This window comes from Burkholderia cepacia complex sp. TUM26381 (assembly GCF_057439935.1).
Genome location: NZ_CM172008.1, coordinates 1,024,490 through 1,081,809 on the forward strand (window position 1 = coordinate 1,024,490; position 57,320 = coordinate 1,081,809).

Genomic DNA, 57,320 nt, shown 5'->3' on the forward strand with positions numbered 1-57,320 from the left:
ATTTCGAATCGGCATTCGTGCAGTCCGCGTTCTATCTCGGCTACTTCTTCCTCGCGATTCCGGCCGCGACCGTCGTGAAGAAGTTCAGCTACAAGACGACGATCCTCGTCGGCCTGCTGCTCTACACGACCGGCTGCCTGCTGTTCTTCCCGGCCGCGTCGATGGCGAAATACGGGATGTTCCTCGTCGCGCTGTTCGTGATTGCCGCGGGCCTGTCGTTCCTCGAAACGGCGGCGAACTCGTATTCGACGCTGATGGGCCCGCGCGACACCAGCACGCGGCGGCTGAATATCTCGCAGACGTTCTATCCGTTCGGCGCGATGGCCGGCGTCTACATGGGCAGCCTCCTGATCTTCAAGGAAGGCGACGCGTCGCATGCGCAGCTCGCGGCGATGTCGGCCGCCGAAGCGCACGTGCACCAGCTCGCGATGATCCAGGCCACGCTCGAGCCGTACAAATGGCTGATCGCCGTGCTCGTCGCCGTGTTCATCGTGTTCGCGCTCACGCCCTACCCGGCCTGCAAGGGCAACGGGCCCGGCGCGGTCACGCACCGGATCGACGCGCGCGGCACGCTCGCACGGCTGTTCGGCAACCGGCGCTTCGTCGCGGGCGTGGTCGCGCAGTTCCTGTATGTCGGTGCGCAGGTGGGCGTGTGGAGCTTCACGATCCGGCTCGCGATGCAGATCGGCGGCCTCACCGAGCGCGGCGCGTCGCACTATCTGCTCGCGACGTTCTTCGCGTTCTTCGTCGGCAAGCTGGTCGCGACGCTCGTGATGAAACGCGTCGGCCCGGCCAAGGTGCTGATCGTCTACGGCATCCTGTGCATTGCGCTGCTCGCGTACACGATCAGCGTGCACAACATCACGGCCGTCTATGCCGCCGTGTGCGTGAGCGTGTTCCTCGGCCCGTGCTGGCCGACGATCTACGGCCTGACGATCGACGGTCTCGGCAAGGACACCGAATACGGCGGCTCGATCCTCGTGATGAGCATCGTCGGCGGCGCGGTCGTGCCGCTGATCCAGGGGCTGATCTCCGACCACACCGGCGGCAACATGCAGCTCGCGTTCGTCGTGCCGCTCGCGTGCTTCGTCGTGATCGTCTACTACGGCTTCTACTGCCTGCGCCACCTGCCGGCCGCGACGCCCGATGCGCCCGCCGACAGCCGCGCGCCCGCACGCTACGCCGCACCGCGCAACACGTCGGGAGCATGACCATGCGAGGCGAGATCGAACTGCGGCGCGACGACTTCCGCGAGACGCCGCGCACGCTGTACCGCACCAACGGCTTCACCGTCACCGCGTTCGCGTATCCGTCCGGCGTCGAAGCGCTGAAGCTCGAAAACCGCCGAGGCCATCTCGTCGTGCTGCCGTATCTCGGCCAGATGATCTGGGCCGCGCAATTTGATGGCCGCGACCTGACGATGCAGCACATGTTCCGGCAGCCGAAGCGGGCGGCATCGATCATCGATACCTACGGCTGCTTCATGTTCCACAGCGGGCTGCTGCGCAACGGCTGCCCGGGGCCGGACGACACGCATGCGCTGCACGGCGAGATGCCGTGTGCGCCGATGGACCGCGCGAGCCTCGTCGTCGGCATGGATGCGCGCGGCGCATGCGTCGAAGTGACCGGCGAATACGAGTACGTGCAGGGCTTCGGCAGCCACTACGTTGCGCGTCCGTCGGTGCGGCTGGCGGAGCACGACGCGCAGATGACGATCGCAATGGACGTAACGAATCTCGGCGGCACGCCGATGGACCTGATGTACATGGCCCACCTGAACTACGCGTATGTGCCGGGCGGCCGCTTCGTGCAATCGCTGTCGCGCGGCGGCTTGCGGCTGCGCGACAGCGTGCCCGCGCACGTGAAGCCGACCGCGGCATGGCGCGACTACACGGCCACGCTCGCGCGCGAACCCGAGCGGCTCGCGACGCTCGATGCGCCCGCGCTGTACGACCCCGAGATCGTGTTCTTCATGAACGGCGTGGAAACGGACGCCGACGGCGTCGCGCATTTCCGGCTCGCGCATCCGGACGGCGGGGCGTTCCACACCGCCTATCGCCCGGAGCAATTCCCGCATGTGACGCGCTGGATCCTGCACAACGCGGACCAGCAGGTCGCCGCGTTCGCGCTGCCGTCGACCTGCGAGCCCGAGGGTTATGAAGCCGAACGCCGCAAGGGCCACGTCGCCGCACTCGCATCGGGCGCATCGCGCCGCTTCGACGTGCTCACCGGTTACCTGAGTGCGGCGGAAGCGCGCGATGCGTGATGCGATGCAAAGCGCGACGCACGTCCGTGCGCCATCAGGTCACGAGCGCGATCCCGTGTTCGCGGATCGCCGTTTCGTAGCGGCGGCTCAGTTGCCCGTCGGAGATCACGTAGTTGAAATCGGTCAGTTCGGCGAAATAGGCCGCGCGTACTTCGTCGAACTTCGTGTGGTCGACGAGCAGGAAGCGGTTCTGCGCACGCGCCATCACCTTTTTCTTCGCATCGACTTCGTGGAAGTTGAAGCACGTGACGCCGCAGCGGTCGCTCACGCCGGCCGCCGAGATGAACGCCTTCGACACGCGTACCGAGTCGAGGATGCCCGTTTCGGCGACCGATTCGAACACCATGTTCTGGCGGTGATACGCACCGCCGCACAGGATCACGTTGCAATGCGGCTTCTGCTGCAGCTTCGCGAACACGTTCAGCGAATTGCAAACCGCCGTGAATTCGAGATCGTCCGGAATGAAGTCGACGATGAACGGCGTGGTCGAGCCGCAGTCGACGAAGATCGTGTCGCCGGTCGTCACGAACTGCGCGGCCAGCTTGCCGATGCGGCGCTTTTCCTCGGTCTGCCGGTTGTTCTCGGCACTGATCAGGTACTCGCCGATATCGCTGCGCTGCGCGGCGAAATGGCGCGTCACGTAGCCACCGATCAGGCTGAGACCGTGCGGATTGTCCGCGAGATCGCGGCGGATCGTCATCTCGGACACACCGAACAGCTCGGCCACTTCCTTCAGATGAATCGCGTTCTGCCCTTGCAGCACGTTCATCAATGTCTTGATCCGTTCGCCCTTCTTCGTTTCCATGCCAGTATCCTGCGTACCCGTCGCATCCGTCGCGTGTCGTGCCGGGCACACAGGCCCGGCCGGAATGTCGTATTTGTAACAAACCGATGTGAAAACATCAACTTTCCGTGTGCCCTTTCCGCACACGATCCGTGGAGTCCTGACACATGCCGCTTTCCAACGCCCAGCTCGCCCAAACCATCGATCACACGCTGCTCGCGCCCGACGCGAGCGACGCGCAGATCCGCGAACTCTGCCGCCAGGCGGCCGAGCATCGCTTTTACTCGGTCTGCGTGAATTCGGCGAACGTGCCGCTCGCCGCGCGCGAACTGGCCGATACCGGTGTGCTCGTGTGCTCGGTCGTCGGCTTTCCGCTCGGCGCCGGGCTGTCTGCCGCGAAGGCATTCGAAGCCACAGCCGCGATCGACGCAGGCGCCGGCGAGATCGACATGGTGATCGACATCGGCGCGCTCAAGAGCGGCCGCGCCGACGACGTGAAGGCCGACATCGCGGCCGTACATCGCGCATGCGGCGCGGTGCCGCTCAAGGTGATCCTCGAAACGGGGCTGCTGACCGACGACGAGAAAATCCGCGTATGCGAGATGTGCCGCGATCTCGGCGTCGCGTTCGTGAAGACATCGACCGGGTTCGGCCACGGCGGCGCGACGCTCGCGGATGTCGCACTGATGCGCCGCACGGTCGGCCCCGTGCTGGGCGTGAAGGCATCGGGCGGCGTGCGCGACCGCGCGGCCGCGCTCGCGATGCTCGAAGCCGGCGCGACGCGGCTCGGTACGAGCTCGGGGGTCGCGATCGTCACCGACCAGGATGGCAACGGATCGGGGTACTGAACCGCGCAGGGCCGGCCGCCGGGAAATTTCACGCGGCCGGCAACCTGCGGCACCGCCCAGGAAACGCACGCCTCGTCGCGCGGCGTCACGCTCGCGAGCCGCGACGGCCGCACGCCGTTCACGACGCTCGCCGATGCCTCCCAAGGCCGGTGACCGGCGCGCGCATCCTATTCTGGACGACTCGTGTCGCGTGACACCGGCGCTTTCCAGAACAGTCCGATGACGATGCCAAGCACGCACAGGGCGACCGTGTAGTAGCCGGGCGCCGCAACGATCCCCAGCTTGCCGACGAAATACGACGCGACGGCGGGCGCCGTTCCGCCAAACAACGCATAGGCCGTGTTGTAGGCAAGTGCGAACCCGGTGAAGCGGACTTCAGGCGGGAAACTGCGGACGATGATGTACGGCCCGAGCGTAATGGTCCCGATCAGGAACCCGCCGGCCACGTAAAGCGGCCACGACACGCCGCCGCCTGCCGTCAGCGTCCAGTAGAACGCGCCGCACACGGCGAGCATGCCGGCACATCCGATCGCATACGCACGGCCTCCGCCGATCACGTCGGCCGCCCAGCCGGCAGCGACGCTCCCGAGAATCAGCATCAGGATCGACCACGAATTCATCGTGAACACCGTCTTCGCATCGAGATGAAACTGCGACTGCAGATAGGTCGGCGTGAACAGGAAAAAAAGCACGAAGACGCCGGAAAACACCCAGGTCGCCAGCATCGACACGGCGATCGCGCCACGATGATTCCCGAGCACGATCGACAGCGGCAGCCTGGCGTCCGCCGCGCGTTTTGCACGCAGCGCCTCGAACACCGGCGTCTCGTGCAGATAGCGGCGCAGGTAGACGGACACGAGCCCGAACACCCCCCCGGCGATGAACGGCATGCGCCAGCCCCATGCCAGCAGGCTCTCGTGATCGAGGTTCGACGACAGGTACCTGGCGCTCAGCGCACCGAGCAGGATCCCCGTGCACAGGCCCGCCATCAGCAGCCCGCAGGCCAGCCCGACGCGATCGCGCCGCACATGCTCCGAACAGAAGATCCAGGCGCCGGGCACCTCGCCGCCCACGGACAGGCCCTGCAGCACGCGGCACAGCAGGAACAGCAGCGGCGCGACGATGCCGAGCGTCGCGTAGCCCGGCAACAGGCCGATCAGCAGCGTCGGAAACGCCATCAGGAACAGGCTCAGCGCGAACATCTTCTTGCGCCCGATCCGGTCGCCGAAATGCGCGAAGAAGATGCCGCCGATCGGACGCACGAGATAGCCTGCCGCGAACACGCAAAAGACCTCGAGCTGCGCCAGCCATTCAGGCGTATGCGGCGGAAAAAACACCGTCGCGAGCAGCTTCGTGAAAAACACCGCGACGATGAAGTCGTAGTATTCGAGCGCGCCGCCCAGCGACGCCAGAAAGAGCGTTTTGACATCGTTGCGCGATAGCGAACGGACATCCGTCGACAGCTCGCCGGGTTGCACGGGGGTTGAATTCATTGCAATCTCCAAACACTTGAAAGGTTCACTTCCGTTCGGTATCTTTATAATCAGCTCACTGACGAATTGGATGCAGGTCAACCATCCGGAAGGTTCCTGTCCTGCATCGCCAGGGTCTGTCTTACTATCGGAACATCGACGCTGCCACCCTCCCGCATCGCCTCCATCGATCGGGATCGTTTTCGATCATTTAATCAGTACACTGACATATTGTTTTGTATATCGAGAATTTTCCCGCTGCAAGCAGGGTTACCCTGACATCACGGCCGTCACGGCCAGCGGGCGCGTCGTGCCCGATAGCGGCCGGGCTACAATGGCCCCATCGAACGACCCCTCTGGATGTTCCGTCATGACTTCCGCTACGAACAAGAAGACGTCCAAGCCCGAACCCGACCTCGAAACGGGCCATCTGTGGCAACGCCCGGGCTTCCTGATCCGCCGCCTGAACCAGATTCACATCGCGCTGTTCTTCGAATGCTGCAAGGGCTTCGACATCACGCCGGTCCAGTACGGGCTGCTGACGACGCTGAACGAGCGCCCCGGCCTCGACCAGACGTCGCTGTGCGCCGAAGTCGGCGTCGACCGCACCACGATGGCCGACGTGCTGCGGCGGCTGGAGGAGCGCGGGCTCGTGAAACGCGAACCGAGCCCGCTCGACGGCCGGCAGAAGCTGGCCACCATTTCGGCGAAAGGCACGCGCATCATGAACGAGATGTACGACAGCATGCGCGAGGCGCAGGTCAGGTTCATGGAGCCGCTGTCCGCGAAGGAGCGCACGGAGTTCGTCCGGATGATGATGGCGCTCGTCGAAGGCAACAACCAGTACGGACGCACGTCGCTCAAGCATTTCGACTGATCGCGGCAGGTTCGTCGCCCGTTCAGAACCGGTGCAGCATCCCCACGCGCGCGAGCATCTGCCGGTTGCTGCCCGACGGGCTCGACACGGCCATGATCCACGCCTTCGGCTGGTCGTCTCCGGCAACCTGCTGGTACACGGTTTCCACATAGGCCACCGTGCGCTTCGACAGCGCATAGCGGGCACCGAGCGAAAACTGGTGCGCGCGATCGTCGTGCAGCACACCGTTGCCGCGCATCAATTCGTAATCGCCACCGATCGACAGCGCCGCGTCGGCCTGATAACGCACGCCCGCCTGATAGACATCGATTCGCGCATCGTTCGCGGTGTTCGTCGTATTCGTGTACAGCACGTTGAACGTCAGCGCGCCAAGCGCATACGTCGCGCCCGCACCGACATTGCGGATGCCGCGCATGCCGCTGCCGAGCTGCGGATAGCGCTGGTACGTGTAGGCCGCGCCGAGCGACAGCGCCCCGATTGCATAGTTGAGGCCCGCGCTCTGTCCGCTCTGCTGCGCAATCGAACCGGGAACGCCGCCAAACCCGGCCATCACGCCGGCCGACAGGCCGTTCCAGGTCGGCGTCACATACTTCGCGGCATTGGGCATCGCCGTTCCGGACATCCGGTCGAAGTTCGAACTGCCCGACACGTTGTTCGGAATGCCCAGGCCCGCGAACGGGCCCTGCCGGAAACCATACAGGCCGGCAATCGCGACCGAGTTGTCATGGCGCAGCAGGCTGTCGATCATGAAGTCGTACTGCTCGCCGAACGTGAGCCGGCCAAGACGATCGCTCGCCAGCCCGACGTAGGCAGTGCGGCCGAACAGCCCGCCGCCGTTGGTCGGAAAGACCGCGCCGGTGCCGAGATTGAACTGGTCGGTCAGCTCGAAGACCGCGCGATAGCCGCCGCCCAGATCCTCCTGGCCACGCAATCCCCATAGATTGGGCGATGCGATACCAGTATCCATCAGCGTGTTGCGATGCCCCTTCTGGTTGCTGACGACGGTCACGCCCGCATCGACGACACCCCAGAGCTGAACACTCGACGCATCGGCCCACGCCGACACGGACCACCACGCCGTGCACATTCCACACGCCGCCACTTGCCACGCACGCATTGTCGTTTCCTTGAAAGGATCTCTACCGTGACGGCCCGTCCTTGTGCGGGCCGCCTGTTTTTCATCGAGCAGCCGCGTCAGTGCGATACGTCGCGCCGGAATGTCTCCGGGACGAACGCGGCACCGACCACGGCCGAGACGAGCGCGATCGAGACCGGATACCAGAGGCCGAAATAGACATTGCCGTGCGCGACCGCCATCGCCGACACGACGAACGGCAGCATGCCGCCGAACCAGCCCGAGCCGAGATGGAACGGCAGCGACAGCGACGTGTAGCGGATACGCGCGGGAAACAGCTCGACCATGAACGCGGCCATCGGGCCGTACACCATCGTCAGGTAAAAGATCAGCAGCCACATCAGCAGCACGACCGCGACGCCGTTGATCCGCGCCGGGTCGGCGCGATCGGTCCAGCCAGCCGCGAGCAGCGTGCGCCGCAGCGCGGCCGGGTCGGTACCGTCGACCCTGACGGTGCCGATCGTCGTGTACGGACGCCCGGCCGTCGCCGCCTGCTCGTAGGACACGCCGGACGCACTCAGAAAGGCCCGAATGCGGTCGCACTCGCTGCGCGGCGCACCGAACAGCGAGAAGTGGCAATCGTCCGCATGCACGACGACGTCGGTACGCGCCTGGAACGCCTCCAGTTGCGGATTGGCATAGTGCGTCAGCGCGTGGAAGATCGGCACGGTCGTCGTGGCCAGCAACGCGCAGGCGGCGACCATGATCCACTTGCGCCCGATCCGGTCGGACAGCCAGCCGAACAACAGGTAGAACGGAAATGCGCCAACCAGCGCGATCGCGAGATACAGGTTGACGGTCTCGGGCGCGACCTTGAGCGTGTTCTGCAGGAAATACATCGAGTAGAAATGCCCGGTGCCGAACACCACGCCGACACCCGACGCCGTGCTGAACAGCATCACCAGCACATACTTCAGGTTCGCCCACGTGCCGAAGCTTTCGCCGATCGGCGACTTCGACAGCTTGCCGGTTTCCTTCATCCGCTGGAACGTCGGCGATTCGGCGAGGCGCGTGCGCAGGTAGACGGATATCGCGAGCAGCACCAGCGAGACCAGGAACGGGATGCGCCACCCCCATGCCTGGAACGCATCGTGCCCGGCCAGCGCGCGCGTCGCGCCGACCACCGCGATCGACGACAGCAGGCCGAGCGTCGCCGTGGTCTGCAACGCGCTCGTATAGAGCCCGCGGCGCCTGTCCGGCGCATGTTCGGCCAGGTAGGTCGCGGCGCCGCCGGTCTCGCCGCCCAGCGCGAAACCCTGCAGCAGCCGGAGCACCACCAGCAACACCGGCGCCGCCACGCCGATGTGCGCGTACGGCGGCAACAGGCCGACGCCGACTGTCGCGACGCCCATCAGCACGATGGTGGCCATGAACGTGTACTTGCGGCCGATGCGATCGCCGAGACGGCCGAAAAACAGCGCACCGAGCGGCCGCACGAGGAAGCCCGCGCCGAAGGTCGCGAGGCTGGCCAGGAACGCCGCGGCCGCATTGCCGCTCGGGAAGAACAGCGTACTGAACGTCGCGGCGAGCGCCGCGTAGATGTAGAAGTCGTACCACTCGAGCAATGCCCCGAACGACGACGCCACGATCAGCGTGAATTCGCTGCGCGTGACTGTCCCCGCCGCCGGGGCAGGCGTTGCTGTCAACATGCTGTCTCCTTGTCCCGGATCGGGCCGGGCGATTCTTTTATCCGGCCGATCGCTTCAGCGACAGCCTTTGCGTCACGTTCGATCGAGCGCAGTACCCGTCCCGTGCGGAGCGGATACCGCGTACGGTCACGTCGCCTCGTCCAGGCACGCGAGCGCTTCGTCGCGCGCCATGACGGCTGCGTACTTCTGCGCCATGTCGAAAAGATTCGCATCGTGCGGGGCAAGCGCGCGATCGCCGACGCAATCGGCGAGCACGAACGGGCGGAAGCCGTACTGCATCGCGTCGACGACGCTCGCCCGCACGCATCCGCTCGTGACGGCGCCGGCCACCGCAAGCGTGCGCACGCCGCGCTGCGCGAGCCAGGCCGCGAGCGGCGTGCCGAAGAACGCCGACGGGCCCGTCTTGCGCACCACGAGTTCGCCCGCCCACGGCGTCAGTTCCGGCACGATCGCGCTGTTGTGCGCGTGCTCCTTCAGCGCGAGCAACCCGGGCACCTTGGTCGTGAAGAGGTTCTCGTCGGCATCGTCGTCGGCAAACACGATGCGCGTATGGGCGATCGGCCAGCCGCGCGCGCGGGCGGCTGCGAGAAGCGGCACGGACCGTTCGATCGCCTGCGCGATATTGCCGCCGCCGAACACGTCCGGATCGGCGAAGCCGTTCACGAAGTCGACGATCAGCAGGCCGACCGGCGCGACCGGTTCGAGTGCCGCACCGAAGCGCTGGCGGCGATAGGTATCGAGGTCATGTGTCATGTGCGGTCTCCTCAAACGACTTTGCCATTGCGCACCACGTCTTCCCCGTCGAGGAAGACGTCGCAGTGGCGCAACGGGATGTCGATGTGACAGGTCGTGGTGCGCTGGCCGCCGCCTTCGTTGTTCGGTCCGAGCGAGAACAGGAAATTGCCTTCGAACGCGCGGGCATCCATGCCGATGGTGGCCTCGCGGTCGTACAGGCCGAGCGTCGCCCAGTGCGCCCGCGGTTGCAGCCCCCAGCCGATATGCGAGATCGCATACGCTTCGCGATCGTCGAACGTCGCCATGTATTCGGACAGCAGCTGCGCATCGATTCCCCCTTCGATGCGCGTCGCAAAGCCGGCCTCGACGGTGAGGACGATCGGCTCCCGGACGTAGCACTTCTGCGGAAGCAGGATGTCGCCGCGATCGATCACGATACGTCCGCACGCGCGCCCTTCGTCGGGGAACGTCAGCGCGAAACCGCTCGGCCAATGATCCCAGCGCCCCGGTTCGTCGACGAAACCGTATTCGGCAATCGCGTCGAACTCGCCGATCGGGCAGCGTAGATCCGTGCCGGCCGCCGACACCACGCGCATCTCCTTCGCGCACGCGATGCGCGCGCGGGCGGCCAGCACGCGGGTGCGGTCTTCCTGGGTGGGCACGAGACGCGTCAGCACTTCAGGAGGCTCGACCGCGAGCAGGATCTTCGTGCCGCCCTTCAGGATGTCGAGCTGCTCGGGCGAAAACAGCAGCGTCATCAGGTCGAGCACGAGATCGCTCGCCTTGAGCGCCGCAATCGCCGCCCGGTTGCCGGTCAGCGGCGTCGTGCCGAGATACGCGAGCGAATCGCGGCTCAGCGACTTCTCGCCGTTGACGGGCGGCAGGTCCAGCCGGTTCACCACCGCGCCCATCGACTGGGCCGCGATCGATGCGGTACTGAGGGTTTGCGGGTGGGTGGCCGAGCTCGTCAGGATCGTGACGGTCTGGCCGGGTTCGAGGCGCGACAGCGTCAGGACCTGCTTCCACGCGTCGACCATCTGGAAATCGCTTACGGGCATGATGGGCTCCTTTGAACGTGTGTCGTGGCTCAGCGCCCGGTCGCGACAGCGAACGGCAGCGGCACGCCGAGAAATCCGCCGAAGGCCCGATAGAAGCCGGCTTCGTCGTCCCACGGGATCATGTGGCCGGCATCCGCGACATGGGCGTGGACGAGATGCGGAACGAGGCGCTGGATCTCGTCCACGTCGGCCTGCCGGACGACATCGCCGCGCCCGGCCGTCATCAGCATCACCGGGATGTCGATCGACGGCAGGTCGCGATGGATGTCGTCGGTATGGAAGCCGTCGAAGCTGGCCCGCACCGCGCGCTCGTCGCACGTGTGCAGCCATTCGGCGCGCAGCCGCAATTGCTCGTCGGTCCAGGTCGGACAGAATTCGCGCATGGCTGCGTAGCCGGCACCGTCGCGCGCCATGCGCATCGAATCGATGTACCACGGAAGCGCAGACGGATAGGGGCGACGCCCCGGCCCCGATACCGGCGGGTCGACCAGAACGATGCGCGCCATGCCGGCAGGCTTCGCCGCCGCGGCACGCACCGCGATGCGCGCCCCCATCGAATGCCCGACGACGCTGTAGTGCTCGAGGCCGAGCGCGTCGGCAAACGCCACGAGGTCGCGCGCCTGGGCATCGAGACTGTAGTCGAGCGTATCGGACGCCGACGACAGCCCGCGCCCGCGCACGTCGAGAACATAGGTGTCGCAGATCGTGCCGAGATGCTCGCCGACGAAGCCCCAGGTCGCCGCCGGGCTCGTGATGCCCGGCACGATGACGACCGGATCGCGGCCGGCACGCGGCGCCTGCCGGCCGCCGTAGCGCAGGTAATGCTGGCGGATGCCGTTCGCGTGAACGTTGCCGCCGTACATGAAAGTGGAACGATCGCTCATGAACACACTCCGCTTCGTCAGTACGCGCCGGACAACAGTGCGCCGGCGCCCGGCACGACAGGCTCGAGATCGAGCTCGCGCAGCATCGCGTAGGCGGTCGCGATCGCGGCCGTGATGACCGGCTTGCCCGTCATCGCCTCGACCTGCGCGACGGCCGGCAGCGACGGCATCTGCACGCACGCGGACAGCACGATCGCATCGGCATCCTGGTACGGCAGCGTCTTCACGATGCCGGGCAGGCGCGCCGGATCGTGGCGGCCGACGTCGAGGTTGTCGGGAATCTCCAGCGCGCGATAGGCGAGCACGTCGAAGCCTTCGTTGCGGAGGTAGTCGACCACGAGTTCGGTGAGCGGCAGCATGTACGGCGCGACGACGACGATGCGCTTCGCGCCGATCACCTTCAGTGCGTCGACGAGCGCGCCCGCGCTCGTCAGCACGGGCGCCTGCGCGCCGTTGTCGGCCGTGTGCTTCGTCAGGCGCGCCTGCGACACTCGGTGGTAGCCGTGGCCCATCGCCATGATCGCGACGAGGCACGCGTAGCCGAGCACGTCGACGCGCGCATCGCTCAGCTCCATCGCGCAGCGGTCGGATTCGGCATCCATCGCCGCGAGCTCTTCCTTGACGACCTTCTTCATCCGCATCCGGCTCGAATGAAACGTGAAGCGTTCGGGGCGGATCGTTTCGCGCAGCCGCAGCATCGCCGGGATCTCGGTTTCCATCGTCGTATTGGAGCTCGGCACGATCTGGCCGATACGAAATTGCTTGCTCATTGCAGGTTCCTGTTTCTACGGGGAAGGGTGTCGTGACGCCGGACCCCGGCGTCAAAGCCTGAAAATGCGCGCCGCATTGCCGTGACAGACGCGCTGCCGTGTTGCGTCGTCGAGCGGCGCCTGCTCGATGAAGTCGGCCGCGACGGCCGTCGACTCGTACGGGTAGTCGACCGAAAACATCACCGCGTCGGCCCCCATTTCGCCGATCGCACCGATCAGCGCGGGCGCCGAACACACGCCCGACGTCGTGATCAGGATGTTTCGGCCGAAATAGTCGGAAGGCTGGCGTTCAAGCCTCACGCCGTGCGAATAGACGGCGAAGCGGCTGTCGAAGCGCCAGCGCAGGAACGGCAGGCCCTCGCCCATGTGCCCGAGGATCACCTTGACGCCCGGGAAACGGTCGAACACGCCGCCGAACAGCAGCCGCAGCGCATGGGTGCCCGTTTCGACTCCCCACCCCCATGCGGCGCCCGCCAGTTCCGGATGTCCGTCGAACACGCGCGGCGTCACGTACGCGTCGGCCGGATGCAGGTACAGCGGCACGTCGAGCGCCTGCAGGCACGCCCAGAACGGGTCGTACGCACGCTCGTCGTAATACGCGCCGAACGTGTGCCCGTTCACCAGCGCGCCCTTGAAGCCGAGCGTCGTGACGGTGCGCGTCAGTTCGTCGATCGCGGCATCCGGCGACTGCATCGCCAGCGTCGCGAATCCGCCGAAGCGCGACGGATGCCGCGCGATCTGTGCAGCCAGGAAATCGTTGCTCTCCCGCGCACGCGCCACCGCGACGGCGGCGTCGCGCTCGCCCTGCACGCTCGGGCCGGTCTGCGACAGGATCGTGTAGTCGATGCCCGCCCGGTCCATCTCGGCGAGCCGAAGCACGTCGAAATCGGCCAGCCGCGCGCCGAGGTCGGCCAGCACCGCCGGCGCGATGTGTTGCGTAAAACTCTTCGAGTACGCGTGGAACCCGGGCGTCGAAAAATGTTCTTCCAGCGCGATCTTGCGGATACGGTCGGTCACTTCATGCTCCATATATTCAGCATACTGACAATTTTGGCGGGATATCGCGGACGATGCCGTCCGCGGCCTGCCTTGCTCAGCGTCCTCCGAACAGGCGCTTGATGCGCCCCCAGACGACGCTCCAGATCATCGCGCCGACGTTGAACTTCGTCGTCGCCGGCCCGGCCGCGGGTGCGGCGTCGCCGCCGAGCTGCGCGGTGATGCGTGCCCCGAAATCGGCGATCATCCGCCGCACGAAATCCTTGACGAGCCCCGATCGCGAAAACTGCGCGAGCGGCCCCTGCAGCATGTATTCGAGCGTCACCGCGACACGCGTTTGCGCACCGTCTTGCTCGGGCGTCAGCGCATACGTGACGTCGCCGTTCGCGCGCGACCGGCTGATATTGTCCTGGCCGGCACCACGCATCACCGCGCGATGGTTCGCGTCGTCGCGCTCCAGCCGGGCCGAGCCCGCGAAGTTCGCGGACATCGGTCCGAACTTGATCGCGATGCGGCCCTTGACCTTCTCCGCGTCGTGCTCGACGAGTTCCGCGCCCGGCAGGCACGCGGTCACCGACGGCAGATCGCCCATGAACGCCCATACGCGCTCGAGCGGGAACGGCACGATGAAGCTGTCGTCGATCGCGGTCCAGCCCTTGCGGTCGGCGGCAGACGGCACGGTGGCGGACGGCTCCGCCACCTGAGCCGGGCGGACGGGCGGCGTCGCGGCGCCCGGCACCGGTTCGGCACGCTTCGCATCGAACGTCGTGAATCCGGCCGTCGCGCCGGCGCGCCCGGCGGGCCCGGCGACCGCCGGCAACGCCGACGGCACCGGCTGCGCGAGCGGATTGCGTCTCAGGTCGTCGAGCACCCAGCGAATCGCTGCAACAATGCCCATGTACCCGGTGCAGCGACACAGATTGCCCGACAGTTCGAGCCGGATGCGTGCCTCGTCCGCGTCCGGCAAGCGCTGCACGATATCGCGCGCAGTGATGAGCATCCCGGGCGTACAGTAGCCGCATTGCAACGCGTGATGCTGCGAGAACGCGCGGCGCAGCCGCGTCATCAGTTCGTCGTCGTCGAACCCCTCGATGGTCCGGACCTCACGTCGATCGCACGCGACCGCGAACGTGATGCACGCGCGCACCGGTTCGCCGTCGCACAGCACCGTGCACGCGCCGCATACGCCGTGCTCGCAGCCGAGGTGCGTGCCGGTCAGGTGATGGGTATCGCGCAGGAAATCGCCGAGATGCACGCGTGGCGCGACTTCGTTGCGGACGGGTTTGTCGTTGATCGTCAGTTCGATGGCAGACATGAAATCTTCCTGTCAAAAACGGCCTACCGGCCGAACACGGCGGCAAGACAGCGTTCGACCGCCGCCTCGTGCATGCCGCGATCGATCGCATCGGCGTTGGGCATCACGGTCGCGACCGCGTCGGCGATCGCCGTCTGCGTCGCCGCAGCCGGCCCGTGGCGGGCGATCTCCGCTGCCAGCGCATCGAGCGCGGCGGGCGGGCCGTCCAGCGCACCGGCCACCACGCGCGCCAGGCCCGTTTCCGCGTCGAAGACGGCCGCCGCGCTCGCGTGCGCGAATTCACCGGTCTTGCGGCACAGCTTGTAGTAGCCCCAGCGCACGGCGTCGCTCGTTCTGGGCACGAGCACCGCGGAAATCAGCTCGCCGTCCGCCAGTTGCGTCGTAAATGCGCCGAGCATGAACGCGGCCGCGCGAACCTGCCGGACACCCGACGGCCCGGTCAGTTCGAGCCGCGCATCGAGCGCGCTCAGCGCCAGCGGCCAGTCGGCCGCCGGATCGGCATGCGCGAGGCTGCCGCCGATCGTGCCGCGATTGCGGATCGCGCGGTACGCGATACCCGACGCGACAACCTGCAGCATGCCGCCGCGCAGCAGCGGATGCTTGCCGTCCTCGATTTCCGCGTGCGTGACGGCCGCGCCGATCCGGATGTCGCTGCCCGCTGCGCTGACCTGGCGCAAGGCATCGATGCGCGACACGTCGATCACGCGTGCCGGCCGCGCCAGCCGCAGATTCAGCATCGGCCCCATCGACTGGCTGCCGGCCATCGGCTTGGCGCTTCCGTTGCCCCGTTGCAGTTCGTCCAGCGCATCGGCGATCGACGCACACGCCACGTATTCGAATGCGGCGGCCTTCATCGGATTGCCTCCCCTGCCGCGACCGCGGAATGCGTGCCCGCGGCGTGGCCGCCTTTCGCCGCCTCGATCGCCTGCAGCAGCCGGCGCGGCGTCAGCGGCGTTTCCGATACCCGCGCGCCGAGCGGCCGAAGCGCATCGTTGACCGCATTGAAAAGCGCGGCCGGCGGCGCGATCGCACCGCCCTCGCCGACACCTTTCGCACCGAACGCCGTGTACGGCGACGGCGTTTCCATGTGATGGATCCGCAGCGACGGCAGCTCAGTCGGCCCCGGCAACATGTAGTCGGCCAGCGTCGACGTCAGCGGCTGCGCATTGTCGTCGTAGAGCGTCTCTTCGTAGAACGCGGTGCCGATTCCCTGTGCCGTCCCGCCGATCGTCTGTCCTTCGACCACCATCGGATTGATCATCGTGCCGCAGTCTTCGACGATCACGTAATCGAGGATCTCGACCTGCCCCGTTTGCGTATCGACCGCCACGACCGCCGCATGGGTCGCGTAGCTGAATGCGCCCGTGTCGACCGCCGGCTTGAAGCCTTGCGTCGTTTCCAGGCCGGCCAGGTCGACGCCCTTCGGCAACGTGTCCGGCCGCAGATACCAGGCCGCCGCGACGTCCGCGAGCGTGACGCTGCCGCTCGCGCCCACGACGCGCCCCGCGTCGAATCGCACCGCGCTTTCCGCTTCGTTCAGCAGGTGCGCGCCGATCCGGACCAGCCGCGGGACCAGTTCGCGACAGGCCGCGGCGACGGCGCCGCCCGCCATCACGATGCTGCGCGATGCATAGGTGCCGGTCGAATACGGCGTGAGCGCCGTATCGCCGTGCACCAGCCGGATCTTCTGCACCGGCACGCCGAGCACCTCGCTCGCGATCTGCGCGAGCGTCGTCTCCATGCCCTGCCCGTGCGAATGGATGCCCGCGCGCAGTTCGATGCCGCCGTCGGCCGTGATGCGCGCGGTGGCAAGATCGTAGCCCGGTACGACGGGCAGCCCCCACGACGCGAACACCGACGTGCCGTGTGCAGATTGCTCGGTGAAGGTGGCGAAGCCGACGCCGATCAACCGGCCGTCGGGCTCGCCCAGCGCCTGGCGCTGCCGCCAGCGCGACACGTCGATCTGCTCGACGGCCTGCTTCAGGCTTGCCTGGAAATCCCCGCTGTCATAGTGCTTCTTCACGACGTTCGTGTACGGCATGTCGGCACCGCGCACCAGGTTGTCGTGACGCACCTCCCACGCCTCGCGTCCGACCGCGCGCGCGATCGCGTCCATCGTCAGTTCGATCGCGAAGCACACGCCCGTTCGCGCGACGCCGCGATACGGCAGGAAGCCGGGCTTGTTGGTCGCCGCGCATTGCGTACGGCACCGGTAGCCGCGGAAATCGTACGGCCCGGGCAGGTTGCCGAGCGCTTGCCCGGCCTCGAGGCCGATCGTGAACGGCCACGCCGAATAGGCGCCACCGTCGATCAGCAGTTGAGCATCGAGCGCCAGCAGGCGGCCGCGATCGTCCGCATAGGCCGTCAGTTCGTAATGGTGCTGCCGCGTATTCGCGCCCGCGATCAGGTGTTCGCGCCGGTCCTCGATGAACCGGAACGGCCGCTTGTACGTCAGCGCGAGCCACGCGACGCACAGCTCCTCCTGCTGCAGCACGCACTTGTAGCCGAATGCGCCGCCGACGTCGGGCGAGATGACGCGCACCTGTGCCTGGTCGAGCCCGAGGCACTGCGCAAGGATCGTGCGGATCATGTGCGGCACCTGCGTCGACGTGATCACGACGAGCTGCGCCTGCGTGTGGTCCCAGTACGCGAGCGCGGCCTTGCCTTCCATCGGCACCATGCACTGACGCGCCAGATCCACCTTCTGCTTCACGACGACGGTCGCACGCTGCGCGTGCGCGTCGAAGTCGACATCGGCCTTCAGATCGAGAAACAGGTTGTCGGGCCAGTGATCGTGCACGCGCGTGTCGGTGCGCTCCCGCGCGGAAAACGCATTCGCGAACGCCGGCAATTCGTCGAGATCCAGCTCGATTTCCTCGGCGATGTCTTCCGCTTCCGCACGCGTTGCCGCGAAGCACATGGCGACCGGCTCGCCGACGAAGCGGACCTTGCCCGACGCCAGCGGCGGATGCGCGGACGACTGGTAGCTCGGCAGGCTCGAATCGGCGACGATATCCGTCGCGCCTGCCATGTCGTCCCGCACGATCACCTGGGCCGCATGCCGTTCGGGCTTGCCGATGCGACGAACGATCGCATGCGCAAGCGGACTGCGCAGGAACGCCACTTCCTGCAGGTCGGGAAACGTGTAATCCGCGACGAACCGCCCCTTCCCGTTCAGGTGCCGTTCGTCCTCCCGGCGTCGCACGCGCGCGCCGACGCCGCCGGTATCGACCGGCGCCTCCATGTTCGGTGCTTCGTTCATATGCTGTCCTCCCGGGCCGCCCGCAACGGACGCCCGCTCGTTTGCGCGCTCGCCATCAGACCGGATACGCGAGATCGTTGGCGATCAGCGCCGTGTCGTACACGGCCTGCCGCTCCTTCAGCAGCAGGCTGCTGCCGTTGCGTGCGAAGCGGTCGTACAGGCGGCCCGCCTGATGAACCGTTGTCGCGCCTTCAACCAGCGTCTGCAGCAGGACGTAATTGCTCTGCGCGACGATCTCCTCGTCGTTCGCGTCGAGAATCCGCACGTTCGTGACCAGATGCAGCACGCGGCGCGGCGCGAACATCTGCGTGCGCGAGATCGCGACCGCGCGATCGCGCAGCATGTCGCGGCCTTCCGCATAGACGAGCCCGACCGGCAACCCGCGTTCCGCATTCTCGTATTCGGTCACGCGATACACGCACTGCTCGGCAAAGAACTCGGGCCAGCGCTCCAGCTCGCCGTCGTCGAGCGCAGCGCAATACTCGGCGTGAAATGCCTCGACCGCCATGCGGGCCGCGATCGCATCCCCGTGCGCGACCGGCTTTTTGTCGAATCCTTTCAGCATCAGAACCCCATCACTTCCCGATAGTGTTTGTACATGGCGCGAATCGCCGCCTCCGAGATCAGGTTGTCCGCGGTACCGATCTTGTCGCCGTCGAGCCGGATCACACTGCGGTCGGTCACGGAGCGCCGCACGCCCTCCTGGACGAACTTCATCGCCTCGTTGTCCTCCAGCCCGAGAAAGCCCGCCGGCCCCATCAGGTTGCCCTGGCGCAGGCGGTGGCGAACCATGTCGTCGCTGTCGTCTTCGTAGCCGAACATCGTCCACAGCATGATCATGCTGTTCGGCCCGTTCGGCACGATGTGGCGCACGCCCAGCGTGTTCATTTCGCGCTGCACGACCAGGTTCGGCCAGATCGTCTGCATCGTCACCGACCATTCGGAATCGAACTCCTTGACGAATTCGAGGAAGCGCTCGTCACGCAGCACCATCCCTTCGTGGAACGACCGCATCTCCTTCTTCTTGTCCTCGTCGACCTGTGCGTAGAGATCGTCGCTCTTGGCCGACGCCATCGTGCCGTGAATCCCGTACTTGCCATCGGCGATCATCGCGGAACGGTTGCCCGCCACCAGCAGGCCGAACACCACGAGGAACGAATGCAGCAACGTCGCGTGATACGGATCCTTCAGGTTCTCGTGGTACATCTTCCAGTTGCACGGCAACTCGTTCTTGTAGAAGCCGAGAATGCGCAACCGCTTGCCGTTGAACACCGTATCGAAATCGGTGAGGATCTCCGGCGTCAGGTAATCCTCGAGCGGCTCCATGTCGTGCACGAACGATGCGAACACGACGCCGTTCCGCGTCGCGACCGCAAGCTTGCGCAGCCCGTGCGCGTCGTTGCGGAAATCCTTCGGCATGCCGCCGAGCTTGTTCACCCCGCGCTTGAACGGAATGCCTTGCAGGTTGCCTTTCAGGTCGTACGACCATTGGTGATACGGACAGACGAACTCCGCGTTGTTGCCGCGGCTGTGCCGGCAAAATTCCGCGCCGCGATGTGCGCACCGGTTCTCGAACACGTTGATCGACCCGTCTTCGGCGCGCGATACGACGACCGGCGTCGGCCCGACGTACGAACGCTTGTAGTCGCCGGCGTTCGGCACCTCGGCTTCGAGCGCGACGAAGTTCCAGGTCCGGCCGTGGAAGATCCGCTCGACCTCCCGCGCATAGACGGCGTCGCTGGTATAAACCCAGTCGGGAATCGCCTGAAGGCCTTCGTCGGGCCACGCGAGCGCTTCGACCGGAAGGTTTTTTGCCTGCGGCGTTCCGCCGCCGATGATGGTGTCGCACGAATACACGTTGTTCTCCGCTGGGGCGCAGCCGCTGCGCCCGAATTGATGACTACGCTGCCCGCTGGTCCAGCTGCCGCAACTTGACCGACGGGTCCGCCAGTGCGGCCGGGTCGACCGGCGTCCCGCGCTCGAGCAAGCGGCGCAATGCACGCAGTTCGCCTCCCTGGTTGATCGCCAGCGCATACACGATCGCGCCGCCGCGCAGTCCGATCGACAAGGCCTTCCCGTCCGGCGACGGCCGCTCGACCCAGCACTCGATCGCACTGTCCGGCATGCCGAGCATCTGGATGTTCCAGTCGTACTGATCGGTCCAGAACCACGGCGTGGGCCGATAGGCCAGCTGTTCGCCCGTCATGTTGGCCGCCGCGACGATCGCCTGTTCCTGCGCGTTCTGCCAGGACTCGAGACGCAGTCGCTGACCCGTCGCGCCGAACGGAAAGTTCGCGCAATCGCCCGCCGCATAGATGCCGGGCGCCGAGGTACGGCAGTACGCGTCGACCACGATGCCGTTGTCGGTTTCAATGCCCGACCGGCGCGCGAGATCGTCGTTCGGCGTCTGCCCGATCGCAACGACACAGAAATCGAAACCGACGCTGCCGCTTGCCGTTTCGAGGCGAACACCCGGCCCCGAATCGTCGACGCGCAATCCGCACGCATCGAAGACGAACCGCACGCCATGCGACTCGTGCTTGTCGCGCAGCCGCGCGGCAAATGCCGCCGGCACCGCCCGCGCCAGCAGCCGCGACGCCGATTCGAAGATCGTCACGTCGAGACCCCGCTTGCGCGCGCTGGCCGCGAATTCGAGACCGAGGAACCCGCCGCCGATCACCGCCACCGATTGCGCGGTGGCAAGCCGTTCACGCAAACGCATCGCATCCGCCAGCGTCCGCAACGAGTACACGTGCCGCCCTTCGCGCAGGCCCGGCCAGTGCCTGGCACGTCCGCCCGTCGTCAACAGGCACTGGTCGAAGCGGATCGACGGTCCGTCGCGGAACACGGCAACCCGATTCGCAAGATCGAGCCGCTCGACGCAATCGTCGCGCCATTCGATGCGCGAATCCTGATAAAACGACGCCGGATGCAGCCAGCCGGTGAAGCAATCCGCATCGTCGCGGGCAAGCAGCACGTCCTTCGACAGCGGCGGCCGCTCATAAGGGCGCGCAGGTTCATCGCCCGCGAGCACGATGCGGCCCCCGAACCCCCGTGCGCGCAGCGCCTCGGCCGCGCGCCCGCCGGCCTGCCCTGCCCCGACGATCAGGATCGTCTGCGACGCGTGCCGTGCATCGACCGTCGACGCGTTCATAGATCCACCATGATCGAATCGCCTTCGAGCCGGACGTCGTACACGCGTACCGGTGCCGTTGCCGGCGCGCACACTGCGGCGCCCGTGCGAATGTCGAAACGGCCCTGGTGAAGCGGACATTCGATACACCCGTCTTCCATGTAGCCGTCGCTCAACAGCGCGAACTGATGCGTGCACACGTTGTGCGTAGCGTGAACGTTCCCGTCGAGCAGATACAACGCAATCCGCTCGTCGCCGATCGTCACCGGAAGCGGTTCGTCTTCCACCAGGTCGGCCCGCTTCGCTGCGAATCTGTAACTCATCTGCTTGCCTCAATTAATCAGTATGCTGATGAATTAAGCTTAACAGCGTCAAAATCGAAGTCAAGCACTCCGGTCCAGTGTTTACCCGACGACATGACGCGTTACCGACCCGCTCGCAACAATTTCAAGAACGCGTGCCGGAGAAGCCGGGGCGTTGCCCGTCGTGCTGGATCCGCGACTTGCCGCACCGGCCAGGATCGACGAGGGACCGTCCCCCCAATGAGATATTGGAAGCCACCGCCGCGGATGCCGGAGAGTTCGACATGACGATCGACGTCGGCGAGTTGAAGCGCGGCCGCGCCGACGACGTGACGGCCGACATCGCGGGCGTACACCACGCATGCGGCGCGGTGCCGCTCAAGAGACCCTCGATACGGGGCGGCTGACCGACGACGAGACAATCCGCGCATGCGGGATGTGCCGCGATCTCGGCTCGGCGTTCGTGAAGACGTCGACCGGGTTCGGCCACGGCGATGCAACGCTCGCGGATGTCGCGCCGCTGACTGAACCGCCGCTGGCGTCAGCGGGTAAAGACGTTCAGCCCGCCGTCGCTGAACAGTTCGGCAGTCACGCGCGTCGGCGGCGTACCGGCGAACGTGAGCGCGTATTTCGACCCGGGCGGCGCCATTTCACCCGACGGGCTGATCGCGAACGTATCGCCGTCCCAATGCGCGCACGCGAACGGCACGTTGCCGGCACCGATCGTCAGCACCAGCGCGTTGTTGACCACGCTCACCGTCATCGGCCCGTAGTAGTCGTTGCCGTAGGTGCCCGCATAGGCGGCCAACGCTTGCGGCGGCGCCGGCGACACGGGAGCGGCGGCACCGGCCAGCGAACCGGCCGGCGCGGTCAGCGGGGCCGTCTGCTCCTTCGCGAAGGCCGCCCAGTCCCGCTGCTGCGCACCGTACTGGACCAGGTCGAGGAAGGCGAAACCGATCGCCTCCGCCACGCCGACCGGCCAGGTGTTGGTCAGCACGGCAATGCCGATGTCGAGCGACGGCACGAGCACGAAGAAGGTACCGGCGCCCAGCAGGAAGCCGCCGGAGTGGCTGACCATCGGCCGCCCGCCGTCGGCGGTCGTGCCGACGTTGAAGCCGAAGCCGTAGTACGCGGCGGCACCGTCCGCGCTCGCCGGGCGGATCTGGATTTGCGGCGACAGCGCCGGCGACAGCGCGGCGGCGGGGATCAGTTGCGTCGCGCCGGCGCGGCCGCCGGCCAGCACCATCGCCATCCATCGCGCGAGATCGTTGACCGACGAGCTCGCGCCGCCCGCCGGCGATTGCAGGTCGGCATCGCGCGGCGCCGCGACCGGCACGAACACGCCGTTGACGGGCACGTGCCCCACCGCATGGTTCGCGCTCGCCTGGTAGTCCGCGTATCGCGAGCTCGTGCGCGTCATCCCGAGCGGCGCATAAACGGCCTGCTCCGACAGCGTCGCCCAGTCGATGCCCGCCGCATTCGCGACGCCGATCGCCGCGGCGGTCAGGCCGATGTTCGTATACGCATAATGGCTTCGGTAGCCGACGAGCGGGATCTCGCGCAACCGGTTGAATACGGTCGCCTGGTCGAACCCGAGTTCCTCGAGCTGATCGCCGACATGCTCCGGCAGCCCCGAACGGTGCGCATACAGGTCGGCGACCGTCAGCGACTGCGTGACCGCCGGATCGGACAGCGCGAACGATGGCATCAGCTGCTGCATCCGCGTATCCCAACGCGCGACGCCCTTGCCGACCTGCGACGCGACGACCGTCGCACCGATCGACTTCGAGACCGACGCAAGCTGAAAGATCGTATCGGCGTCGACGGGCTGGCCGGTGGCCGTGCTGCACACGCCGTAGCCCTTCGCGAACAGCGTCTTCCCGCCGTGCACGACGGACACCGCGATGCCGGGCACGCCCGAGCTGCCGAGCAGCGCGCTCACGAGCGGGTCGAGCCGTGCGACGGCCGCCGCGACCTGTGCATCGGGCACCGGCGCGAGCGGATCCGGCGACACCGAATCGCCGCCGCACGCCTGCAGCATACCGAGGCCGCCGAGGCCGATTGCCGAGCCGAATGCCGTCTTGAGGAAGCGCCTGCGATCGAAAGAGTCGGTCATGATGCAAACCCCGTGGATTGGTGCGTGCGTGTTCTGTTCTTGATCTCCGGCGCGATCCGGCACGGTCCTGCCCCGATCGCCCGGATAATATGCCTGCCCCTCACGAATCCCACAATACCCGGGCGCCGTCGCGCACCGTCTTCCGCTCATGCCGCAACGCCGGCACAATGCCGCCCATGCGCTACGACAACACCTTCGTTTACCCGTCCGCCGGCATCGCCGGCCGGCTCGCCAACCGGATCGTCGGGAGCGGCCCGCTGCTGCGCGCACGCCGCGCGCTGCTGTCGCGGCTGCCGTTCCTGCAGCTCGCGAGCGACGTCGAGAACGTCGTGTATTGCACATGGGTCGTCGAGGTCGCCGCCGTCGCGCACCTCGTGCCGCGCGGCGTCACGCTTGCGAGCCGCGACGGCCGCACGCTGTTCACGACGCTCACCTATGCGCACCGGCACTTCGGCCCGCGTCTCGCCGGCCCGCTGCGGCGCGTGTTTCCGTCGCCGCTGCAGAGCAACTGGCGGCTCTACGTCGACGCGCTGCCGGACGGGATGCCGGCCGAGCGCACCGTGCTGTTCGTGAAGAACGTATTCGACCACCCGCTCTATGCGCTCGGTAGCCGGCTCTTCAGCGATGCGTTGCCGTCCCATCTCGCGCGGCGCTTCACGCATGCGGCCCACGCCGGACGCTACGACACGGTGCTGGCCGGCGGTGGCGGGAGTGCGCCCGACTTCCGCTGCACGGCCGAAGCGTCGGACGACCGGACGCTGCCCGCCGCCTTCGCGCCGTTCTTCGACGACTGGCGCGCGGCCGTCGCGTACCTGGCGCTGCAGCATGCGGCGATCGCGCATGTCCAGGACTGCGACCGTCTTGCCTGCGCGTCGATCGACCTGCCGATCCGCGTCGACGCGGTCCGGCCGCTGACGACGACCGGGCCCGCGGGCGGCGGCGATTTCCTCGCACGCATCGGCGCCACCGGCGAACCGATGTGCTTCGTTGTGCCCAACGTCGCGTTCCGTGTGCTGTCCGAGCGGTTGCTGTAACGCGGCGCTCAGCCGGTTCGGCGCCCGGGCGCGCCTTCGTCCGCGCCGCCTTCGTCCGCCAGCCGCCCCGCGTAATCGCGCGCAAACTGCACCGCAATCCGCCCCGAGCGCGCACCACGTTCGAGCGCCCATTGCAGCGCCGGCTCGCGCGCCGCACGGATCTGCCCGTCATCGAACCCGGCCGCGCCGAGACAGCTCTCGACGACGGCCAGATACTCGTCCTGCGTGAAGCCGTAGAACGTGACCCAGATCCCGAAGCGCTCGGACAGCGAGATCCGCTCCTCGACCGCATCGCCCGGATGCAGCTCGCCGTTCTCCGCGCGCGTCACGTTCGCGTTGTCGCTCGCCTGCTCGGGCATCAGGTGGCGGCGATTGGACGTCGCGTACACCAGCACGTTCGACAGGTCGCTCGCAACCGAGCCGTCGAGCACCGTCTTGAGCCCCTTGTAGCCGGTCTCGCCGGCCTCGAACGACAGGTCGTCGCAGAACACGATGTAGCGCTCGGGCCGTGTGCGCACCAACTCGACGATCGCCGGCAGATCGTTCAGCCCTTCCTTGCTGACCTCGATCAGCCTCAGCCCGTGCGCCGCGAACGCGTGCAAGCACGCCTTCACGATCGACGACTTGCCGGTGCCGCGCGCGCCGGTCAGCAGCACGTGATTGGCCGCGAACCCGCGCACGAACTGCCGCGTGTTCCGTTCGACGATCGCCGCCTGCCGGCCGACGTTGCGCAGCGCGTCAAACGCGACGAGCGCGGGCGTGGCGATCGGCTCGAGCGGCGCCGATCGATCGCCTGCGCCGAAACCGCGCCAGCGAAACGCGATGGCCGCATCGAAATCGACGGCCGCCTGCCGCCCGGTGCCCGCCATCGCTTCGAGCGCGGTCGCGATACGTTCGAGGTGGCGCGCAAGCGACGGGTCGGCAACCGGTGCATGGCCGTCCGGCAGCGCGGCGATCAGGTCCTGCACGTCGAAACCGGCGCTCATTGGCGGGCGCCTTGCGACGCACCTGCATGGAACGGGAACCGCTGCGCGATCGCCACGCCGACAAGCGCGACGCCTCCGCCGATCAGGTGATACAGCCGCAGCGATTCGCCGAGCAACACGATCGCGCCGCCGGCCGTCATCACGGGCAGCAGGTTCATGAACATCGCGCAGCGGCTCGGGCCGAGCAGCCGCACGCCCTGCATCCACAGATAGGGCAGCACCACCGACGCCAGCACGCCGGCGTACAGGATCAGCGGCACGCTCGCGCGCGTCGGCCACGCGGCCTGCGCGGGCAACCGCAGCAGCATCGGCACCATGAACACGAGCGCGGCCAGCGCCTGCACGTAGGTCGACTGCCATGCCGGCAGCGCACCGATGCGCCAGCGCTTGAGCAACACGCCGTAAAGCGCGTACGCGGCCGACGCGGCCAGCATCAGCAGGTCGCCCGCATGCACGCCGCGCGCGGCGATCGCCGTCGGGTGCCCTTCTGCGATCAGGTAGACGACACCCGCGAGCGACAGCACCCCGCCGCCGATCATGCCCGCGCCCGGCGGATCGCCGAGCAGCAGCGAGCTGAGCACCATCGTCATCAGCGGCACGAGCGCGGTGATGATCGCCATGTTGGTCGCGCTGGTCGTCTTCGCGGCCTCGTAGGACAGGCTCTGGAACAGCGCCATCGCGAGAAAGCCGAGCACCGCGAGCTTCGGCAAGTGCGCGACGAGACTCGCGCGGTTGCGCCACGCGGGGGCCAGCGTGAAAACGCTCATCAGCGCGACGGCGAGCAGCAGCCGGTAGAACGTGATGGCCGACGGGTCGATCGTCGACGCCGACAGCTTCGACACCACGACGTTGCCGGCCCACAGCGCGATCGCGCAGAAGGGAAACAGAAAAGGAGACTTGTTCATCGCGTTTGACGGATTAATATCCTGACAGGGGATCTGGCGTGAATCGGAACGCCATCGTGCCCGTCCGCCCAACTGCCTGTCTCACGCCAAAATGTCAGGACTTATCGCCAATCGGACAATCGAGTCCACCCAGCCCTTCGCGCACCTGCGCTACGAATCGACGCCGATGCCCGTGGCGGCGATGGCGGCCGCGTACGTGCACGGCACGTTGATCCCGACGCACAGCCATCGCCGCGCGCAGCTCCTCTATGCGATCGAGGGCGTGATGCACGTGCAGTCCGAAGGCGCGTCGTGGGTCGTGCCGCCGACGCGCGGCGTGTGGCTCGAAGCCGGCCTCGACCATACGGTGCAGATGAGCGGCGACGTGCAGATGCGCACCGTATTCGTCGAACCGGGCGCGGTCGAGCACCTGCCTGCGCGCAGTTGCGCGGTGGAAGTGCATCCGCTGCTGCGCGAGCTGATCCTCGCCGCAGTCGACGTGCCGCTCGACTATGCGCCCGGCTCGCGCCACGATCACCTGATGCACCTGCTGCTGGCCGAGGTGACGGTCGCGCCGCTGCTGCCGCTGTACCTGCCGTGGCCGCACGATGCGCGCCTGCGGACGATCTGCGATACGCTCGTCACCACGCCCGACGACCTGTGCACGATCGCCGAGTGGGCCGACAAGCTCGGCCTGTCGGTGCGCACGCTGCATCGCGCGTTCCGGCGCGAGACGGGGCTCAGCTTCCGCCGCTGGCGCGAGCAGGCGCGGCTGCTGCTCGCGCTCAAGCGTCTTGCGCACGGCGAGAAAGTGCTGACCGTTGCGATGGATCACGGCTACAGCAGCCAGAGTGCGTTCTCCGCGATGTTCAAGCGGCATTTCGGCATGTCGCCGTCGGCGTTCTATGCGTAGCAGCCACGCTACCGCGCCGCGATTCCCGCGATGAAGCACGCGCACGCAGCCGCCGACGCGACCGTGCGCACGTGATTCCACATCGTCCAGTCGTGCACGTAGCGCGTCCACAGCGCCACGCCTTGCGCGGTCGCCGGATCGGCCGCGGCAAGCGCATCGTTGAGCGGCACGTTGACGGCCATCGTCACCGCGAACATGCCGAACACGTACAGCACGCCGCCCGCGACCGCCGCCATCGCGCCCGGCTGGTCGCGATTGAACAGCGCGATCACGACGAGCGCGAGCGCCATCAGCGTCGTGCCGAGGAACAGCGGCATGAACGGCGAACGCACGATGTCGACGTTGATCGCATTCATCGCGGCCGTGCCGGCCTGCGGCGCGATCCGTCCGAGCGACGTCATCACGAACGTCGAGAACGCGAAGTACACGCCGGCCATCAGCCCGCAACCGATGGCCGAACCCCACAGCAATGCGGCAGTCACGAAGGCGATCATGGTCAGGCGCTCCACACGCCGGTGGCGGCCGTCGCTCGCGCATAGTCGGCGAAATCGCGCGCCGGCCGCCCGAGCGTCTGTTCGATGCCGTACGCCACCGCGCTGTTGCGCCCGTCGAGCACCACGCGGAACAGATCGTCGAGCAGTTCGACGACCGGCTCCGGCACCCCGGCCTCGCGCAGCCCGGCGACGAACGCTTCGGGTGGAATCTCGCGATAAGCAACGGGCCGGCCGGCAGCCCGCGCGATTTCGCCGACTGCTTCAGCGAACGTCAGCGCGCGCGGGCCCGTGACTTCGATCACGCGGTCCGCGAACCGCGCATCGGTGAGCGCGGCCACGGCCACGTCCGCGAGGTCGTCCGTATCGACGAACGGCTCGCGCACCGCGCCTGCCGGCAGCGCGACTTCGCCGGCCAGCACGCTGTCGAGCAGATAGCCCTCGGAGAAGTTCTGGTTGAACCAGCTGGCGCGCACGACACCCCAGCCCACGCCCGACGCCTGCAGCGCGGCCTCGGCCGCCAGTGCGCCGGGCTCGCCGCGCCCGGACAGCAGCACCACGCGCTCGACACCGCTTTCCCGTGCAAGCCGCGCAAAGGCCGCGATCGCTTCCACGGCGCCTTCAACGGACAAGTCGGGCTGGTAGGTCACATACGCGGCCGACACGCCGTCGAGCGCGGCGGGCCAGGTCGCGGGCGCCGTCCAGTCGAAGCGGACGGCCGACGTGCGCGACACCGGGCGCGTCGCGAGGCCGCGTGCACGCAGCCGCGCATCGACGCGGGCGCCCGTCTTGCCCGAACCGCCGACGATGAGGATGGGAAGTGCCGACATGTGCGTCTCCTTTGACGAAAATACGAGAATGTCTCGCGTTTCAAAAACACGATAGACTCTCGCATTAGCAACGTCAAGTTTTTCCGGAGGCGGCATGGGCCGACAAAAATCGGGGCAGAACGACGAGCCCGACGCGGCGGCAGCGGACGCGCCGGCGCGCGCACGGCTGGTGCCGACGCAACAGCGCAGCCGCGAGCGGTTCGAGCGCATCCTTGCGTGTGCGTCGGAAGTGATGATCGAGAAGGGCTGCGACGCATTCCGGATGAGCGACATCGTCGAGCGCACGGGCATCTCGTTCGGTTCGCTGTATCAGTACTTTCCGGACAAGGCGGCCGTGATCGGCACGCTCGCGGAGCGCTACAACGCGGTCGGGCACGACTGCGTGCGGCGCGACCTCGCCGCGATGAAGACGCTCGACGACCTGCACGCCACGCTCGCCCGCATCACGGACAGCTACTACCGGATGTTCGTCGACGCGCCGCTGATGCGCGACATCTGGCGCGCGACGCAGGCCGACCGCGCGCTGCAGGATCTCGACCGGGCGGACGGCGAATTCCTGGCCGGGCTGTTCGCGGATGCGCTGGGAGACGTGGCGCCCGACACGACACGTGCGCAACGCAGCGCATTCGCCGAGCTGATGATGATCCAGATCGCGGCGGCCGTGCGCCACGCGATCACGTTGCCGCCGAAGGCGGCGCGGCAGATCCTCGCGATGTTCAAGCGCGCGCTGCCGCGCGACCTGTCGGTGCTCGACGCATAATCGCGCCGCACAATGCACGCGGCCGCCCGAAGGCGGCCGCGTGAAGTGGCAGGACGTGCCGCTTACTTGCCGTAGTCGTACACGCCGCGCCCGGTCTTGCGCCCGAGCCGCCCGGCCGACACCATCTCGCGCAGCAGCGGGCACGCGCGATACTTGGGATCGCCGAAGTCCTTCACGAACACGTCCATCACGGCGAGGCACACGTCGAGGCCGACGAGGTCGGCCAGCGCGAGCGGCCCGATCGGGTGGTTCGCGCCGAGCTTCATCCCCGCGTCGATCTCCTCCGCCGATGCGATGCCTTCGGCCAGCACGAAGAACGCTTCGTTGATCATCGGCACCAGGATCCGGTTCACGACGAAGCCCGGCGAATTGCGCACGCCGATCGGCGACTTGTCGAAACGCTCGGTCAGTGCGCGCACGGCCGACGCGGTCGCATCGCTCGTCTGCAGCCCGCGGATGATCTCGACGAGCGGCATCAGCGGCACCGGGTTGAAGAAGTGCATGCCGAGGAAACGCGACGGCTCCGCGAGCAGCGCCGCGAGCGCGGTGATCGAGATCGACGACGTGTTGGTCGCGATGATCGCGTCGGGGCGCGCGACGGCCTCGATCTGCTTCAGGATGCGGCCCTTCAGCTCGACGTTCTCGGTCGCCGCTTCGATCACGATGTCGACCGATGCGAGCTTCGCGTAGTCGGTCGACGTCGTGATGCGCGCGAGCGCCGCATCGCGTGCGGCCGCGTCGAGCTTCTCCTTCGACACGAGCCGCTCCAGGCTGCCCTTCAGCGTGGCGAGGCCCTTGTCGAGCGCGGCGTCGCTGACGTCGATCATCACGACGTTGAGTCCCGCAACGGCAGCCGTTTGCGCAATGCCGTTACCCATGGTTCCGGCGCCCACGACGCCGACGATTTCGATGGCCATGAATTTTCCTGTGTGTTCGGGTGCTGAACGGTCGATTATCAGATGTTCTCGAAGATCGCAGCAATCCCCTGGCCGCCGCCGATACACATCGTCACGAGCGCGTAACGCCCGCCGATGCGCTTCAGCTCGTACAGCGCCTTGACCGTGATCAGCGCGCCGGTCGCACCGATCGGGTGACCGAGCGAGATGCCCGAACCGTTCGGGTTGACCTTCGCCGGATCGAGGCCCAGCTCCTGCGTGACGGCGCAGGCCTGCGCGGCGAACGCTTCGTTTGCTTCGATCACGTCGAGATCGGTGATCTTCAGGCCCGCGCGTTCGAGTGCCTTCTGCGTGGCCGGCACCGGGCCGATGCCCATGTACGCCGGATCGACACCCGCGTGCGCATACGCGACGAGGCGTGCGAGCGGCTTCACGCCCTGGGCGCGCGCAGCGTCCGCGCTCATCATCAGCACGGCTGCCGCCGCATCGTTGATGCCCGATGCGTTGCCGGCCGTCACGGTGCCGTTTTCCTTCGCGAACACCGGCTTGAGTTTCGTGAAATCGTCCGCGCTTGCGTCTTGACGCACGTGCTCGTCGGTGTCGAACGCGACCTCGCCCTTCTTCGTGCGGATCGAGATCGGCAGGATCTGATCCTTGAAGCGCCCTTCCGCGATCGCGCGCGCCGCGCGACGATGCGATTCGAGCGCCAGCGCATCCTGTGCGTCGCGCGAGATGTCGTACTTGCGTGCGACGTTCTCGGCCGTCACGCCCATGTGGATCGTCTGGAACGGGTCGTGCAGCGCGCCGAGCATCATGTCGACGAGCTTGCCGTCACCCATGCGCTGGCCGAAGCGCGCGGCCGGCACCGTGTACGGCGCGCGGCTCATGCTTTCCGAACCACCGCCGATCGCGACGTCGGCATCGCCGAGCATGATCGTCTGCGCAGCCGACACGATCGCCTGCAGGCCCGAGCCGCACAGGCGGTTCACGGTCAGCGCCGGCGCGTGCTGCGCGACACCGCCATTGATCGCCGCGACACGCGCGAGATACATGTCCTTCGGCTCGGTGTTCACGACGTGGCCGAACACGACATGGCCGACCGCATCGCCCGGCACGTTCGCGCGCGACAGCACTTCCGCGACCACCTTCGCCCCGAGATCGGTCGGCGAGAAATCCTTCAGGCTGCCGCCGAAATCACCGATCGCGGTACGGACACCGCTCACCACCACGACTTCTTTCGCTGCATTGCTCATCGTTTCACTCCGGTTCGTTCGCGCCCGCGGGCGCAAGGATGCGTTGCGTTACATGTTCGGATAATTCGGCCCGCCGCCGCCTTCCGGCGTGACCCACACGATGTTCTGCGTCGGGTCCTTGATGTCGCAGGTCTTGCAGTGCACGCAGTTCTGCGCGTTGATCACCAGGCGATCGCTGCCGTCGTCGTTCTTCACGAACTCGTACACCGCCGCCGGGCAGAAACGCCCCTCCGGCCCCGCGTACGTGCGCAGGTTCACGTTCACCGGCACGTTCGCATCCTTCAGCGTCAGGTGCGCCGGCTGGTTCTCTTCGTGGTTCGTGTTCGAGATGAACACCGACGACAGCCGGTCGAACGTCAGCTTGCCGTCCGGCTTCGGATACTCGATCGGCTCGCACTGCGACGCCGGCTTCAGCATCTCGTGGTCCGCATGCTTGTGGTGCAGCGTCCACGGCACGTTGCCGCCCATCACCTTCTGCTCGAGCCCGACCATCAGCGTGCCCAGGTACAGGCCCTTGGCCATCCACTGCTTGAAGTTGCGCGCGCGATACAGCTCCGTGTACAGCCACGACTGCTTGAACGCGTCCGGGTACGCGTTGAGCTCGTCCGACTGGCGGCCGGCCTGCACCGCGTCGAACGCGGCGTCGGCGGCCAGCATGCCGGTCTTGATCGCCGCATGGCTGCCCTTGATCCGCGATGCGTTCAGGAAGCCCGCGTCGTCGCCGATCAGCGCGCCGCCCGGGAACACCGTCTTCGGCAGCGACAGCAGGCCACCGGCCGTGATCGCGCGCGCGCCGTACGACACGCGCTTGCCGCCTTCGAGGAACGCGCGGATCGACGGATGCGTCTTGTAGCGCTGGAATTCCTCGAACGGCGACAGGTACGGGTTCGTGTAGCCGAGGCCGACCACGAAGCCGACCACGACCTGGTTGTTGTCCATGTGATACAGGAACGAGCCGCCGTACGTATCGGACTTCAGCGGCCAGCCGGCCGTGTGGATCACGAGGCCCGGCTTGTGCTTCGCGGGATCGATTTCCCACAGTTCCTTGATGCCGATCCCGTACGCCTGCGGCTCCGCGTTCGCGTCGAGCTTGAACTTCGAGATCAGCTGGCGGCCGAGGTGGCCGCGGCAGCCTTCGGCGAACAGCGTGTACTTCGCGTGCAGCTCCATGCCGAGCTGGAAGTTCTCGGTCGGCTCGCCGTCCTTGCCCACGCCCATGTTGCCGGTCGCGACGCCTTTGACCGAGCCGTCGTCGTTGTACAGGATCTCGGCGGCCGGGAAACCCGGGAAGATCTCGACGCCCAGCGCTTCGGCCTGTGCCCCGAGCCAGCGCGTGACGTTGCCCAGCGAAATCACGTAGTTGCCGTGGTTCTGGAAGTTGGCGGGCAGCGCCCAGTTCGGCGTCGTGACCGCGCTTTTCTCGGACAGGAACAGGAAGCGGTCTTCCGTCACCTCGACGTCGAGCGGCGCACCCCGTTCCTTCCAGTCGGGGAACAGTTCGTTGATCGCGCGCGGGTCCATCACCGCGCCCGACAGGATGTGCGCGCCGATCTCGGAACCCTTCTCGAGCACGCACACGCCGATCTCGGTGCCTTTCTCGGCGGCCAGCTGCTTGAGCCGGATCGCCGCCGACAGCCCGGCGGGGCCGCCGCCGACGATCACGACGTCGTATTCCATCGATTCGCGCGGGCCGTATTGCGCGAGCAAGTCCTGTGTGGTCAAAATCCTGTCTCCTCCTGCGTCCCGACCGTCAACCGGTCAGAACTGGTCTTCCGTCAACGCGAGCACGCTCTCGTTGCCCTTCGCGCCGACGATCGACGCTTCGAGCGCACCGGCCTGCACGAGAATGTGCTCCGCATAGCATTGCGCGATCGCGATCTTCGCGTCGAAGAACGCCGGGTCGCTCGCGCGGTTCGCCTGCGCGGCCACCAGCGCACGCGCCATCTGCCACCCGCACAGCACCACGCCCGCCAGCTTCAGGTACGGCACGCTGCCCGCGAACACCGCGTTCGGGTCCTGCTTCACGTTCGCCAGCACGTAATCCACCACCGACGACAGCGCGCGGGCGCCCTTCTCCAGCTGCGCCTTCATCGATGCGGCCGCCGCGCCGTCCAGCTTGCCCAGCGCCGTCACCGTGTCGCCGACTTCCGCGAGCAGCGCCTTCGCCACCGCGCCGCCGTCGCGCATCGTCTTGCGCCCGACCAGGTCGTTCGCCTGGATCGCGGTTGTTCCTTCGTAGATCGCCAGGATCCGTGCATCGCGGTAGTACTGTGCCGCGCCCGTCTCCTCGATGAAGCCCATCCCGCCGTGCACCTGCACGCCCAGGCTCGCCACGTCGTTCACCATCTCCGTGCTCCAGCCCTTCACCACCGGCACCAGATACTCGTAGATTGCCTGATGACGGCTGCGCGTCGCCTCGTCCGAATGGCGGTGGGCAATGTCGCTGTGCGCGGCTGCCACGTATGCCAGCGCCCGTGCGCCTTCGGTCAGTGCGCGCATCGTGCCGAGCATGCGGCGCACGTCCGGGTGATGGATGATCGTCACCGACTGCTTGGCCGACCCGTCCACCGGGCGGCTCTGCACGCGTTCCTTCGCGAATTCGGCCGCCTTCTGGTACGCACGGTCGGCCACGCCGATCCCCTGCATCCCGACGCCGAAGCGCGCCGCGTTCATCATGATGAACATGTATTCGAGGCCGCGGTTTTCTTCGCCGATCAGGTAGCCGATCGCGCCGCCGTGGTCGCCGTACTGCAGCACCGCCGTCGGGCTCGCCTTGATCCCGAGCTTGTGCTCGATCGACACGCAGTGCACGTCGTTGCGTGCCCCCAGCGAGCCGTCTTCGTTGACCATGAACTTCGGCACGATGAACAGCGAGATGCCCTTCACGCCTTCCGGCGCGTTCGGCGTGCGCGCCAGCACCAGGTGGACGATGTTGTCCGCCATGTCGTGCTCGCCCCACGTGATGAAGATCTTCGTGCCGAACACCTTGTAGGTGCCGTCGCCCTGCGGCTCGGCGCGCGAGCGCACCAGCGCGAGGTCGGAGCCCGCCTGCGGCTCGGTCAGGTTCATCGTGCCGGTCCATTCGCCCGAGATCAGCTTCGGCACGTAGCGCTGCTTCTGCTCGTCGGTGCCGGCCGTCAGCAGCGCCTCGATCGCGCCGTCGGTCAACAGCGGACACAGCGCGAACGACAGGTTCGACGCGTTCAGCATCTCGATGCACGGCGTCGCGATCAGCTTCGGCAGCCCCTGGCCGTCGTACTCGGCCGGATGCTGCAGCCCCTGCCAGCCGCCTTCGACGAACTGGCGGAACGCTTCCGCGAAGCCCGGCGTCGCGGTCACGACGCCGTCCTTCCAGCTGCTCGGGTTGCGGTCGCCTTCGACGTTCAGCGGCGCCAGCACCTCGCCGCAGAACTTCGCGGACTCGTCGAGCACGGCCTGCGCCGTGTCGTAACCGGCATCCTCGAAACCGGGCAACTGCGCGACGGCGTCGATACCTGCGAGTTCCTTCAGCACGAACAGCATGTCCTTGACGGGGGCGTTATAGCTCATGGTCGATGTTCCAATCAGGCGGTGAATGAGGTGCGCTCAGGGCTCGATGCGGCAGAAGCGGCCAGACCCGGGCGACGTGGTGACCCATCGTAATGCCGCCGCCGGCGATTCCTATTGTCATATCCGGCCCACATGGTGACAAAATCGGCCACGAGATAGGGGGGCGTTGCCGGGAAAGGCCGGCTGGACAGGGGTGTGGCGAATTCGGGTTTGGCGGATTCGGCGAGCAATCGGCGTGCCCGCGGCAGGCGCCGATGCCGCGGATCGGGCCTGGGCCGGCGGCAATGGGAGCCGGTTATGGGAAGCGCGCGCGAATACCGGTCACGCGCCCGGTGCGGTTGCATCACGCGCCGGGCCGGCTCGCGTGCCACGTTCATCGGGGCCACATCAACACCGGCAGCAACGCCCCGCGCCGCATGTGCATCGGCCCGCCATGCATCAACGATACGTGGCGGGCCGACGGTATGCAGGAACCACGCGTCCGGAACGGGCCTGCGGCCCGCGCCGGTCGCGCGGCCGCGATCAGGAGGCTTTCAGCACACCGAAGACCTCGCTCAGCATCGACTTCGCATCACCGAACAACATGCGGTTGTTGTCCTTGTAGAACAGCGGATTGTCGACGCCTGCATAGCCCGAAGCCATGCTGCGCTTCATCACGATCGACGTCTTCGCCTTCCACACCTCCAGCACCGGCATGCCGGCGATCGGGCTCGTCGGATCGTCCTGCGCCGCCGGGTTCACGATGTCGTTCGCGCCGATCACCATCGACACGTCGGCTTCGGGGAAGTCGTCGTTGATCTCGTCCATCTCCAGCACGATGTCGTACGGCACCTTCGCTTCGGCCAGCAGCACGTTCATGTGCCCCGGCATGCGGCCCGCGACCGGGTGAATCGCGAAACGCACGTCGACGCCCTTCTCGCGCAGCAGCTTCGTCAGTTCGAACACCGTGTGCTGGGCCTGCGCCACCGCCATCCCATAGCCGGGTACGATGATCACGCGCTTCGCCTCGCGCAGCAGCTCGGCCGTTTCCGCCGCGCTCACCGCGACCGCTTCGCCGGCCGGTTGCGCACCGCCGCCACCGGCTGCCGCCGGGGCGCCCGCGCCGCTGCCGAAGCCGCCCGCGATCACGCTGATGAAGTTGCGGTTCATCGCGCGGCACATGATGTACGACAGGATCGCACCCGACGAGCCGACCAGCGCGCCGATCACGATCAGCAGGTCGTTGCCGAGCATGAAACCGGTCGCGGCCGCCGCCCAGCCCGAGTAGCTGTTGAGCATCGACACCACGACCGGCATGTCCGCCCCGCCGATCGCCATCACCATGTGCACGCCGAACAGCAGCGAGATCACCGTCATCACGACGAGCGGCAGCATGCCGTCCTGGATGCCTTCCGCATGCAGGAATGCACGGCAGAAGTAGATCACGATCAGCAGCGCGGCCAGGTTCATCCAGTGCCGTGCCGGCAGCAGCAGCGGCTTGCCGCCGATCTTGCCCGACAGCTTGCCGAACGCGATGATCGAGCCCGCGAAGGTGATGGCGCCGATCAGGATGCCGACGTAGATCTCCACTTCGTGGATCGCCTTCTCGGCACCGGTGAATTGCAGCGACGTGTCGATGTAGCTCGCGAAGCCCACCAGGCAAGCCGCCAGACCGACCAGGCTGTGCATCAACGCGACCAGTTCCGGCATCTGCGTCATCTGCACCTTCTTCGCGGCGTACAGGCCGACGGCGCCGCCGACGACGAGTGCGGCGATCACGTACGGAATGCCCGCGGCCGACACGCGCGGACCGGCCACGGTGGCCAGCACCGCGATCAGCATGCCGATCATGCCGAGCAGGTTGCCGCGACGCGCGGTTTCAGGGTTGGCCAGCCCGCCGAGGCTGAGGATGAACAGGATCGCGGCGCCGATATAGGAGACGGTAGTCAGGTTTGCAGTCATGGTTGTCGTCCCCTTATTTGCGGAACATCGCCAGCATGCGACGCGTCACCGCGAAGCCGCCGAACATGTTGACGGCCGTGAGCGTCAGCGCGCCCACCGCGAGGCCCAGGATCAACCCGGACGGACGGTCACCGGCGTTGGCCAGCTCGCCCAGCGGCGGTGCGACCTGCACGAGCGCGCCGATCGCGATGATCGACGAGATCGCGTTGGTCACGCTCATCAGCGGCGTGTGCAGCGACGGCGTGACGTTCCAGATCACCATGTAGCCGACGAAGCACGCGAGCACGAACACCGTGAAGTGCGACAGGAAGCTCGCCGGCGCGAACTGGCCGACGAACAGGAACGCCAGCGCGCCGATCGCGAACACGATCGCAAGCGCCTTGGCCGACATCGGCTCGCCGGCATGTCCGTGGCCCTTGGACTTCGCGGGCGCGGCCGCGACAGGCGCCGCCTGCGGCTTGGGCGCGACGACCGCCTGCTTGATCGGCGGCGGCGGCCACGTGACGTTGCCTTCCTTGATGACGGTGAGGCCGCGGATCGCGTCGTCGTCGAAGTCGACGTTGATCGTGCCGTCCTTGCCCTTGCACAGCTCCTCGACCACGCGCAGCAGGTTGGTCGCATACAGCGTGGACGACTGCCGCGACAGGCGCGACGCGAGATCCGTGTAGCCGACGATCGTCACGCCGTGGCGCACGACGGCCTCGCCGGGTACCGTGAGTTCGCAGTTGCCGCCCTGTTCGGCGGCCATGTCGACGATCACGCTGCCGGGCTTCATCGACTGCACCATCTCGGCCGTGATCAGCTTCGGCGCGGGCTTGCCGGGAATCAGCGCGGTCGTGATGATGATGTCGGCGTCCTTGGCCTGCTGCGCGTACATCGCGCGCTGCGCCTGCTGGAAGCCTTCGCTCATCACCTTCGCGTAACCGCCGCCGCCCGAGCCTTCCTCTTCGTAGTCGACCTTGACGAACTCGCCGCCCAGCGACTTGACCTGATCGGCCACTTCCGCCCGGGTGTCGTTCGCGCGCACGATCGCACCGAGGCTGGCGGCCGTGCCGATCGCGGCGAGGCCCGCCACGCCGGCACCGGCAATGAACACCTTGGCCGGCGGAATCTTGCCGGCCGCCGTGACCTGGCCGTTCAGGAAGCGGCCGAATGCGTGCGCGGCCTCGATCACCGCACGGTAGCCGCTGATGCTGGCCATCGACGTGAGCGCGTCCATCTTCTGCGCGCGCGACAGCGTACGCGGCAGCGAATCGATCGCCAGCACGGTGGCGCGCTTCGCGGCCAGCTGCTGCATCAGTTCGGGGTTCTGCGCCGGCCAGACGAAGCCGATCAGCGTGCCGCCCTCGCGCATCAGCGCCACTTCGTCGCCGGTCGGCGGACGCACCTTGAACACGATGTCGCTGCCGGACCAGAGCTCGGCCGCTGTCGCGGCAACGCTCGCGCCGGCCGCGCGGTACGCGTCGTCGTCAAAATTCGCGCCGGTCCCGGCGCCGCTTTGGACGGCGACCGAAAACCCCAGCTTGACCAGCTTCTCGACCACTTCGGGGACGGTCGCTACGCGCCGTTCGCCGGTGGCTGTCTCCAACGGAATCCCAATCTGTAATGTCATATTATGAAAGATGGGTGATGGCCGTCGCGAAGCGCTCGGGCCGGTGCGTCAAGTTACCAGAATCATGTGCATGTTTCGAAATCTGCGTGCGACCCGCGATGGCATCGCCGCCGGGCGCCGGATACGGGCGCCGGCCGCACACACCGGCGTCCCCGCGTCCTACACCTGCCGCCGGTAAGTCCCCGGCGTACTCCCTGTCCAGTGCCGGAACGCGCGGTGAAACGCGCTCGGATCGTCGAAACCGATATCGGCGCCGATCGCCGCGATCGTGTCGGGCGTGTCGGTCAGCCGCTGGATCGCGATGTCGCGCCGCAACTCGTCCTTCAGCACCTGGAACGTCGTTCCTTCGGCGGCCAGATGGCGGCTCAGCGTGCGTACCGAACAGTGCAGGTGCTCGGCCGCGTGGTCGATCACGGGCAGGTCGGGCAGCGCCGCCGACAGGTACTGCCGCACGCGATGGCACACGAGCTGTTCGCTGAACGATTCGAAGATCCAGTCGCCGGGCGCGCGCGCAAGGAACTTGCGCAGGTTGCGCTTGCTCTGCCGGATCGGCGCATCGAGGTAATCGGCGCTGAAACGCATCAGCGTGCGCTCGCAATCGAACTGCACGGAGCCGGTGAAGAAATACAGGTGGTCGACCGCATGGCGCGGCCGCGGGCACGCGAATTCGATCTGCAGCAGCGGGATCTTTTGCCCGATCAGCCAGGAGCACACGCCGTGCACGAGCTTGAGCATCAGTTCCTGGCCGAGCGCGCCGATCGGGCCGATCGCGTCGTTCGGGCGCAGCAGCACCTGCGCGATCAGGTCGTCGCGCTTCGATTCGACGAAGAAATCGTCGAGCAGGATGTGGAAAAACTGTCCGAAACGATGCAGCGCCGTTTCGAGGTTGCGCGCATCGAGCAGGCTCAGGCACAGGTACTTGAGCGTGCCGCCGCGCAACGGGCGCGAGAAGATGCCGGGCATCTCGTCGTCGAGATCGATCGCGAGCGTGCGGTACAGCGTCGAGAACTGTTCCTCCGTCACGCGCGCGTGCGGCTCGCCGAGCAGCTCGATCGGAATGCCGGCGCCGCGCAGGTAGCGCTCCACCACGTCGCGCTGCGCCCCCGCGCTCGCGAGGAAACCGTTGACGAGCGAGATCGGCACCGTCGCGCTCGGCGACGGCATCGCACGCCCGGGCCGGGCGGAAAGGGCATCTGAGCCGGTCATCGGGTCCCCGTCGATCGAACCGCTCGCATTGTACTTGAGCGGCCCGTGCGTCACCTTCGGGGCCTTCGGGACCTTCGGCGCACCGGGCCGCGCAGCCACGGCCGCGCGGCGCGTCGGCGCCATCAGTCGGTGCGGCTGAGTTCACGGCGCAGGATCTTGCCGACCGTGGACTTCGGCAGCCGGTCGACGAAGCGGACGATCTTCGGCACCTTGTAGGCCGCGAGGCTCGCGCGGCAATGCTCGACGAGGTGGGCCTCGGTCACGCCGGCATCCGGCGCGAGCACCACGAACAGCTTGACGGCCTCGCCCGTGCGCGGGTCCGGCACGCCGATGCACGCGCACTCGGCGACGCCCGGCAGCGCGGTCGCGACGGCTTCCACTTCGTTCGGATACACGTTGAAGCCCGACACGATGATCATGTCCTTCTTGCGGTCGACGATCCGCAGGAAGCCGGCCGCGTCGAACACGCCGACGTCGCCGGTGCGGAAATAGCCGTCCGCCGTGAACGCGGCCGCGTTCGCGTCCGGTTTCTGCCAGTAGCCGCCCATCACCTGCGGCCCCTTCACGCAGATCTCGCCCGCTTCGCCGATCGCCACCTCGCGATCCTGGTCGTCGAGCAGCATCACGTCGGTCGACGGCAACGGCAGGCCCGTGGTGCCCGTGAACGAGTCGATCGACTGCGGGTTGAACGACACGACCGGCGACGTTTCCGACAGCCCGTAACCCTCGCGGATGAAATTGCCGGTCACCGCCTTCCAGCGCGACGAGATCACGTCGATCACCGCCGCGCCGCCGCCGGCCGACAGCTTCAGCCGCGACCAGTCGACTTCGTTCAGGCGCGGATGGCCGGCGAGCCCCGCGTACAGCGTGTTCACGCCGACGAATACCGTCGGCCGCGCAGCCTTCAGCACGTCGATGAAGCCGTCCATGTCGCGCGGGTTCGCGACGAGCCAGTTCTGCGCGCCGATCGCGAAGTAGGACAGGAAGTTCACCGTCAGCGCGAAGATGTGATACAGCGGGATCGCCGTAACGACGACCTCCTCGCCCGGCTCGCGCGCGGCCGGCACGATCGCCGCGAACTGTTCGATGTTCGCGACGAGGTTGCGATGCGACAGCGCCGCGCCCTTCGACAGGCCGGTCGTGCCGCCCGTGTATTGCAGCAGCAGCAGGTCCGCGCCGCCCAGCGCAACCGGTTCGTACGCGAGCGATTCGCCGGCCGCAATGGCGTCCGCGAGCGCGGTCGAACCGGGTGGCAGTGCATCGCACGTGCCGGCCGGCGCATCGACGACGCCGAGATCGCCGCGCCCCACGCTCAGCACGGTGCGCACGCGCGTGCCGCCGACCACGTCGGCGAACGTGCCCATCGAGCCGCCGCAGACGACGGCCACCTCGACGCCCGCGTCGTTGAGCTGATGCTCGAGCTCGCGCGCGGTGTAGTGCGGGTTCACGTTGACCTGGATCGCGCCGATCTTCGCGACGGCGACGAACACGACCGGAAACGCGAGCACGTTGGGCAGCATCACGGCCACGCGGTCGCCCTTGCGTACGCGGACGACTTGCTGCAGATAGGCGGCCAGCGCGGTCGACAGGCGGTCGACGTCGGCATAGGTGAGCGTGCGGCCGAACGCATGGAACGCCGGACGGTCGGCGAAGCGGCGCATCGCGTCGTCCAGCAGCGCGCTTACGGAAGGATGGCGATCGGCATCGATCTCGGCGGGGATCGAGCCATACGACCCGGTCCAGTGTCTCTTCGTCATGTCTCACTCCACGGGGGGACGGTGCGCCCGCAGCACACCGTTCGCACGGCGGCCTGCACGCCGGAAGGACGCGGGCCGTCGCCTGACCGGCGACTATCGCCCGCGCGACGCGCTTTGCAAATGATCCGGGCGGCCGAAAAGATGATCGAAACGGACATGCGGGCGGGGCCGCTTGTCTAGGCAACCGCGCTTGCCGCGGCAGGCAGTCGCATATTCCACCGCGCGGATTGCAAAGCATCAAGCGGCATGGCACGGGCTGCCGCCCTTCTTCATAATCAGACGATCGCCATTCTTTCGTCGAGACGATGCAGCCGCTTTCCCTGGCCCCCGCCGACACGTTCGCGTCGGTCCGGTTCCTGCTGACCGACATGGACGAGACCCTGACCCATCGGGGCCGTCTGGCCGCGCAGACCTATGCAGCACTCGAGCGGCTGCAGGCGCACGGCATCCGCGTAATTCCCGTGACGGCCGCGCCGGCAGGCTGGTGCGACCAGATGGCGCGCATGTGGCCGGTCGACGGTGTGATTGCGGAGAACGGCGGACTCTTCATTCGGCGCAGCCCGGACGGGAACGGTGTCGAGCGCCGGTACTGGCACGCGGACGACGCGCTCGCCGGCGCGCGCGACGCACGCCGGCGTATCGCGCAGCATGTCGAGAAGATCGTACCCGCTGCACGCCTCGCGGACGACCAGGACTTCAGGCTGACGTCGCTCGCGTATGCACGCACCGGCTCCGACCAGGACGACCGGGTACTCGACGCGCTGGTCGCGGCCGGCGCGGACGCGACCATCAACAATCTGTGGATCATCGGCTGGGCCGGCGGATACGACAAGCTGTCGATGTCGCTGCGCGTGCTGTCGGATACCTACGGCGTCGACGCCGATGCCGCGCCAGCGTGCGTCGCGTACGCCGGCGACTCCACGAACGACGCGCCGATGTTCGGCCATTTCACGCACACGGCCGGCATGAGCACCGTGGTCGAGTATCTGCAACACCTGCCCGCGCCGCCGCGCTGGATCACGCACGGCCCCGGCGGCAGCGGATTCGTCGAGTTCGCCGACGCGATCCTGCGCGCTCGCCCGGACGCTCAGCGCTGACCGGTCCGGCGGCCCGACTATCGCGTTATCAGCATGGACAACATACGGGATCAGGCGATTCCGGCCGCCGGTCGCGCCTGATACGATCGCTTCGCTTCCGGTTCGCCGCGGCCGAACGCACCGCGCAACGCCGCCGATGAAGCCGATACACGCGCATCCGCACAACGGATTCCGCCTGCGCCATACCCTGGCCCAGCCGGTCGCTCCCGCGGCCGCTTAATCAGGATTACTTCACATATGCCGCCGATCGCGGCAACGTGCCGCGCCGGAGCAACAGACACGACACATCCAACCCGCGAACCTATCCCGCTCCATCAAGAGGTCAGTCGCCATGCCAGAACGCATCTCGTTTGGACAACTCCCCGCCCGGCTGCTCGACGTCGTGCTCAACGTCGAGGAATACGCGAACCACACCGGACACGATTTCAGGCTCGTCGAGCTGGTGCGTGCACGCGTGTCGCAACTGAACGGCTGCGCGTATTGTCTCGACCGTCACATTAAGGAAGGCATCCACGCAGGCGAAGATCCGCTGCGCTACAACCTGCTGCCCGTATGGCACGAGACCCCCGGCCTCTACAGCCCGAAGGAACAGGCGGCGCTGCGCTGGGCCGAAGCGCTCACGCTGATCAGCGAGCACGCGATCGACGACGCGCTCGTCGCCGCGACACGCGAGCACTTCGATCGCGACGAACTGGCGACGCTCACGCTGATCGTCGCGCAGATCAACACGTGGAACCGGCTCGCCAAGCCCTTCGCGTGGCAGGCCGGCGTGTTCCAGGCCGGTTGACGCCGGTCGAGGCCGGGCCGGGTGCGCCGGGTGGCACCGGCGCGCGTATCAGGGTGAACCCTGTAGCGCATGGGATCGTTCCCGCGCAGAATTGCGTGCCGTAAACGATATCGATTCGGACGCAGGATCCCGTCATGCCGCGCAGTGCGCTCTTGAACCCGACGGCCGCCCGCGCAGCCCGCCTGCCGGACGCCGCCCCCGCCCACGCGCTGCGCGAGCAGCGCTTCACGCCGGCCAAGCTGGCCGTGCTGCTCGACGTGGCGGCACAGGCCGGCCTCGACCCGGCCACGGTGCTCGACGGCACCGGCCTCACGCCGGCCGACGTCGCCGATCCGTTCACGCTCACGTCGCCGCTGCAGTTCCTGACGGCCGCGCGCCGTGCGATCGGCCGGTACGACGGCACCGATCTCGGCGTGCGCGTCGGCCGCCGGCTGCACGCGTCGAGCTACGGGATGTACGGCTACGCGATGCTGTGCTCGGAATCGCTCGCGCACGCGTTCGATTCGGCCGTCAAGTACCACCGGCTCGCGAACGGCATGCTCGCGATCCGCTGGGTCGAACAGGGCGACACCGCTTCGTGGCTGTTTCCGGACCGGCACGAGGTCGGGCTGCCCGATCTCGACGAGCCGCTGTACCGTTTCCTGATCGACATGCAGTTCGCGTTGCACGTGACGATCATCAAGGACGTGATGGGTGCATGGTGCGTGCCGGCACGTGCGCAGTTCGCGCAGCCGGAGCCGCCGCACGCGGCATCGCTGGCCGATGCGCTCGAATGCCCGATCGCGTTCGACCAGCCGCATCATGTGCTCAGCTATCCGGCCGCGTGGCTCACGCGCGCGCCGCAGCTCGCCAATCCGATCACCGTCGCACAGGTGTCGTCGCACTGCGCGAGCCTGCTCGAGGAATTGCGCAGCCAGGCCGGCGTCACGCGGCGCGTGTACCAGGAACTCACGCGCACGCCCGGGCAGTTTCCCGACATCGACGCGATCGCGGACATCCTGTGCATGACCTCGCGCACGCTGCGCCGCAAGCTCGAAGCCGAAGGCACGTCGTACAGCGAACTGCTGACGAGCGTGCGCAAGGCGCTCGCGCTCGACTACCTCAGCACGACCACGCTCAGCACCGAGGACATCGCGCTGACGCTCGGCTTCAGCGATGCGGTCGGCTTCCGCCACGCGTTCAAGCGCTGGACCGGCACGACGCCGAGCGACGTGCGGCGCAAGCGCGGCGGGTAAGCGCGGCGGGTAAGCGCGGCGGATGCCGCCGCCGACGACGGCGGCGGTCAGCGTGCGTCGCCGCCCGGCAGCGACGCAACCGCCAGCGCAAACTCGAACACCGCGCCGCGCCCGGCCCGGTCGACGAGCCGGATCCCGCTGCCGTTGAGCGCAAGCATCCGGTGCACGATCAGTAGGCCGAGCCCGCCGCTTGTCACCGTGCCGCCGCTCATCGGCCGCTGCGGCCGCTGGAACAGCCCTTCGCGCCGCGCAGCCGGGATCCCTTCGCCGGTATCCGCGACGGTCACGACCACGCGGTCGCCCTGCGGCTCCAGCGCGACCTCGATTTCGCCGTGTGGCGGCGTGTGCCGCAGCGCGTTGTCGAGCAGGTTGGTCAGCACGCGCTCGATCATCCCGAGATCGGCCGACACGACCGGCACGCGCGGCGGAATTCGCGCATGCAGCGCGACGCCGCGCGCCTGCGCGGTCAGCTCGAACTTCTGGAACACGTCCTGCACGAGATCGACGAGCGAGAACGGCTCGCGCTCGGCCTGCACGCCGCCCGATTCAAGCCGTGCGAGCTCGAACAGCGCCTGCGCGAGCCGGCCGACCTTCGCGCTCTGCGCGAGCGCGATCGACAGGTAGCGCCGCCGCTCGGGTTCGGCGAGCGTGTCGGCCTTCAACGACAGCGTCTCCAGGTAGCCGTGCAGCGATGTGAGCGGCGTGCGCAGGTCGTGCGAGATGTTCGTGATCAGTTCGCGCCGCTGCTGGTCCTGATGTGTCAGCGCGCGCCACTGGTCGCCGATCCGGTCGGCCATCTGCGCGAACGCGGATTCGAGCACCACGATGTCGTCGCCGCGGCGGGCCGGCGAGCGCGGCACCGGCGGCTGCGTGTCGGGCGCGCCGTTCGCGTCGAAGCCACGCATCGCGTCCGTCAGCCGGCGCAGCGGGCGCGTGATGAAGCTGAACGCAACAAGGCCTGCGAGCAGGCCGAGCAGCGCGACGAGCGCCATCGACCACAGCGTGGTGCGCAGCACGTTGCCGGCGTCGACGCGTGCGGCCAGGCGGTCGTGCGCTTCGCCGAGCAGCACCACGTAGATGTAGCCCGACGGCGGCTGCCCCGCGCGCTGCAGCGGCGCGGCGCTGAACACCTTGCGCGCGTCCGGGCTGCGCGGATCGTCGCCGAGAATCGGCAGCGGCTGGCCCGCGATGAAGCGCTGCACGGGCGCAAGATCGATACGGTCGCGCTTCACGTGGCCGGGCGGCGCATCGTCGCCCTGGATACGCCCCGCGTTGTCGAGCAGGTACACCTCGACGCTCGGGTTCACGCCCATCAGCTGGCTGAACAGCGTACGCACGGCATCGGGGCGCAGCCCGTTCGCGTCCATCAGCGGCGCGCTGTTGGCGATGTTCGCGGCCAGGTCACGCGACAACGCCTGCACGACTTCCTTCTCGCGCATGTCGTTCGCGCGGATCTGCAGCCACGCGGACGCGCCCGAGCACGCGAGCAGCAGGACCGAAAACACGAGCGACAGCCGCTGGGTGAGCGTGAGCTTCATCATGCGTCCCGCTGGCCCGGCGCGGCGAGCTTGTAGCCGCGGCCCCACACGGTGAGGATTCGCACCGGATCGGCCGGATCGGCCTCGATCTTCGCGCGCAGCCGGTTGATGTGGGTATTGACCGTGTGTTCGTAGCCTTCGTGCTGGTAGCCCCACACCGCATTGAGCAGGTCCATCCGCGAGAACACCTTGCCCGGATGCCGCGCGAAGAAATACAGCAGGTCGAATTCGCGCGGCGTGAGGTCGATGCGCGCACCGTCGACGCTCGCCTCCCGTGCGATCGGGTCGATTGCGAGCCCCGCGACGTCGAGCGTGCCGGCGTCGATCCGCGAATCGCGCGCGAGCGCGTCGACCCGCCGCAACAGCGCCTTCACGCGCGCGACGAGTTCGAGCACCGAGAACGGCTTCGCCAGGTAGTCGTCGGCGCCGAGCTCGAGGCCGAGGATCCGGTGCACCTCGCTCGACCGCGCGCTCGTGATGATGATCGGCGTGTAGCGCGTCATCGCGCGGGCGCGCCGGCAGATTTCGAGGCCGTCGACGCCCGGCAGCATCAGGTCGAGGATCAGCGCGTCCCAGCCGCCCTGTTCGAGCAGGCGCAGCCCTTCGGCGCCGTCCGCGCTGTGCACGACTTCATAGCGCTCGTCACGCAGGTGCAGGCTCAGCACGTCGGCGATGTCGGCGTCGTCCTCGACGATCAGGATGCGTTTCGGTTGGTCCATGGCGGTGGGGGGCGGCACGTCGAAGCCGGGTTCGATAACGGTTGTCGGCGGGCGATCGATGGCCCGGGTCGAATCGCGGCGGAAAGCTGCGCTGCCGTCATTGTGCAAAATTTTGCGGCGGGAAGTGATCACATTTCGTTTATCTTTGGATCACGCTCGCATTGCAAGCCAGTACCCGCAACGATTACCGTTCTGGCCCCTGAAATTTCCCCGGTATCCTGAAGCGCCCGCCAAGCAGCGGACGTCGCCACGCGACGATCGTGGAATCGCCCCCGTCCTACGTGCGTGCCGCACCTCGCGCGGGCAGATCGACGGCCGATTGCATGAACCGTTGATCGACCGTCGCGGAGATCCGCCGGGCCGTTTCATGCAACGCCGCGCCGATCTGCGTGACCGACAGCGCGCCCGCTTCGCCCGACTGCGCAAGGTACGGGCAAGCGAGGATCGCGATGGCCGAACCCGACTTGTCCACGATCGGCGTCGCGATATCGGTGATGCCGGGAATTCGCTCATTGGGGCGGCAGAGATAGCCGTCGACCAGATGCGCGGGCAACGCTTCGTCGCCGAGCGCCGGATTCCGCGACTCGATATCGTGCCCATCGGCCCGCGACAGCCGGGTCCGCACGTCTTCGTCCTGAAAGGCCCGGTACATCTCGCCAGCAGCGCTGCCGTGCATCGACACGCGTGTCCCGACACGGACCGCGATGTTCCATTCTGTTTCGCTGCCGGCCGTTGCGATGACGATCATCGTGTCGCCGTCGAATACCGTCAGATAGCACGACTGGACCATCTGCAATGCGAACTGCTGCAACAGCGGGGTGACGAGCGCGCCCAGCGATCGTGTCGGCGCATGATGCTGCCCGAGAAAGTAGAGCTTCATGGTCAGCGCGTACCGGTCGTACCGATCCACCCGGTAGATGTAACCACGATCCTCGAGCACCTGCATCATCCGGTACAGCTCGCTTCGGCTGCGCTTCAACGCGCGGCAGATGTCCGCCTGCGCCATGCCGTACTCGCGATCGATGAGCAGCTCGAGAATATCAAGGCCCTTCTCGAGCGCCGGGGCGCGATATCTTGCCTTTTTCTCAGGTCCCGTATCGACGAGATCCGCCGCGTCAATTTCTGGATTCTGCATGAGCTGAAATTCCGGTCGTCAAGCAATGCCAGGATCACCGGTTCCGTGGCCCGGCGGGACGGCAAGAAAACGCGTCTGCCGCGTCATGAACCGACGAGCATCTGGCGAGACAATGTGCGTCGACATGCGACAACCGTTCCGACGAGCACATGCCGAATTCGCGAGAACAGCTCAACAAGCCTGTTTTTCCGGCCACCATGGCTGCGGTGTGTCCCGAATCAGATAGTCATCCAGGTTCTTGCCGACAAGCCACCTGGGGCGTGCACCTTTTCCCGACCACGATCGACCGGTGTCCGGGTCGTAGTACTTTGCCGAAGCCTTTTGTCGATTGGCCTTGATGAAACCCGCCGCCCGCAACAACTCGATTTCCGTGATGTCGAACAGCTTGACGTGCTCGGCAATCTCCTCGAGTTTGACTTTCTTCTCCTTCTGCCTGGCTTCTTCGACAATCAGATTCAAGTGACCGAGCTGCTTTTGAAGCTCGCGAATCGTAGGACTCTTCATTCGATCCATTCCGAGATTAAGTCAATTGGCGGCCTTTCGGCTGCGCGTGAGCGATTCGGTATTTCCGTGACTGCATGACCCATCTCGCGGCACCCGATCCCGAGAACAGGGCGCAACGTCCCGACCCATACGCGTCATACGGGACAAGCCGCCAACGTGAGTCTCGAACTCGCGCTGCCCGCCATCGAACCACGATCTCGAGCAGCGCTGGCGATTCACGATGGTGCTGAATTTACGGCATCAATTTACGCGGCACATACCGTTCAACGCATGATTCGTGCCATCTCCAAGCATTCGGTTGCAGCGCCGCATAAAAACGTCGGCAAACCAATGACTTTTATCTGTCGCTCAAAATATCTGAATAAAACCGGCTCCTGCGGTAAAACGTTTGCGTTCTGCCCGCAGCGACGTGCCGTTACGTAACGGCACGTCGTAACGCACACGTGACGAACGGGACATCGGCACGCCATCCGTCGAGAACGTTCGATCGAGTAAATGCTTAGTCATGCGAATCAGATGTTGCTGTCTTGCGTGCAATCGCGCATCATCCCACCCTGACGCGGGCCGAACACAGCACGGCGAATTCGCTTCGGGCCACTCACCCCATCCATTGCCCAGACGCCCCACCACATGTCCTCACCGATCCTTCCCGCCATCGTCGCCCTCCTGGCCGCTACAACGGTCGCACCGGCCAACGGCGCAGAATCCGCTCCACTCAATCTTTGCGAGTTCGTGCCGGTATTCAACGAGAATTTCAGCGCGTTCCGCGTGTCGCCCCGTATCCTGGGCGACGCACAATGGATCGCGCACACACCGTGGAATGGCGACTTCGGTGATGCCGCGTTCTCCGATCCGGGGCCTCAAGGGCCGTTCAGCGTGGTCAACGGCGAATTGCACATCACGGCGAGCCGCACGCCGCAGGGGCGCTGGCATTCCGGCCTGATTGCCGCGGCAGACGCGTCCGGCAACGGCCGCGGCGTGCGCTACGGATACTTCGAAGCACGCATGAAGATGCCGCCCGGCCCCGGCACGTGGCCGGCATTCTGGTTGATGAGCCTCAAACCCGTCGCCGACCCGGCGCCGCGTGTCGAAATCGATGTCGTCGAATACTACGGGCACGCAACCGATCGGTATTCCTCGTCGCTTCATGTGTGGTACCGCGGCGCGAACCAGAATCAGTCGCGCCATGTCACGCATCGCAGTCCCGTTCCGGCCGACTCGCTCGTCAACGGGTACCACGACTACGGGGTCCGCGTGCTGCCAGACAAGATCACGTACTACCTCGATCGCCGCCCCGTCTGGGAGCAGGCGACGCCAGCCGAACTCGATACACCGCTCTATCCGCTCGTCAATCTTGCGCTGGGCTCGGGTTATCCGATCGACCAAACGCCCGACCCGTCGACGCTCGCCGTCAAATGGGTGCGGCTCTATGCGCTCGACGAAGCGGGCAAATCGAGCCGCTGTGCGCGGCCGAAGGAACACTGATCGCGCCCCGGCTCGGGGCCGCCACCCGCGCCGCCCCCGGCTGGCCGTGAACTAGGCCGATTGCGGCTCCAGCACCGTGCACGCCGCGAAGACTTCGAGCAGACGTTCGACCCACGCATCCGGTGACAGCCCCATGTGGCGGGTCGCCGAGTGGGCGGCGATGCTCATCCGTCGCGTCGCATCGTCATCGTGCGCAATGCGGGCAATCGCACCGGCGAATGCCGCCTCGTCGGCGGGATCGCACACGTCGCCGGCGCCGCACGCAACGATATCGCCTGCCAGCAACGCGGACTGCGCGACAACGACCGGCAATCCGCTCCACATCGCTTCCGCGGCCACGAGGCCGTACGGCTCCGGATAGCGCGAGGGCATCAGCAACGCGCGTGCGGATTGCACACGTTGCGCCACCTCGCTCGGTGCGAGATGGCCGCAAAACGTTACTTCCGGATACGCGGCGCGCAACGCGGGCATCATCGGCCCGTCTCCGATGATGACGAGCCGCGCACCTGCGCGCCGCGCCGCGCGCGCGGCAAGGTCCGGCCCCTTCTCCGATGCCAGCCGGCCGACGAACACGAACGTGTCGTTGTGTTCTGCGGCGATGCGCTCGGTGCTCCACGGCGTCACCGGGTTGGGTACGGTTTGCAAGCAACCGACGGGAATGCCGCCGCGCTCGAGCGGTTCGCGCATCGAGTGGTGAATCATCAGGACGCGAGGCCCGGCGGAATCGAAGTGAAGCGTGTGCGATTGAACGGCCTGCCTGACCGTACGCCACACCTTGTGCGCGTAGTGTCGCTTGTCGCAATCGCGCGTCACGCAGGCCGCGCCGAGCGGAACGCGCGTACAGACGGTGCCGGCACGGTAGTCGGCAAATGCGCCGTTCGGGCACACGAGGAAAAAGTCGTGCGCCGTAATCACGGTCCGCTCGCGTACGCGACGCAGCGCCGCGAACAAGGACGGCGACAGGATCTGGCTCCAGCCGTGCACGTGATAAACCGTACCCGGCGTGTCGTGACGCGTGATCCACGCATTGAGCGTTCTAACCGTGTCCGGGTTGTACACGCCACGCCCCAACGCGGCCGCCCCCGCCTGCAGCAACCCGATGCCTCTCAGGCAGACGACCTCGATACCGAGCGCGTCGAACTCCGGATTGGCGCCGTCGTCGCCGGTGACGTACGTCACTTCGACGCCGCGTTTTCGCATCAGGCGCAGTTCGAGCAACGCCAGCGCCGTCGCGCCCCCATTGGCGACCGACACGTCGTTGACGATCACCAGCCGTTGCGGAAGAGTTGTATTCATGCGAGCGACGCTCCCGCCACCGGCGCGCGGCCGTCAGGTTGCCGCGCTCCCGCCACCGCGCCCCGCAGCGCAGCGGCGAGTTCGGCCACGTGTGCGCACGCGTCGTCGAGCACGACGCGATGCACATGCGCATCGATGCCCTCACCGAGCTGCCGGGCAGCGAGCCCGACGACGGCGTCGATCGAATCGACACCGACCGTACAAAGGCAGTGCCCGCGCCCGACACCCGACAGAAACGATTCGAGCTTGACGTCCCACGCGAACCCGATCTGCGGGACCGCATACGAGAATGCGGCGATGTTCGCGTGAAGCCGGTGCGCCATCAACAAGTCGAACGATGAAATCAGTCGCGCGAGGTCGGCCGGCGTCGCCGCACGAGGCGCGAAAGTGATCCGGCCGGGCCCGGCAGCCTCCGCGAGGATCGGGCGCAGTTCGTCGATGTAAGCCTCGTCTTCGGGACTGCCATTGGCGAACACGACGAAACGCCAGCCATATGCGCTACCGGCACGCACGAGCGCGCGATACCATTCGGCTTGCGCCGCTGCCGATACGCGAAGACTGCCGCCGTGGTACTTGAGCGCGATCGGATGGGTAATCCCCAGCCCTATCGTGGTGACGGCGTTATCCGGCGTGCGGGATCGCGCGACATGCCGCGACACCAGGTGACCGGGATCGTGCACGACCTGCGCCGCGCGAATCCCGGCACCGCACAAGCGCGCCCGCCAGATCTCGGCCGAGCGTCGCTCGCGCACCGACGCATGAAACAGCGAAACCCCGCCGAGCGCGCGCCGGAACAGCAGCTCGCCACGCGACGTCCAGTCACCGGATACGCCGACACCGAAGACGGCGGCCGGCAAACCGAGATCACGGACTTCCGCCATCGCGGCATCGAGCTTCATCGGGAAGTTCAGATCCGCATCGCTCAACAGATTGCCACCGCCGACAACAACGGCGTCGACGCCGCGCAACACCGAACGCCAGCGCGGACGCAGTTCCGTGTGCAACTTGTACCCGAGCACCGAGTGCACGATCGCATGACGCACGACACGCGGGCTGTGGTGCATCAGCGTCAACACCGATTTTCGGGAGGTTGCGCCGCATGCGTAGTCGGTTCGACCCGCGAGATCGATCACGCGAATCTCGATGCCCGGCAACGCCGCCGCGAGTTCCGCCTCGAGACATTCGGACAGCATGCCGTCGCCGAGATTCGGGCTGTACTTCACGTTGACGAGCGCGACGCGCGGCGCATGCGGCATTTCGTCGGCGCCAGGCGCCCCGTGGCGAACGCGGTTCTGCATGGTGGGATGATCGGGAGGCATTGTTGTGTCGCAGGACTTTTTCCAGACTCGCTGGACGTTACCGCGTGAAAATGAGCGGCACGATGGCGGAAAGGCATGCGAGCGGCAGCTTCGCCCTGCACATTCACGGATGCGAAACCGACGTTTGCGTCGGATATCTGCCGTCGCGCTCAGGTGACGATACGCTTTCACTATACCTTCCAATTCCATTATGCTTCGCATACCGTAACAAATATTAAAGGTTTGCCAAGCCGAAGCAGCGATACCTGCGCCAACGAGTCCGTGCTTGCGCCCGATGCCGTTCCGCCGCTCATAGCAGTTCCGCACGTTCCGGCGTCCGGCGTCCGCGCAACACGTCGACGAATGCGATCAGGTTTCCGGCCAGCCGGCCGCGTCGATCGATATAGGCTTCCGGTGCGATCGATTTCGCCATGTTGGCAGCGAAGTTGCGCACGATCTGGCGGCACGCATCGTGACGTGACAACGTCCCCTTGGCCATCATGTAGACCGGGTTCATGACTTGCGAGTAACCGAGCCGGCGTCCGGACACGCGGCCGCGCTTCACGCCGAGATGCACACCCACCGCACTGCCGAGTTTCACGAGCCGGCCGTGGCGCTGGGCGACCCGTGCACCGAAGTCGAGATCCTCCAGCCAGCCGTACAACACGAGCCGCTCGTCGAAACGCAACGCGGCAACCGCCGACGCGCGGAACGCCATGTTGCAGCCGTAAGGACTGTAGCCGTCCTGGGTCCATCGCTGCGTGTCGTCCCGGACGGCAGCCAGTGCCCGCTTCGCGTCGTCAATCGTGAGCCCGGGGCCGAGAATGCCGTCCGCAACGACGTGCCCCGTCACGCATGCGAGCATCGGGTCGCGCTCGAATGCGTCGGCAACCACGCACAGCCAGTCCGTTTGCGGGACGAAATCGTCGTCGAAGAACGCGACATAGTCCGTATCCGCCGGCACCCTGTCGAGGATCGCATTGCGCTGACGCGTCAAGCCAGGCTTGACGAACACGATGGACAGGTCATCGGCTTCGGCAAGCGCGCCAACATCGTCCGGCCCCGTACACGCGACGATGATCGACGTCGGCCTGAGCGTTTGCGTACGCAGGCAGGCAACGATGTTCGCCAGCTCGGCGGGCCGGCCGCGCGTCGCAATGCCGGCACAAACGCGCGGAGCGCCCGATGTCGCACGGTCATGCACGTTCACGGGTCCGCTCTCGCGAACTTCCCATTCATGAGTCATCACATACCCTCGTTACTGGCGAATTCTGTTGTCGTTGACACTCGTGGCGGGAACGCCGTCGATACCGAAGATTTCCGTCATCAGCTTCGCGCGCCACAGACCGGCTGCCAGCGCCCCCAGCATCGTCAACTCTCCGACGAGGCGTGCACCTGCCATCCCGAGCGCCCCCCATTGGCTCGCAAGCGGAATCGCACATGCCAGACTCACGACCGCGCCCAGCACGCCTGCTTGCGCAAGCAGACGTTCGAGCTTGCGCGGAATCAGGAAATAGGCGCCGAGCACCTGCGTGCATACGCTGACGGGAAGCACGAACACCATGAGATTCAGCACCGGCACACAGCGCTCGAAGCCGGCACCGAGCGCGAGCGGAATGAGCCGCTCCGACAGCAGGACAGTCGCGACTGCCGCAAGCGCCGCTCCGGAAAAGAACCACACGAACACCCGCCGCATCAGACGATTCGCGCGCGACGGATCGCTGCCGACCAGGCTGGTCAGCTTTGGCACGAGGATCTGCGCGGCCGGCGACATCACGCTCAATCCCGCCGCGACGAGCCGCTCGGCGACACCGAACGCGCTGACCTCGGAGGCATGCGCCATGGTCGACAACAGGTACGTCGACGCGCCCGCCAGCAAGACCGATGTGCCGCCATAGACGAAAATGACCGTCGACCGGCGGATCAGGTCCACTGCGCGCTTCAGGCTCGCGACGGCGCCGGCGAACTCTCGGCGGATCAGCCAGTACGCGAGCCCGAGCTGGACGACGCTCGACGTCAGCAGCAACGGAAATACTCGCTCGACATCGGACGGGTGATGCACGAAGCCGACGATCAGCGACAACGAAATCGCGAAGCCGACGACTTCGATCCGGACGCTCGCGATCGCGCGGCCGGTGCTGACGAGATACCACCCGACGTTGAATGCCGAGACCAGGCCCATGGCGATGACGACCGGCCCGCTCGACCAGTGCTGGCGAAACGCCAGCGACGCGCCGATCGCGATCGTGCCGGCGACGATGGCCGGCACGCACAGCAGTTGTCGGGCGATCACGTGGGTGCGCAGAATCTCGGCCCGCTCGGTGCTGCCTGCGGCATGCACGGTATCGCGCGCGCCGACGGTCGGAAAGCCGTAGCTCACGAACAGCCACAGCGAATTCGACAGCGAGGCGCCCGCCAGCACCAGGCCATAACCGCTCGGGCCGAGCGCGCGCCCGTAATACGGGAGCATGAACAACGGGTACAGATAGCGGAACATGTAGGCCACATACACCGCCAGCAATTCCGTGCGAGACGAGGTGGTGTTCATGTCGCCCTCGGCTCCCGGTTCGATGCGCGCCTGACGTTCAGTGCCCCGAACGCCGCCGCCGCAAACAGATAGACGCACGGCCCGAGGTCGAACACCGTGCCGGACAGCGTCGCGCCGATCAGCGCCGCGGCCAGCGCTTGAACGGCTGCGAAACTGACGATCCGGTCCGATGCCCACGTAGCAGGCCGCACGCGTACGCGCACGGTGCGGTAAAGGAACAGTCCGAACAGCATCGCGCCCAGCAGCCCGAGATTGCCGAGCGTCACCGCGACGAAGCTCGATGCCCTCGCGCTGCCCAGGCCGGCACCCAATCCGAACGTATCGACGAAGTTGATCAGCGACTGCATGTTCCACGCGCTGCGCTCGACGCCCGAATCGCTGCTCATCTTGCTCGTCAACGTCCGGTTGATTACCTCGGACACGGCCGTCACGATCGGCGAATCGATTGCGACCAGTACGCACGCGATCAGCGCGACCGCCACGCACGCCACCGCCAGCATCCGGAACTTCCTTGCCTGGCTGTGACGGGCGATCGCGCCGGAGCGACTGGCCATGAAGACGGCGAGATAGATCGACAGCCCCACGTACCCGGTACTCGACGTCGACAGCAGCACGAAACCGGCCGTCAACAGCGCAAGCAATCCCGACAGGCTCCGCCGATAGCCGAGCAGCCAAAGATTCGCGGTGAACGCAAAGAGCGGCAGCGAGAAGCCGGCAAATGCCGATGCCTCGGAGAAAGTCCCGCTGATCCGCCGCATGCCTCCGACCTCCGCGCCGTCCAGGATCGAGTACTGCGCGGTCTTCAGCGGATCCAGCAGACTGACGCCCGCAGCGCTGCCGAACAGATCGGCCGCCGCGGCGATCGCATTCAACGCGGTCAGGAACAGGAACGCGTCCGCCACGGCCCGGCTGGCGTCGCGTCGCCGCATCACCATCGAGGCGGCCAAATAGAGCAGGCATTCACCGATCAGGTATGCGGACTGGCTCAGGTTTCCGGACACGGGGCCGAGCGGCTGCAGCATGAGTTGCGTCGTGCCGATGTTGGAACGATCGATGGAATAAACCGACGTGGTGTCGGCCAGCATGCGCGGAAACACGACAGCCGTCATGCACGCGTAGCCGGTCAGCACCAGCAGCCAGAACCCGGGCGAGCCGACTCGAAGGCTGCTGCGGATCGCGCGCGAATCTTCGAGGAACAGCGCGCGTGCGACGAACAGCGGCATCATCAGGCTGGCCGGCAACACGCCCAGCCCGCCGAATGCAACCGCCTCGGTCGCCCCGAACAGCGTGCTGGCCACCATCACGTAGACCGCCCACCGATAAGGCAGCACGAACGTCAGGATGCCGAGCGCAATGACGATCACGCCGAACAGGCTCAGCTCCACGATGGTTCGCCCCTCGCCGAGCCGCCGGCCGTGTCGCGCGCCCCGGCGGCAGATGCGCGGTTGCGCAGCGCGCTGGCCATCACCTCCAGCAGGCCGTCGCGAAATCGCTCGACCGTGAATCGCTGCGCATTGGCGCGGCACACCCGTGGATCGAATCCGCCTGCCGCGTCGAAGCGCATCACCGCGTTGACGATGTCCGCGCTTGCCTGCCGTTCGAAGAACAACCCCGTGCGTGTGCGCGCATCCCCGGATGCGATCACCGTCTCGAGCGCGCCGCCGCGCCCGTAAGCGATGACCGGCGTTCCGCACGCCTGCGCCTCGACCGGCGTGATGCCGAAATCCTCTTCGGCGGCGAATACGAACGCCTTCGCCCGCTGCATGTAGTCGACGAGTACCGCATCCGGCTGATAGCCCAGCAGCGTGACGTTCGGCGTGGCGGCGGCCTTGACGCGCTCGAAATCCGGCCCGTCGCCGATCACGACGAGGCGCCGTTCCGGCATGCGGGCGAACGCCTCGACGATGAGCGGCATGCATTTGTACGGCACCATGCGCGACGCCGTCAGATAGAAGTCTTCCTTC

The 57,320-nt window shown here is 66.9% G+C and carries 51 protein-coding genes and 1 pseudogene (2 of these 52 running past the window's edge); 13 read left to right on the forward strand and 39 right to left on the reverse strand.

The features are described from left to right. Both fucP and ACWMMN_RS36480 read left to right on the forward strand, forming a co-directional pair. On the forward strand, positions 1-1,211 hold the 3' portion of the coding sequence (gene fucP / locus ACWMMN_RS36475) for an L-fucose:H+ symporter permease (protein ID WP_340626146.1). The gene continues 163 nt to the left of window position 1, outside the view; 1,211 of the gene's 1,374 nt are visible here — the last part of the coding sequence; its start codon lies off the left edge, out of view; the stop codon is at positions 1,209-1,211. A gap of 2 nt (positions 1,212-1,213) precedes the next feature. Next, positions 1,214-2,266: an aldose 1-epimerase family protein gene (locus ACWMMN_RS36480; protein WP_486424233.1), complete on the forward strand. Its 1,053-nt coding sequence runs from the start codon at positions 1,214-1,216 to the stop codon at positions 2,264-2,266. 34 nt (positions 2,267-2,300) lie between these two features. Here the strand turns inward: ACWMMN_RS36480 and deoR are convergent, their stop codons facing one another. After that, complete coding sequence (gene deoR, locus ACWMMN_RS36485) at positions 2,301-3,071, reverse strand: DNA-binding transcriptional repressor DeoR (RefSeq protein WP_059242175.1); 771 nt, start codon at positions 3,069-3,071, stop codon at positions 2,301-2,303. A gap of 146 nt (positions 3,072-3,217) precedes the next feature. Here deoR and deoC point away from each other — a divergent pair, with 146 nt between their 5' ends. After that, positions 3,218-3,898 carry a deoxyribose-phosphate aldolase gene (gene deoC / locus ACWMMN_RS36490; RefSeq protein ID WP_486424234.1) on the forward strand — a complete coding sequence of 227 codons (681 nt, stop codon included), beginning with the start codon at positions 3,218-3,220 and terminating at the stop codon, positions 3,896-3,898. A gap of 167 nt (positions 3,899-4,065) precedes the next feature. Here deoC and ACWMMN_RS36495 read toward each other — a convergent pair whose 3' ends face one another. Then, positions 4,066-5,391, reverse strand: coding sequence for an MFS transporter (locus tag ACWMMN_RS36495; protein WP_174994084.1), 1,326 nt, complete (start codon positions 5,389-5,391; stop codon positions 4,066-4,068). Between the two features lie 349 nt (positions 5,392-5,740). Between ACWMMN_RS36495 and ACWMMN_RS36500 the strand changes: the two genes are divergently transcribed. After that, positions 5,741-6,247 carry a MarR family winged helix-turn-helix transcriptional regulator gene (locus ACWMMN_RS36500; RefSeq protein WP_174994040.1) on the forward strand — a complete coding sequence of 169 codons (507 nt, stop codon included), beginning with the start codon at positions 5,741-5,743 and terminating at the stop codon, positions 6,245-6,247. A gap of 22 nt (positions 6,248-6,269) precedes the next feature. Here ACWMMN_RS36500 and ACWMMN_RS36505 read toward each other — a convergent pair whose 3' ends face one another. The 14 genes from ACWMMN_RS36505 to ACWMMN_RS36570 form a co-directional block, all read right to left on the reverse strand. After that, positions 6,270-7,364 carry a porin gene (locus tag ACWMMN_RS36505; protein WP_486424235.1) on the reverse strand — a complete coding sequence of 365 codons (1,095 nt, stop codon included), beginning with the start codon at positions 7,362-7,364 and terminating at the stop codon, positions 6,270-6,272. Positions 7,365-7,441: 77 nt separating this feature from the next. Next, positions 7,442-9,031, reverse strand: coding sequence for an MFS transporter (locus tag ACWMMN_RS36510; RefSeq protein WP_486424236.1), 1,590 nt, complete (start codon positions 9,029-9,031; stop codon positions 7,442-7,444). Between the two features lie 126 nt (positions 9,032-9,157). Further along, entirely contained in the window at positions 9,158-9,784 is a 627-nt protein-coding gene (locus ACWMMN_RS36515; protein WP_059242185.1) for an isochorismatase family protein, read from the reverse strand. An 11-nt stretch (positions 9,785-9,795) separates the two neighbouring features. Further along, positions 9,796-10,824: a 2,5-dihydroxypyridine 5,6-dioxygenase NicX family protein gene (locus ACWMMN_RS36520; RefSeq protein ID WP_486424237.1), complete on the reverse strand. Its 1,029-nt coding sequence runs from the start codon at positions 10,822-10,824 to the stop codon at positions 9,796-9,798. Between the two features lie 29 nt (positions 10,825-10,853). Continuing rightward, a complete protein-coding gene (locus tag ACWMMN_RS36525) occupies positions 10,854-11,708 on the reverse strand; it encodes an alpha/beta fold hydrolase (RefSeq protein ID WP_486424238.1) in 855 nt (284 codons plus the stop codon). A gap of 17 nt (positions 11,709-11,725) precedes the next feature. Continuing rightward, positions 11,726-12,478 (reverse strand): maleate cis-trans isomerase family protein, encoded by a 753-nt coding sequence (locus ACWMMN_RS36530; RefSeq protein WP_486424239.1) that lies wholly within the window; start codon positions 12,476-12,478, stop codon positions 11,726-11,728. Positions 12,479-12,529: 51 nt separating this feature from the next. Beyond that, entirely contained in the window at positions 12,530-13,495 is a 966-nt protein-coding gene (locus ACWMMN_RS36535) for an amidohydrolase family protein (RefSeq protein ID WP_340626150.1), read from the reverse strand. 76 nt (positions 13,496-13,571) lie between these two features. Then, positions 13,572-14,789 carry a xanthine dehydrogenase family Fe-S subunit gene (locus tag ACWMMN_RS36540; protein ID WP_486424240.1) on the reverse strand — a complete coding sequence of 406 codons (1,218 nt, stop codon included), beginning with the start codon at positions 14,787-14,789 and terminating at the stop codon, positions 13,572-13,574. Positions 14,790-14,812: 23 nt separating this feature from the next. Beyond that, a complete protein-coding gene (locus tag ACWMMN_RS36545; protein WP_486424241.1) occupies positions 14,813-15,643 on the reverse strand; it encodes an FAD binding domain-containing protein in 831 nt (276 codons plus the stop codon). Next, entirely contained in the window at positions 15,640-18,051 is a 2,412-nt protein-coding gene (locus ACWMMN_RS36550; protein ID WP_486424242.1) for a xanthine dehydrogenase family protein molybdopterin-binding subunit, read from the reverse strand. Before ACWMMN_RS36550 ends, ACWMMN_RS36545 begins: the two co-directional genes overlap by 4 nt. A gap of 55 nt (positions 18,052-18,106) precedes the next feature. Continuing rightward, positions 18,107-18,616 (reverse strand): aromatic-ring-hydroxylating dioxygenase subunit beta, encoded by a 510-nt coding sequence (locus ACWMMN_RS36555; protein WP_059242201.1) that lies wholly within the window; start codon positions 18,614-18,616, stop codon positions 18,107-18,109. Continuing rightward, positions 18,616-19,908, reverse strand: a complete 1,293-nt coding sequence (locus ACWMMN_RS36560) for an aromatic ring-hydroxylating dioxygenase subunit alpha (RefSeq protein ID WP_174994031.1) — start codon at positions 19,906-19,908, stop codon at positions 18,616-18,618. The genes ACWMMN_RS36555 and ACWMMN_RS36560 overlap by 1 nt, the downstream gene beginning before the upstream one ends. 43 nt (positions 19,909-19,951) lie before the next feature. Further along, positions 19,952-21,277 carry an NAD(P)/FAD-dependent oxidoreductase gene (locus ACWMMN_RS36565; protein ID WP_486424243.1) on the reverse strand — a complete coding sequence of 442 codons (1,326 nt, stop codon included), beginning with the start codon at positions 21,275-21,277 and terminating at the stop codon, positions 19,952-19,954. Beyond that, positions 21,202-21,507: a non-heme iron oxygenase ferredoxin subunit gene (locus tag ACWMMN_RS36570; protein WP_059242207.1), complete on the reverse strand. Its 306-nt coding sequence runs from the start codon at positions 21,505-21,507 to the stop codon at positions 21,202-21,204. The genes ACWMMN_RS36565 and ACWMMN_RS36570 overlap by 76 nt, the downstream gene beginning before the upstream one ends. Positions 21,508-21,728: 221 nt before the next feature. Here ACWMMN_RS36570 and ACWMMN_RS36575 point away from each other — a divergent pair. Further along, a pseudogene (locus ACWMMN_RS36575) lies at positions 21,729-22,003 on the forward strand (deoxyribose-phosphate aldolase); the annotation flags it as partial. Between the two features lie 24 nt (positions 22,004-22,027). Here ACWMMN_RS36575 and ACWMMN_RS36580 read toward each other — a convergent pair. Further along, a complete protein-coding gene (locus ACWMMN_RS36580; RefSeq protein WP_059242209.1) occupies positions 22,028-23,602 on the reverse strand; it encodes a serine hydrolase in 1,575 nt (524 codons plus the stop codon). A gap of 167 nt (positions 23,603-23,769) precedes the next feature. Here ACWMMN_RS36580 and ACWMMN_RS36585 point away from each other — a divergent pair, with 167 nt between their 5' ends. Further along, the gene (locus tag ACWMMN_RS36585) at positions 23,770-24,636 is read left to right on the forward strand and encodes a DUF2071 domain-containing protein (protein ID WP_059242211.1); all 867 of its coding nucleotides are present in this window, start codon (positions 23,770-23,772) and stop codon (positions 24,634-24,636) included. An 8-nt stretch (positions 24,637-24,644) separates the two neighbouring features. Here the strand turns inward: ACWMMN_RS36585 and ACWMMN_RS36590 are convergent, their stop codons facing one another. Further along, complete coding sequence (locus ACWMMN_RS36590) at positions 24,645-25,622, reverse strand: ATP-binding protein (RefSeq protein ID WP_059242213.1); 978 nt, start codon at positions 25,620-25,622, stop codon at positions 24,645-24,647. Beyond that, positions 25,619-26,527, reverse strand: a complete 909-nt coding sequence (locus ACWMMN_RS36595) for a DMT family transporter (RefSeq protein ID WP_059242215.1) — start codon at positions 26,525-26,527, stop codon at positions 25,619-25,621. The genes ACWMMN_RS36590 and ACWMMN_RS36595 overlap by 4 nt, the downstream gene beginning before the upstream one ends. Before the next feature lie 91 nt (positions 26,528-26,618). Here ACWMMN_RS36595 and ACWMMN_RS36600 point away from each other — a divergent pair, with 91 nt between their 5' ends. Beyond that, positions 26,619-27,419, forward strand: a complete 801-nt coding sequence (locus tag ACWMMN_RS36600) for an AraC family transcriptional regulator (protein ID WP_059242217.1) — start codon at positions 26,619-26,621, stop codon at positions 27,417-27,419. 8 nt (positions 27,420-27,427) lie between these two features. Here ACWMMN_RS36600 and ACWMMN_RS36605 read toward each other — a convergent pair whose 3' ends face one another. After that, on the reverse strand, positions 27,428-27,913 hold the full coding sequence (locus ACWMMN_RS36605; protein WP_256087541.1) for an anthrone oxygenase family protein: 486 nt from the start codon (positions 27,911-27,913) through the stop codon (positions 27,428-27,430). Positions 27,914-27,915: 2 nt separating this feature from the next. After that, complete coding sequence (locus ACWMMN_RS36610) at positions 27,916-28,740, reverse strand: NmrA family NAD(P)-binding protein (RefSeq protein WP_059242220.1); 825 nt, start codon at positions 28,738-28,740, stop codon at positions 27,916-27,918. A gap of 94 nt (positions 28,741-28,834) precedes the next feature. Here ACWMMN_RS36610 and ACWMMN_RS36615 point away from each other — a divergent pair, with 94 nt between their 5' ends. Next, complete coding sequence (locus tag ACWMMN_RS36615) at positions 28,835-29,500, forward strand: TetR/AcrR family transcriptional regulator (protein WP_059242222.1); 666 nt, start codon at positions 28,835-28,837, stop codon at positions 29,498-29,500. Positions 29,501-29,562: 62 nt separating this feature from the next. On the opposite strand, the gene ACWMMN_RS36620 is transcribed toward ACWMMN_RS36615, so the two are convergent. From ACWMMN_RS36620 to ACWMMN_RS36655, 8 genes are all read right to left on the reverse strand, one after another. Next, positions 29,563-30,417: a 3-hydroxybutyryl-CoA dehydrogenase gene (locus tag ACWMMN_RS36620; RefSeq protein ID WP_059242224.1), complete on the reverse strand. Its 855-nt coding sequence runs from the start codon at positions 30,415-30,417 to the stop codon at positions 29,563-29,565. A 38-nt stretch (positions 30,418-30,455) separates the two neighbouring features. Then, entirely contained in the window at positions 30,456-31,649 is a 1,194-nt protein-coding gene (gene bktB / locus ACWMMN_RS36625; RefSeq protein WP_059242226.1) for a beta-ketothiolase BktB, read from the reverse strand. Positions 31,650-31,697: 48 nt separating this feature from the next. Continuing rightward, on the reverse strand, positions 31,698-33,326 hold the full coding sequence (locus tag ACWMMN_RS36630; protein WP_422674397.1) for an electron transfer flavoprotein-ubiquinone oxidoreductase: 1,629 nt from the start codon (positions 33,324-33,326) through the stop codon (positions 31,698-31,700). 81 nt (positions 33,327-33,407) lie between these two features. Beyond that, positions 33,408-35,198: an acyl-CoA dehydrogenase gene (locus tag ACWMMN_RS36635; RefSeq protein ID WP_059242231.1), complete on the reverse strand. Its 1,791-nt coding sequence runs from the start codon at positions 35,196-35,198 to the stop codon at positions 33,408-33,410. A 522-nt stretch (positions 35,199-35,720) separates the two neighbouring features. Next, positions 35,721-37,139 carry a Re/Si-specific NAD(P)(+) transhydrogenase subunit beta gene (pntB, locus tag ACWMMN_RS36640; protein ID WP_486424244.1) on the reverse strand — a complete coding sequence of 473 codons (1,419 nt, stop codon included), beginning with the start codon at positions 37,137-37,139 and terminating at the stop codon, positions 35,721-35,723. A gap of 13 nt (positions 37,140-37,152) precedes the next feature. Next, positions 37,153-38,751 (reverse strand): Re/Si-specific NAD(P)(+) transhydrogenase subunit alpha, encoded by a 1,599-nt coding sequence (locus ACWMMN_RS36645; protein WP_486424245.1) that lies wholly within the window; start codon positions 38,749-38,751, stop codon positions 37,153-37,155. Between the two features lie 159 nt (positions 38,752-38,910). After that, positions 38,911-40,080, reverse strand: coding sequence for an AraC family transcriptional regulator (locus tag ACWMMN_RS36650; protein WP_486424246.1), 1,170 nt, complete (start codon positions 40,078-40,080; stop codon positions 38,911-38,913). Continuing rightward, a complete protein-coding gene (locus ACWMMN_RS36655) occupies positions 40,080-41,714 on the reverse strand; it encodes an AMP-binding protein (RefSeq protein WP_486424247.1) in 1,635 nt (544 codons plus the stop codon). The genes ACWMMN_RS36650 and ACWMMN_RS36655 overlap by 1 nt, the downstream gene beginning before the upstream one ends. A 305-nt stretch (positions 41,715-42,019) precedes the next feature. On the opposite strand from ACWMMN_RS36655, the gene ACWMMN_RS36660 reads away from it, so the two are divergent. From ACWMMN_RS36660 to ACWMMN_RS36670, 3 genes are all read left to right on the forward strand, one after another. Then, positions 42,020-42,811 carry an HAD-IIB family hydrolase gene (locus tag ACWMMN_RS36660; RefSeq protein ID WP_486424248.1) on the forward strand — a complete coding sequence of 264 codons (792 nt, stop codon included), beginning with the start codon at positions 42,020-42,022 and terminating at the stop codon, positions 42,809-42,811. 331 nt (positions 42,812-43,142) lie between these two features. Then, positions 43,143-43,598, forward strand: coding sequence for a carboxymuconolactone decarboxylase family protein (locus tag ACWMMN_RS36665; protein ID WP_059242240.1), 456 nt, complete (start codon positions 43,143-43,145; stop codon positions 43,596-43,598). Positions 43,599-43,732: 134 nt separating this feature from the next. Then, entirely contained in the window at positions 43,733-44,833 is a 1,101-nt protein-coding gene (locus tag ACWMMN_RS36670; protein WP_059242242.1) for an AraC family transcriptional regulator, read from the forward strand. Between the two features lie 47 nt (positions 44,834-44,880). Here ACWMMN_RS36670 and ACWMMN_RS36675 read toward each other — a convergent pair whose 3' ends face one another. From ACWMMN_RS36675 to ACWMMN_RS36690, 4 genes are all read right to left on the reverse strand, one after another. After that, positions 44,881-46,371: a HAMP domain-containing sensor histidine kinase gene (locus tag ACWMMN_RS36675; protein ID WP_059242521.1), complete on the reverse strand. Its 1,491-nt coding sequence runs from the start codon at positions 46,369-46,371 to the stop codon at positions 44,881-44,883. Further along, positions 46,371-47,090 carry a response regulator transcription factor gene (locus tag ACWMMN_RS36680; protein WP_342706494.1) on the reverse strand — a complete coding sequence of 240 codons (720 nt, stop codon included), beginning with the start codon at positions 47,088-47,090 and terminating at the stop codon, positions 46,371-46,373. The genes ACWMMN_RS36675 and ACWMMN_RS36680 overlap by 1 nt, the downstream gene beginning before the upstream one ends. A 277-nt stretch (positions 47,091-47,367) precedes the next feature. Then, entirely contained in the window at positions 47,368-48,225 is an 858-nt protein-coding gene (locus ACWMMN_RS36685) for an IclR family transcriptional regulator (RefSeq protein WP_059242244.1), read from the reverse strand. Positions 48,226-48,396: 171 nt separating this feature from the next. After that, positions 48,397-48,729, reverse strand: a complete 333-nt coding sequence (locus ACWMMN_RS36690) for an H-NS histone family protein (protein ID WP_059242246.1) — start codon at positions 48,727-48,729, stop codon at positions 48,397-48,399. A 156-nt stretch (positions 48,730-48,885) separates the two neighbouring features. Here ACWMMN_RS36690 and ACWMMN_RS36695 point away from each other — a divergent pair, with 156 nt between their 5' ends. Next, positions 48,886-49,152 (forward strand): hypothetical protein, encoded by a 267-nt coding sequence (locus ACWMMN_RS36695; protein ID WP_256087548.1) that lies wholly within the window; start codon positions 48,886-48,888, stop codon positions 49,150-49,152. A gap of 207 nt (positions 49,153-49,359) precedes the next feature. Next, positions 49,360-50,214, forward strand: coding sequence for a glycoside hydrolase family 16 protein (locus ACWMMN_RS36700; RefSeq protein ID WP_486424249.1), 855 nt, complete (start codon positions 49,360-49,362; stop codon positions 50,212-50,214). 51 nt (positions 50,215-50,265) lie between these two features. On the opposite strand, the gene ACWMMN_RS36705 is transcribed toward ACWMMN_RS36700, so the two are convergent. The 6 genes from ACWMMN_RS36705 to ACWMMN_RS36730 form a co-directional block, all read right to left on the reverse strand. After that, a complete protein-coding gene (locus ACWMMN_RS36705; protein ID WP_486424250.1) occupies positions 50,266-51,510 on the reverse strand; it encodes a glycosyltransferase family 4 protein in 1,245 nt (414 codons plus the stop codon). Then, a complete protein-coding gene (locus ACWMMN_RS36710; RefSeq protein WP_486424251.1) occupies positions 51,507-53,018 on the reverse strand; it encodes a polysaccharide pyruvyl transferase family protein in 1,512 nt (503 codons plus the stop codon). Before ACWMMN_RS36710 ends, ACWMMN_RS36705 begins: the two co-directional genes overlap by 4 nt. Before the next feature lie 100 nt (positions 53,019-53,118). After that, complete coding sequence (locus ACWMMN_RS36715; protein ID WP_059242253.1) at positions 53,119-54,054, reverse strand: glycosyltransferase family 2 protein; 936 nt, start codon at positions 54,052-54,054, stop codon at positions 53,119-53,121. Positions 54,055-54,066: 12 nt separating this feature from the next. Next, positions 54,067-55,356 (reverse strand): oligosaccharide flippase family protein, encoded by a 1,290-nt coding sequence (locus ACWMMN_RS36720; protein WP_342706501.1) that lies wholly within the window; start codon positions 55,354-55,356, stop codon positions 54,067-54,069. After that, positions 55,353-56,741: a hypothetical protein gene (locus ACWMMN_RS36725; RefSeq protein ID WP_486424252.1), complete on the reverse strand. Its 1,389-nt coding sequence runs from the start codon at positions 56,739-56,741 to the stop codon at positions 55,353-55,355. Before ACWMMN_RS36725 ends, ACWMMN_RS36720 begins: the two co-directional genes overlap by 4 nt. Beyond that, positions 56,732-57,320 carry the end of a glycosyltransferase family 4 protein gene (locus tag ACWMMN_RS36730; protein WP_256087553.1) on the reverse strand. Its footprint extends 650 nt past the window's final position, so only the last 589 of its 1,239 coding nucleotides appear in the window; its start codon lies off the right edge, out of view; the stop codon is at positions 56,732-56,734. The genes ACWMMN_RS36725 and ACWMMN_RS36730 overlap by 10 nt, the downstream gene beginning before the upstream one ends.

Coding starts and splice junctions, on each gene's coding strand:
- ACWMMN_RS36480 (WP_486424233.1), top strand. CDS start 1,214: ATGCGAGGCGAGATCGAACTGCGGCGCGACGACTTCCGCGAGACGCCG.
- deoR (WP_059242175.1), bottom strand. CDS start 3,071: ATGGAAACGAAGAAGGGCGAACGGATCAAGACATTGATGAACGTGCTG.
- deoC (WP_486424234.1), top strand. CDS start 3,218: ATGCCGCTTTCCAACGCCCAGCTCGCCCAAACCATCGATCACACGCTG.
- ACWMMN_RS36495 (WP_174994084.1), bottom strand. CDS start 5,391: ATGAATTCAACCCCCGTGCAACCCGGCGAGCTGTCGACGGATGTCCGT.
- ACWMMN_RS36500 (WP_174994040.1), top strand. CDS start 5,741: ATGACTTCCGCTACGAACAAGAAGACGTCCAAGCCCGAACCCGACCTC.
- ACWMMN_RS36505 (WP_486424235.1), bottom strand. CDS start 7,364: ATGCGTGCGTGGCAAGTGGCGGCGTGTGGAATGTGCACGGCGTGGTGG.
- ACWMMN_RS36510 (WP_486424236.1), bottom strand. CDS start 9,031: ATGTTGACAGCAACGCCTGCCCCGGCGGCGGGGACAGTCACGCGCAGC.
- ACWMMN_RS36515 (WP_059242185.1), bottom strand. CDS start 9,784: ATGACACATGACCTCGATACCTATCGCCGCCAGCGCTTCGGTGCGGCA.
- ACWMMN_RS36520 (WP_486424237.1), bottom strand. CDS start 10,824: ATGCCCGTAAGCGATTTCCAGATGGTCGACGCGTGGAAGCAGGTCCTG.
- ACWMMN_RS36525 (WP_486424238.1), bottom strand. CDS start 11,708: ATGAGCGATCGTTCCACTTTCATGTACGGCGGCAACGTTCACGCGAAC.
- ACWMMN_RS36530 (WP_486424239.1), bottom strand. CDS start 12,478: ATGAGCAAGCAATTTCGTATCGGCCAGATCGTGCCGAGCTCCAATACG.
- ACWMMN_RS36540 (WP_486424240.1), bottom strand. CDS start 14,789: ATGTCTGCCATCGAACTGACGATCAACGACAAACCCGTCCGCAACGAA.
- ACWMMN_RS36545 (WP_486424241.1), bottom strand. CDS start 15,643: ATGAAGGCCGCCGCATTCGAATACGTGGCGTGTGCGTCGATCGCCGAT.
- ACWMMN_RS36550 (WP_486424242.1), bottom strand. CDS start 18,051: ATGAACGAAGCACCGAACATGGAGGCGCCGGTCGATACCGGCGGCGTC.
- ACWMMN_RS36555 (WP_059242201.1), bottom strand. CDS start 18,616: ATGCTGAAAGGATTCGACAAAAAGCCGGTCGCGCACGGGGATGCGATC.
- ACWMMN_RS36570 (WP_059242207.1), bottom strand. CDS start 21,507: ATGAGTTACAGATTCGCAGCGAAGCGGGCCGACCTGGTGGAAGACGAA.
- ACWMMN_RS36580 (WP_059242209.1), bottom strand. CDS start 23,602: ATGACCGACTCTTTCGATCGCAGGCGCTTCCTCAAGACGGCATTCGGC.
- ACWMMN_RS36585 (WP_059242211.1), top strand. CDS start 23,770: ATGCCGCCCATGCGCTACGACAACACCTTCGTTTACCCGTCCGCCGGC.
- ACWMMN_RS36590 (WP_059242213.1), bottom strand. CDS start 25,622: ATGAGCGCCGGTTTCGACGTGCAGGACCTGATCGCCGCGCTGCCGGAC.
- ACWMMN_RS36595 (WP_059242215.1), bottom strand. CDS start 26,527: ATGAACAAGTCTCCTTTTCTGTTTCCCTTCTGCGCGATCGCGCTGTGG.
- ACWMMN_RS36600 (WP_059242217.1), top strand. CDS start 26,619: ATGTCAGGACTTATCGCCAATCGGACAATCGAGTCCACCCAGCCCTTC.
- ACWMMN_RS36605 (WP_256087541.1), bottom strand. CDS start 27,913: ATGATCGCCTTCGTGACTGCCGCATTGCTGTGGGGTTCGGCCATCGGT.
- ACWMMN_RS36610 (WP_059242220.1), bottom strand. CDS start 28,740: ATGTCGGCACTTCCCATCCTCATCGTCGGCGGTTCGGGCAAGACGGGC.
- ACWMMN_RS36615 (WP_059242222.1), top strand. CDS start 28,835: ATGGGCCGACAAAAATCGGGGCAGAACGACGAGCCCGACGCGGCGGCA.
- ACWMMN_RS36620 (WP_059242224.1), bottom strand. CDS start 30,417: ATGGCCATCGAAATCGTCGGCGTCGTGGGCGCCGGAACCATGGGTAAC.
- bktB (WP_059242226.1), bottom strand. CDS start 31,649: ATGAGCAATGCAGCGAAAGAAGTCGTGGTGGTGAGCGGTGTCCGTACC.
- ACWMMN_RS36630 (WP_422674397.1), bottom strand. CDS start 33,326: ATGGAATACGACGTCGTGATCGTCGGCGGCGGCCCCGCCGGGCTGTCG.
- ACWMMN_RS36635 (WP_059242231.1), bottom strand. CDS start 35,198: ATGAGCTATAACGCCCCCGTCAAGGACATGCTGTTCGTGCTGAAGGAA.
- pntB (WP_486424244.1), bottom strand. CDS start 37,139: ATGACTGCAAACCTGACTACCGTCTCCTATATCGGCGCCGCGATCCTG.
- ACWMMN_RS36645 (WP_486424245.1), bottom strand. CDS start 38,751: ATGACATTACAGATTGGGATTCCGTTGGAGACAGCCACCGGCGAACGG.
- ACWMMN_RS36650 (WP_486424246.1), bottom strand. CDS start 40,080: ATGGCGCCGACGCGCCGCGCGGCCGTGGCTGCGCGGCCCGGTGCGCCG.
- ACWMMN_RS36655 (WP_486424247.1), bottom strand. CDS start 41,714: ATGACGAAGAGACACTGGACCGGGTCGTATGGCTCGATCCCCGCCGAG.
- ACWMMN_RS36660 (WP_486424248.1), top strand. CDS start 42,020: ATGCAGCCGCTTTCCCTGGCCCCCGCCGACACGTTCGCGTCGGTCCGG.
- ACWMMN_RS36665 (WP_059242240.1), top strand. CDS start 43,143: ATGCCAGAACGCATCTCGTTTGGACAACTCCCCGCCCGGCTGCTCGAC.
- ACWMMN_RS36670 (WP_059242242.1), top strand. CDS start 43,733: ATGCCGCGCAGTGCGCTCTTGAACCCGACGGCCGCCCGCGCAGCCCGC.
- ACWMMN_RS36675 (WP_059242521.1), bottom strand. CDS start 46,371: ATGAAGCTCACGCTCACCCAGCGGCTGTCGCTCGTGTTTTCGGTCCTG.
- ACWMMN_RS36680 (WP_342706494.1), bottom strand. CDS start 47,090: ATGGACCAACCGAAACGCATCCTGATCGTCGAGGACGACGCCGACATC.
- ACWMMN_RS36685 (WP_059242244.1), bottom strand. CDS start 48,225: ATGCAGAATCCAGAAATTGACGCGGCGGATCTCGTCGATACGGGACCT.
- ACWMMN_RS36690 (WP_059242246.1), bottom strand. CDS start 48,729: ATGAAGAGTCCTACGATTCGCGAGCTTCAAAAGCAGCTCGGTCACTTG.
- ACWMMN_RS36700 (WP_486424249.1), top strand. CDS start 49,360: ATGTCCTCACCGATCCTTCCCGCCATCGTCGCCCTCCTGGCCGCTACA.
- ACWMMN_RS36705 (WP_486424250.1), bottom strand. CDS start 51,510: ATGAATACAACTCTTCCGCAACGGCTGGTGATCGTCAACGACGTGTCG.
- ACWMMN_RS36710 (WP_486424251.1), bottom strand. CDS start 53,018: ATGGAATTGGAAGGTATAGTGAAAGCGTATCGTCACCTGAGCGCGACG.
- ACWMMN_RS36715 (WP_059242253.1), bottom strand. CDS start 54,054: ATGACTCATGAATGGGAAGTTCGCGAGAGCGGACCCGTGAACGTGCAT.
- ACWMMN_RS36720 (WP_342706501.1), bottom strand. CDS start 55,356: ATGAACACCACCTCGTCTCGCACGGAATTGCTGGCGGTGTATGTGGCC.